At 66.2% G+C, this 54306-nt stretch carries 59 protein-coding genes (2 of these 59 running past the window's edge); 27 read left to right on the forward strand and 32 right to left on the reverse strand.

Annotated features, from left to right (window positions below):
• Together G3T36_RS07350 and G3T36_RS07355 are read left to right on the forward strand one after the other, a co-directional pair.
• Window positions 1-476, forward strand: the 3' end of a protein-coding gene (locus G3T36_RS07350) for a sugar phosphate isomerase/epimerase family protein (protein ID WP_163288865.1). 538 nt of this gene lie to the left of the window's left edge; the window shows 476 of its 1014 coding nt (coding positions 539-1014); the start codon falls outside the window, past its left edge; it ends in the stop codon at window positions 474-476.
• 11 nt (window positions 477-487) lie between these two features.
• The gene (locus G3T36_RS07355; protein WP_163288866.1) at window positions 488-1780 is read left to right on the forward strand and encodes an ABC transporter substrate-binding protein; all 1293 of its coding nucleotides are present in this window, start codon (window positions 488-490) and stop codon (window positions 1778-1780) included.
• On the opposite strand, the gene G3T36_RS07360 is transcribed toward G3T36_RS07355, so the two are convergent.
• Window positions 1740-3044, reverse strand: coding sequence for a sugar phosphate isomerase/epimerase (locus tag G3T36_RS07360; protein ID WP_240148265.1), 1305 nt, complete (start codon window positions 3042-3044; stop codon window positions 1740-1742). The genes G3T36_RS07355 and G3T36_RS07360 overlap by 41 nt on opposite strands.
• Window positions 3045-3308: 264 nt before the next feature.
• Here G3T36_RS07360 and G3T36_RS07365 point away from each other — a divergent pair, with 264 nt between their 5' ends.
• Window positions 3309-3884 carry a helix-turn-helix domain-containing protein gene (locus G3T36_RS07365; RefSeq protein ID WP_163288867.1) on the forward strand — a complete coding sequence of 192 codons (576 nt, stop codon included), beginning with the start codon at window positions 3309-3311 and terminating at the stop codon, window positions 3882-3884.
• Window positions 3885-3954: 70 nt separating this feature from the next.
• Here the strand turns inward: G3T36_RS07365 and G3T36_RS07370 are convergent, their stop codons facing one another.
• Entirely contained in the window at window positions 3955-5220 is a 1266-nt protein-coding gene (locus G3T36_RS07370) for an ROK family protein (RefSeq protein WP_163288868.1), read from the reverse strand.
• Window positions 5221-5442: 222 nt separating this feature from the next.
• On the opposite strand from G3T36_RS07370, the gene G3T36_RS07375 reads away from it, so the two are divergent.
• The 6 genes from G3T36_RS07375 to G3T36_RS07400 are packed head-to-tail and all read left to right on the forward strand — an operon-like array spanning window position 5443 to window position 11572.
• The gene (locus G3T36_RS07375; RefSeq protein WP_163288869.1) at window positions 5443-6462 is read left to right on the forward strand and encodes a VOC family protein; all 1020 of its coding nucleotides are present in this window, start codon (window positions 5443-5445) and stop codon (window positions 6460-6462) included.
• Between the two features lies 1 nt (window position 6463).
• Entirely contained in the window at window positions 6464-7462 is a 999-nt protein-coding gene (locus tag G3T36_RS07380; RefSeq protein ID WP_193570880.1) for a cyclase family protein, read from the forward strand.
• 41 nt (window positions 7463-7503) lie between these two features.
• A complete protein-coding gene (locus tag G3T36_RS07385; protein WP_163288870.1) occupies window positions 7504-8637 on the forward strand; it encodes an FAD-dependent monooxygenase in 1134 nt (377 codons plus the stop codon).
• On the forward strand, window positions 8634-9623 hold the full coding sequence (locus G3T36_RS07390) for a fumarylacetoacetate hydrolase family protein (RefSeq protein ID WP_163288871.1): 990 nt from the start codon (window positions 8634-8636) through the stop codon (window positions 9621-9623). Before G3T36_RS07385 ends, G3T36_RS07390 begins: the two co-directional genes overlap by 4 nt.
• Complete coding sequence (locus tag G3T36_RS07395) at window positions 9620-10399, forward strand: SDR family NAD(P)-dependent oxidoreductase (RefSeq protein ID WP_163288872.1); 780 nt, start codon at window positions 9620-9622, stop codon at window positions 10397-10399. The genes G3T36_RS07390 and G3T36_RS07395 overlap by 4 nt, the downstream gene beginning before the upstream one ends.
• A gap of 3 nt (window positions 10400-10402) precedes the next feature.
• Window positions 10403-11572, forward strand: coding sequence for an alpha/beta hydrolase family protein (locus G3T36_RS07400; RefSeq protein WP_163288873.1), 1170 nt, complete (start codon window positions 10403-10405; stop codon window positions 11570-11572).
• 182 nt (window positions 11573-11754) lie between these two features.
• Here G3T36_RS07400 and G3T36_RS07405 read toward each other — a convergent pair whose 3' ends face one another.
• Complete coding sequence (locus G3T36_RS07405; RefSeq protein ID WP_163288874.1) at window positions 11755-12183, reverse strand: Hsp20/alpha crystallin family protein; 429 nt, start codon at window positions 12181-12183, stop codon at window positions 11755-11757.
• Window positions 12184-12672: 489 nt separating this feature from the next.
• Here G3T36_RS07405 and G3T36_RS07410 point away from each other — a divergent pair, with 489 nt between their 5' ends.
• Window positions 12673-12990 carry a MerR family transcriptional regulator gene (locus G3T36_RS07410; RefSeq protein ID WP_205245022.1) on the forward strand — a complete coding sequence of 106 codons (318 nt, stop codon included), beginning with the start codon at window positions 12673-12675 and terminating at the stop codon, window positions 12988-12990.
• A 32-nt stretch (window positions 12991-13022) separates the two neighbouring features.
• On the opposite strand, the gene G3T36_RS07415 is transcribed toward G3T36_RS07410, so the two are convergent.
• From G3T36_RS07415 to G3T36_RS07455, 9 genes are read right to left on the reverse strand one after another with little or no spacing between them, the layout of a single operon-like run.
• Complete coding sequence (locus G3T36_RS07415) at window positions 13023-15500, reverse strand: tetratricopeptide repeat protein (RefSeq protein WP_163288876.1); 2478 nt, start codon at window positions 15498-15500, stop codon at window positions 13023-13025.
• A gap of 32 nt (window positions 15501-15532) precedes the next feature.
• Window positions 15533-17239 carry an FAD-dependent oxidoreductase gene (locus tag G3T36_RS07420; protein ID WP_163288877.1) on the reverse strand — a complete coding sequence of 569 codons (1707 nt, stop codon included), beginning with the start codon at window positions 17237-17239 and terminating at the stop codon, window positions 15533-15535.
• Window positions 17239-17730, reverse strand: a complete 492-nt coding sequence (trxA, locus tag G3T36_RS07425; RefSeq protein WP_163288878.1) for a thioredoxin — start codon at window positions 17728-17730, stop codon at window positions 17239-17241. Before trxA ends, G3T36_RS07420 begins: the two co-directional genes overlap by 1 nt.
• The gene (clpB, locus tag G3T36_RS07430) at window positions 17727-20372 is read right to left on the reverse strand and encodes an ATP-dependent chaperone ClpB (protein ID WP_163288879.1); all 2646 of its coding nucleotides are present in this window, start codon (window positions 20370-20372) and stop codon (window positions 17727-17729) included. The genes trxA and clpB overlap by 4 nt, the downstream gene beginning before the upstream one ends.
• A complete protein-coding gene (locus G3T36_RS07435; RefSeq protein WP_163288880.1) occupies window positions 20363-20680 on the reverse strand; it encodes a chaperone modulator CbpM in 318 nt (105 codons plus the stop codon). The genes clpB and G3T36_RS07435 overlap by 10 nt, the downstream gene beginning before the upstream one ends.
• Window positions 20677-21654, reverse strand: a complete 978-nt coding sequence (locus G3T36_RS07440) for a DnaJ C-terminal domain-containing protein (RefSeq protein ID WP_163288881.1) — start codon at window positions 21652-21654, stop codon at window positions 20677-20679. The genes G3T36_RS07435 and G3T36_RS07440 overlap by 4 nt, the downstream gene beginning before the upstream one ends.
• 4 nt (window positions 21655-21658) lie before the next feature.
• Window positions 21659-22195: a nucleotide exchange factor GrpE gene (locus G3T36_RS07445; RefSeq protein ID WP_163288882.1), complete on the reverse strand. Its 537-nt coding sequence runs from the start codon at window positions 22193-22195 to the stop codon at window positions 21659-21661.
• A gap of 13 nt (window positions 22196-22208) precedes the next feature.
• Window positions 22209-24083, reverse strand: a complete 1875-nt coding sequence (dnaK, locus tag G3T36_RS07450) for a molecular chaperone DnaK (RefSeq protein ID WP_163288883.1) — start codon at window positions 24081-24083, stop codon at window positions 22209-22211.
• On the reverse strand, window positions 24083-24565 hold the full coding sequence (locus G3T36_RS07455) for an Hsp20/alpha crystallin family protein (RefSeq protein ID WP_163288884.1): 483 nt from the start codon (window positions 24563-24565) through the stop codon (window positions 24083-24085). Before G3T36_RS07455 ends, dnaK begins: the two co-directional genes overlap by 1 nt.
• A gap of 150 nt (window positions 24566-24715) precedes the next feature.
• Here G3T36_RS07455 and G3T36_RS07460 point away from each other — a divergent pair, with 150 nt between their 5' ends.
• Both G3T36_RS07460 and G3T36_RS07465 read left to right on the forward strand, forming a co-directional pair.
• The gene (locus G3T36_RS07460) at window positions 24716-26395 is read left to right on the forward strand and encodes a PucR family transcriptional regulator (RefSeq protein ID WP_240148266.1); all 1680 of its coding nucleotides are present in this window, start codon (window positions 24716-24718) and stop codon (window positions 26393-26395) included.
• Window positions 26396-26909: 514 nt separating this feature from the next.
• Complete coding sequence (locus G3T36_RS07465; RefSeq protein ID WP_163288885.1) at window positions 26910-27248, forward strand: hypothetical protein; 339 nt, start codon at window positions 26910-26912, stop codon at window positions 27246-27248.
• Here G3T36_RS07465 and G3T36_RS07470 read toward each other — a convergent pair.
• The gene (locus G3T36_RS07470; RefSeq protein WP_163288886.1) at window positions 27245-28261 is read right to left on the reverse strand and encodes an AraC family transcriptional regulator; all 1017 of its coding nucleotides are present in this window, start codon (window positions 28259-28261) and stop codon (window positions 27245-27247) included. The two genes, G3T36_RS07465 and G3T36_RS07470, sit on opposite strands and share 4 nt — an antisense overlap.
• A 9-nt stretch (window positions 28262-28270) precedes the next feature.
• Entirely contained in the window at window positions 28271-29164 is an 894-nt protein-coding gene (locus G3T36_RS07475; protein WP_163288887.1) for an SDR family NAD(P)-dependent oxidoreductase, read from the reverse strand.
• Between the two features lie 101 nt (window positions 29165-29265).
• Here G3T36_RS07475 and G3T36_RS07480 point away from each other — a divergent pair, with 101 nt between their 5' ends.
• A complete protein-coding gene (locus G3T36_RS07480; RefSeq protein ID WP_163288888.1) occupies window positions 29266-30165 on the forward strand; it encodes a helix-turn-helix transcriptional regulator in 900 nt (299 codons plus the stop codon).
• A gap of 65 nt (window positions 30166-30230) precedes the next feature.
• Here G3T36_RS07480 and G3T36_RS07485 read toward each other — a convergent pair whose 3' ends face one another.
• Window positions 30231-30626 (reverse strand): DUF7144 family membrane protein, encoded by a 396-nt coding sequence (locus tag G3T36_RS07485; protein WP_163288889.1) that lies wholly within the window; start codon window positions 30624-30626, stop codon window positions 30231-30233.
• Between the two features lie 191 nt (window positions 30627-30817).
• On the opposite strand from G3T36_RS07485, the gene G3T36_RS07490 reads away from it, so the two are divergent.
• The 3 genes from G3T36_RS07490 to G3T36_RS07500 all read left to right on the forward strand — a co-directional run bounded on the left by G3T36_RS07490 (window position 30818) and on the right by G3T36_RS07500 (window position 32898).
• Entirely contained in the window at window positions 30818-31903 is a 1086-nt protein-coding gene (locus tag G3T36_RS07490; RefSeq protein ID WP_338031493.1) for an amidohydrolase family protein, read from the forward strand.
• A gap of 73 nt (window positions 31904-31976) precedes the next feature.
• Window positions 31977-32423 (forward strand): DUF1801 domain-containing protein, encoded by a 447-nt coding sequence (locus G3T36_RS07495; protein WP_338031494.1) that lies wholly within the window; start codon window positions 31977-31979, stop codon window positions 32421-32423.
• Between the two features lie 67 nt (window positions 32424-32490).
• Window positions 32491-32898 carry a nitroreductase/quinone reductase family protein gene (locus G3T36_RS07500; protein WP_163288891.1) on the forward strand — a complete coding sequence of 136 codons (408 nt, stop codon included), beginning with the start codon at window positions 32491-32493 and terminating at the stop codon, window positions 32896-32898.
• 27 nt (window positions 32899-32925) lie between these two features.
• Here the strand turns inward: G3T36_RS07500 and G3T36_RS07505 are convergent, their stop codons facing one another.
• Window positions 32926-33567 (reverse strand): winged helix-turn-helix transcriptional regulator, encoded by a 642-nt coding sequence (locus tag G3T36_RS07505; protein WP_163288892.1) that lies wholly within the window; start codon window positions 33565-33567, stop codon window positions 32926-32928.
• Window positions 33568-33571: 4 nt separating this feature from the next.
• Window positions 33572-34006, reverse strand: a complete 435-nt coding sequence (locus G3T36_RS07510) for a VOC family protein (protein ID WP_163288893.1) — start codon at window positions 34004-34006, stop codon at window positions 33572-33574.
• A gap of 96 nt (window positions 34007-34102) precedes the next feature.
• Here G3T36_RS07510 and G3T36_RS07515 point away from each other — a divergent pair, with 96 nt between their 5' ends.
• Window positions 34103-34462, forward strand: a complete 360-nt coding sequence (locus G3T36_RS07515) for a nuclear transport factor 2 family protein (RefSeq protein ID WP_163288894.1) — start codon at window positions 34103-34105, stop codon at window positions 34460-34462.
• Window positions 34444-34902: a MarR family transcriptional regulator gene (locus tag G3T36_RS07520; RefSeq protein ID WP_163288895.1), complete on the forward strand. Its 459-nt coding sequence runs from the start codon at window positions 34444-34446 to the stop codon at window positions 34900-34902. Before G3T36_RS07515 ends, G3T36_RS07520 begins: the two co-directional genes overlap by 19 nt.
• 176 nt (window positions 34903-35078) lie before the next feature.
• Here G3T36_RS07520 and G3T36_RS07525 read toward each other — a convergent pair whose 3' ends face one another.
• Window positions 35079-36239 carry a TDT family transporter gene (locus G3T36_RS07525; protein ID WP_163288896.1) on the reverse strand — a complete coding sequence of 387 codons (1161 nt, stop codon included), beginning with the start codon at window positions 36237-36239 and terminating at the stop codon, window positions 35079-35081.
• 86 nt (window positions 36240-36325) lie between these two features.
• Between G3T36_RS07525 and G3T36_RS07530 the strand changes: the two genes are divergently transcribed.
• On the forward strand, window positions 36326-37243 hold the full coding sequence (locus tag G3T36_RS07530; RefSeq protein ID WP_163288897.1) for a LysR substrate-binding domain-containing protein: 918 nt from the start codon (window positions 36326-36328) through the stop codon (window positions 37241-37243).
• Here the strand turns inward: G3T36_RS07530 and G3T36_RS07535 are convergent.
• Window positions 37212-37802, reverse strand: coding sequence for a TetR/AcrR family transcriptional regulator (locus G3T36_RS07535; protein WP_163288898.1), 591 nt, complete (start codon window positions 37800-37802; stop codon window positions 37212-37214). The genes G3T36_RS07530 and G3T36_RS07535 overlap by 32 nt on opposite strands.
• A 77-nt stretch (window positions 37803-37879) precedes the next feature.
• On the opposite strand from G3T36_RS07535, the gene G3T36_RS07540 reads away from it, so the two are divergent.
• Both G3T36_RS07540 and G3T36_RS07545 read left to right on the forward strand, forming a co-directional pair.
• Window positions 37880-38191: a hypothetical protein gene (locus G3T36_RS07540; RefSeq protein WP_163288899.1), complete on the forward strand. Its 312-nt coding sequence runs from the start codon at window positions 37880-37882 to the stop codon at window positions 38189-38191.
• 56 nt (window positions 38192-38247) lie between these two features.
• Window positions 38248-39429 carry an MFS transporter gene (locus G3T36_RS07545; protein ID WP_163288900.1) on the forward strand — a complete coding sequence of 394 codons (1182 nt, stop codon included), beginning with the start codon at window positions 38248-38250 and terminating at the stop codon, window positions 39427-39429.
• Window positions 39430-39530: 101 nt separating this feature from the next.
• On the opposite strand, the gene G3T36_RS07550 is transcribed toward G3T36_RS07545, so the two are convergent.
• Window positions 39531-41495 (reverse strand): potassium transporter Kup, encoded by a 1965-nt coding sequence (locus G3T36_RS07550; RefSeq protein ID WP_338031495.1) that lies wholly within the window; start codon window positions 41493-41495, stop codon window positions 39531-39533.
• 122 nt (window positions 41496-41617) lie between these two features.
• On the opposite strand from G3T36_RS07550, the gene G3T36_RS07555 reads away from it, so the two are divergent.
• Entirely contained in the window at window positions 41618-42154 is a 537-nt protein-coding gene (locus tag G3T36_RS07555) for a hypothetical protein (protein ID WP_163288901.1), read from the forward strand.
• A gap of 25 nt (window positions 42155-42179) precedes the next feature.
• On the opposite strand, the gene G3T36_RS07560 is transcribed toward G3T36_RS07555, so the two are convergent.
• The 4 genes from G3T36_RS07560 to G3T36_RS07575 form a co-directional block, all read right to left on the reverse strand.
• A complete protein-coding gene (locus tag G3T36_RS07560) occupies window positions 42180-42794 on the reverse strand; it encodes a class I SAM-dependent methyltransferase (RefSeq protein ID WP_163288902.1) in 615 nt (204 codons plus the stop codon).
• A gap of 23 nt (window positions 42795-42817) precedes the next feature.
• Complete coding sequence (locus tag G3T36_RS07565; RefSeq protein WP_163288903.1) at window positions 42818-43183, reverse strand: VOC family protein; 366 nt, start codon at window positions 43181-43183, stop codon at window positions 42818-42820.
• Between the two features lie 115 nt (window positions 43184-43298).
• Complete coding sequence (locus tag G3T36_RS07570; protein ID WP_163288904.1) at window positions 43299-43964, reverse strand: hypothetical protein; 666 nt, start codon at window positions 43962-43964, stop codon at window positions 43299-43301.
• Between the two features lie 107 nt (window positions 43965-44071).
• Window positions 44072-44950 (reverse strand): LysR family transcriptional regulator, encoded by an 879-nt coding sequence (locus G3T36_RS07575; RefSeq protein ID WP_163288905.1) that lies wholly within the window; start codon window positions 44948-44950, stop codon window positions 44072-44074.
• 81 nt (window positions 44951-45031) lie between these two features.
• On the opposite strand from G3T36_RS07575, the gene G3T36_RS07580 reads away from it, so the two are divergent.
• A complete protein-coding gene (locus G3T36_RS07580; protein ID WP_205245023.1) occupies window positions 45032-46267 on the forward strand; it encodes an MFS transporter in 1236 nt (411 codons plus the stop codon).
• Here the strand turns inward: G3T36_RS07580 and G3T36_RS07585 are convergent.
• The 4 genes from G3T36_RS07585 to G3T36_RS07600 form a co-directional block, all read right to left on the reverse strand.
• On the reverse strand, window positions 46251-47159 hold the full coding sequence (locus tag G3T36_RS07585) for a TolB family protein (protein WP_163288906.1): 909 nt from the start codon (window positions 47157-47159) through the stop codon (window positions 46251-46253). The two genes, G3T36_RS07580 and G3T36_RS07585, sit on opposite strands and share 17 nt — an antisense overlap.
• Before the next feature lie 47 nt (window positions 47160-47206).
• Window positions 47207-47995 carry a carbohydrate ABC transporter permease gene (locus G3T36_RS07590; RefSeq protein ID WP_163288907.1) on the reverse strand — a complete coding sequence of 263 codons (789 nt, stop codon included), beginning with the start codon at window positions 47993-47995 and terminating at the stop codon, window positions 47207-47209.
• Entirely contained in the window at window positions 47995-48882 is an 888-nt protein-coding gene (locus tag G3T36_RS07595; RefSeq protein WP_205245024.1) for an ABC transporter permease subunit, read from the reverse strand. Before G3T36_RS07595 ends, G3T36_RS07590 begins: the two co-directional genes overlap by 1 nt.
• Window positions 48883-48961: 79 nt before the next feature.
• On the reverse strand, window positions 48962-50335 hold the full coding sequence (locus tag G3T36_RS07600) for an ABC transporter substrate-binding protein (protein ID WP_163288909.1): 1374 nt from the start codon (window positions 50333-50335) through the stop codon (window positions 48962-48964).
• A 107-nt stretch (window positions 50336-50442) separates the two neighbouring features.
• On the opposite strand from G3T36_RS07600, the gene G3T36_RS07605 reads away from it, so the two are divergent.
• Window positions 50443-51444 (forward strand): LacI family DNA-binding transcriptional regulator, encoded by a 1002-nt coding sequence (locus G3T36_RS07605; RefSeq protein WP_163288910.1) that lies wholly within the window; start codon window positions 50443-50445, stop codon window positions 51442-51444.
• A gap of 27 nt (window positions 51445-51471) precedes the next feature.
• Here the strand turns inward: G3T36_RS07605 and G3T36_RS07610 are convergent, their stop codons facing one another.
• Complete coding sequence (locus G3T36_RS07610; protein ID WP_163288911.1) at window positions 51472-51843, reverse strand: tautomerase family protein; 372 nt, start codon at window positions 51841-51843, stop codon at window positions 51472-51474.
• 323 nt (window positions 51844-52166) lie between these two features.
• Here G3T36_RS07610 and G3T36_RS07615 point away from each other — a divergent pair, with 323 nt between their 5' ends.
• Window positions 52167-52565, forward strand: a complete 399-nt coding sequence (locus G3T36_RS07615) for a hypothetical protein (RefSeq protein ID WP_163288912.1) — start codon at window positions 52167-52169, stop codon at window positions 52563-52565.
• 194 nt (window positions 52566-52759) lie between these two features.
• Entirely contained in the window at window positions 52760-53137 is a 378-nt protein-coding gene (locus tag G3T36_RS07620) for a hypothetical protein (RefSeq protein WP_163288913.1), read from the forward strand.
• A 207-nt stretch (window positions 53138-53344) separates the two neighbouring features.
• Here G3T36_RS07620 and G3T36_RS07625 read toward each other — a convergent pair whose 3' ends face one another.
• Genes G3T36_RS07625 through G3T36_RS07630 form a run of 3 tightly spaced genes read right to left on the reverse strand, consistent with a single transcriptional unit; the run spans window position 53345 to window position 54250 of the window.
• The gene (locus G3T36_RS07625) at window positions 53345-53785 is read right to left on the reverse strand and encodes a DUF6993 domain-containing protein (protein WP_163288914.1); all 441 of its coding nucleotides are present in this window, start codon (window positions 53783-53785) and stop codon (window positions 53345-53347) included.
• Complete coding sequence (locus G3T36_RS19505) at window positions 53782-53940, reverse strand: hypothetical protein (protein ID WP_193570881.1); 159 nt, start codon at window positions 53938-53940, stop codon at window positions 53782-53784. Before G3T36_RS19505 ends, G3T36_RS07625 begins: the two co-directional genes overlap by 4 nt.
• 19 nt (window positions 53941-53959) lie before the next feature.
• The gene (locus tag G3T36_RS07630) at window positions 53960-54250 is read right to left on the reverse strand and encodes a sortase domain-containing protein (protein ID WP_163288915.1); all 291 of its coding nucleotides are present in this window, start codon (window positions 54248-54250) and stop codon (window positions 53960-53962) included.
• Window positions 54251-54260: 10 nt separating this feature from the next.
• Here G3T36_RS07630 and G3T36_RS07635 point away from each other — a divergent pair, with 10 nt between their 5' ends.
• Window positions 54261-54306: the start of an alpha/beta hydrolase gene (locus tag G3T36_RS07635; protein WP_163288916.1), read on the forward strand. Its footprint extends 881 nt past the window's final position; 46 of the gene's 927 nt are visible here — the first part of the coding sequence; it begins with the start codon at window positions 54261-54263; its stop codon lies beyond the right edge, outside the window.

Below are 54306 nucleotides of genomic sequence, written 5' to 3' on the forward strand. Positions count from 1 at the left end.
CCCTGCGGCTCGAGGACGGGCTCGCCCGGCTCCTCGACGCGACGGACCCGCAGTTGGTCGGGCTGGCGCTGGACACCGCGGAGTTCGCCGTTGCCGGCTTCGACCCCGTCGAGGTCTTCGAGCGTCACGCAGACCGCGTGCACCACATCCAGCTGAAGAACGCGCGCGACGTGGTCGACGACGCCGAGGCGGCGACACCCCACGCCGAGCAGTCCGTGCGCACCGAGGGCGGCCCCCGCCGCATCGAGCGCTGGTTCTTCGAGCCCACCGACGAGGGCGGCCTGGTCGACTTCGAGGCCTTCATGCGGAGCGTCGCCCGGCATGGGTACCGCGGGTGGATCGTCGTCGAGTCCGACCAGAGCCCGCACCCGGCGGAAAGCGCCATGGTGAGCGGCTGGTACGTGCAGAAGGTTTTGGCGCCGATCGCCGCAGCAGAGTTCCACGCAGTTCCCGAATCCACACCCGAACACGTTTGAGAGGCTCGATGATGACACAGCAACGCAGGACATGGACCAGGGTCGTCCCATTGGCGGCGACCGTCGCAGCGGGAGCACTTGTACTGGCCGGATGCTCGGGGAGCGCCACGGCGACCGGCCCCGAACCGCAGACCATCAGCTTCGCCTTCGGTGCGACGAACGATCAGGACAAGGTGGCCTATTCGTCGCTGGCGACAGCGTACGAGAAGGCGCACAAGGGTGTGACGGTCACTCCGCAGAACCTCCCGGCGCAGAGCTACCCGACCGCCATCGCGACCCGTGTGCAGGGCGGCAATGCTCCTGACACGTTCCAGTCCGAAGGCGGGACGGGCCAGTCGTACTCGATCATCCCGTTCGCCAAGGCGGGACTCCTGCTGCAGCTGACCGATCCCGCGATCAGCGCGGCCCTTCCGCCATCGCAGAAGGAGCTGTGGACCTATAACGGCAAGACCTACGGCGTTCCGCTCGGCACCAACGCCAACGGCGTGATCTACAGCGACGAACTGGCCAAGTCGATCGGCGTGAACATCGACGCATCCACGAGCCTGGACGGAATCATTGCTCAATGCGCCGCAGCGCGCGCCAAGGGCAAGACCGTCTACGGGCTCGCCGGAGCCACCGCTGCCAACAACGCGTTCCTCGCCCTCGGGCTGGCGACTTCGACGGTCTACGGACACGACAAGAACTGGAACGAGAAGCGCAATGCGGGCAAGACCACCTTCGCCGGAACGCAGGGCTGGGTCGACGCGCTCACCGAGATCAAGAAGCTGAATGCAGCGGGGTGCTTCCAGGACGGCGCGGCGGGCGCGGGCTTCGACGCACTGACGAACGGCGCCTCGCAGGGCAAGATCCTCGGCTTCTTCGCGCCCAGCAATGCGGCCAAGGAGATCATGGATGCGGCCGGCGGACACGTGAAGCTGGTCATCCTGCCGATCGCCGCTCCGGACGGGACGAAGACCTACCTTTCGGTCAGCGCCGACCAGAGCGTCTCGGCTAGTGCCAAGACCAAGAGCCCGAAGCTCACGCAGGACTTCCTGAAGTACGTCCTGTCGAAGGACGGCCAGGAGACGTACGCGAAGGCGGTCGGGACGATCCCGGTGACGGCGACCGCGTCGACGACGCTCCTTCCGCAGTTCGATACCGTGAAGGACCTCATCTCCTCGGGCACTGTACGTGGCTTTCCGTCGACAGACTGGACCAAGGCGAAGGTCTACAACGACCTGGGCAACGGCGTGCAGGGCATCCTGACCGGGCAGATGACGGTCAAGCAGGTGCTTGAGCAGATGGATGCCGACTGGGGTTGAACCCAGACGCCAACGACGCGCGGGCGAGCGCAAGGTGCCGCCGGGTCATTCCGGCGGCATCGTCGTCGAGCCACTCGTGTCCGCCCCATTCGCTGCACAGCGTGCCGGTGAACTCCGACCCGCGCAGCAGCGAGCCGACGTCGCGGAGCGGCTGCGAGACGCGGTCGTCCGTGTCGTCGAGGTCCCAGAACTTGAGGTGAAACGCGCCGATCAGCGGCAGGATGTCGCGCAGCACATCCACTGACGAGCGACCGAACCGCACCAGCAGGTTCATGTAGAGCGTGTGGGCCTGGGGTGGTACGCCACCGGCGCGCAGGAGTGCGACGACCGCATCCAGCGTCGCGGGTTCCAGCCAGTCGTTCGTGAGGCGTGCGAGAAGGTCGGGGGGCAGCCCGCCCGCGGCCAGCTGCTCGAGATACGACGGCGGCAGGGCCGGCATGAGCATGCTGGTGTCGACCAGCAGCCGGATGCTCGGATCGTCGAGTGCCGCGATGTCCTCGATCGCGCGGGGGACCTGGGGCGCATCCGGTGCCTGCTGCCCCTGGAGCTCCTCGTAGAGGGTGAGGCGCAGCTCGTGTAGGAGTGGCTGGATGCGGCGCAGCAGCATCGGCCCGGCCTGGCCGATCGGCAGGCGGATGCCCTCCGCTCCCAGTTCGCGCGCGGCCTCGAGCTGAGGGCGGAGGAAAGCGAACCGCTGTTCCTCGTCCCGGCGGCGCGTCGGCGAGAGCCAGTCGTCGATGCTCACGCCGACGATGCTGACCCGGCCGCCTACGTCGGTGAGCCGCTCCCGCAGTGCGACGGCCTCGGCCTTCGACGGATCGGGGAACGATCGCCACAGCTGGCCGAGCTCGAGTTCGATGACTGATGCGACCCCGGAACTGACGATGCCGGCAGCGATGTCGGTGGCCGGATGCTCGGCGCGGATGACGTCTGGTGTCCAGTTGAAGGCGCTCGCCGAGAGCGTCCACGGGGTCTCCCGGTGAACCTGGAGCGATCGTTCGATCGAGAAGGGAAGCGTGAGGGGGCCGTCGGGTCCGCCCTGGAGGTATGGGACGACGAGCGCGAACGACAGTGATAGATCGTGAGCGCCGGGGGCGAGCTCCGCTTCGCCGCGGAGGACAAGACGGTCCTGGAGGAACCACCAGCCGTCCTCGCGAGCCAGCGCGTCGACCGCGACCGATCGGCCGTCGACGTCGACTTCCAACGGAGCGCACGAGTGCCCGTCGATGAGGAGGCGGACCTCCGTCACGCTCCATAGCGGCATAGAACGGATCCACGGCAGGCACACGCAAACTGCGAAACCATCGCCGGTCGAGACCAAAGCGTCATCGCGCAGGATCGGCAGAGTCACGGCGCTGTATCTGAGTGGGGTCGGACGCGTTCGAGCATGACACTCCTTCGGGGCGGCTTAGGAACGTAAACTACACGCTTATGCACGAAGCCGGAAGAAGTGGTCAGTCGAAGCCATGAATCCCTCTCAAGGGGTTAGAATAGCTATATCTAGTTAGATATATTCTTTGGGGGCACGGTGAACGCATCGACATTGCTTCGATCAGCGCGTCTGACAAGCGGAATCAGTCAGAGCGACCTCGCTGCGCGGACACAAACAAGCCAGCCGGACATCTCCACGATCGAGGCCGGCAAACGCACGCCCACCGTCGACACTCTCGAACGGCTCCTTCGGCAGACCGGACATCGGATCATCGCTGTGCCTGGCGTCGGGCCGGATGCCACAGAAACAGCGGAGCGAATCTCGGCCGCGCTCAAGGCAAATTCCCGCGACTCGGCGCTTCGTGGGTTTCTCGATTACTCGGACAGCCTTCGCCGCGCCCAAGGCGTCGACCGCGTTGTCCTCACCGTCAGCGAACCCCATCCCACAGGTTCAAGCGCGTGGGATGCCGCTCTCGCCGCGCTGGCCGACTACTGGCTATCGAAGTCGAAGCTTCCCCAACCGGCGTGGATAACTGCTCCACGCCGAACGCTCCAGGCGCCCGAATCGCCGCAGCTTGGCCCATATGACCTCGAGCCCGACTTGGCTGAAGTTCCTTCAGAGTTCCTACGTCGAAACGTCTTAATCGAGCGCGCAACTCTGGAAAGCGTTTAGACCATTGCAGCTTGACCGGCAGGACCTCATCGATGGCTTGTGCGGTCGGGTCGCGCCATATTCCGCCTGATCAGGCGGGCGCCTTGACCCCGTCGATCGTCGGGCGGGCCAACGCGAACCACCGCGGGAAGGTCACCTCGAAGAGTTCCTCGATGGCGAGCTCAGCCCCGCCGCGCAGGGGCTCCCGTTCGTCTCCGACCGATCGCACGATCGCGAGGTCGCGGGTGGCAAGCGGCAGGGAGAGTTCGTACACGCGCTGTCGCACCTCGGCGAGGAAGATCTCACCGGCCGCGGAGACGGCACCGCCGATCACGATGACCGCCGGGTTGAACATGTTGACGAGGCCGGCAATCGATTCGCCGATCAGCCGAGCCGAACGCTGAACAAGTCCGATCGCCAGCGCGTCGCCGTCGGTGGCCGCGATCGACACCGCCTCCGGAGTGATCTGCTCGCCGCGCGCGACGAGGGCCGCGAGGATTCCGCCGGCTCCTTCGTTGAGCGCACGGTTCGCATCCCTCACGATCGCCCAGCCGGAAGCTTCGGCCTCGAGGCATCCCACTTTGCCGCAGCGGCAGGGTGTCTCGGAGTCGCGCACCCGGACGTGACCGATGTCGCCGGCTGCGCCGTTGGCGCCGCGGTGGATGCGGCCGTGCGAGACGAGGCCCGCCCCGATCCCGCTTCCGACCTTGCAGTAGATCAGGTCGATGTTGTCGTCGCGTCGATGACTGCGCTCGACGAGCGCCAGGAGGTTGACGTCGTTGTCGACCCAGACCGGCGCATCGAATCGTTGTTCGAACCGCCGCCGCACGTCGAAGCCGTTCCACCCCGGCATGATCGGGGGAGCGACGGGGGAGCCGGTCTCGAAGTCCACGGGACCCGGGATGCCGACCGCCACCGCCCAGACGGGCCGGTGGTCGTGCTCGCCGAGCAGCTCGTCGATCATGCCGAGCGACATGTCGATCGTCTCCGCCGGACCACGACCGATGTCCCATTCGCGGTGGGCTTCGGCATACACCTCGCCGTCGAGCGTGGCGAGGCCGACGCGGATGTGGAGCGCGCCGAGCGCGCAGATCACGATCGTCCCCTGTTCCGATCGGAATCGGAGGGTGCGCGGTGCGCGGCCGCCCGAGGACGGACCGAACTCGCCGTCCTCGAGGAAGCCCATCTCGATCGCGGCTTCCACGCGTTGTGTGACGACGCCGCGGCCGAGCCCGGTCAGCCGGCCGATCTCGGGCCGGGTCTCGGCCTCGCCTGTGCGCACGAGATTGACGACGCGCAACAGGCTCATCACTTCATCCGTCTGCGCGCCGAAGCGGAGCGCCGAGTCTCTGGCCATGCTTGATTCTGACATAACTAGGACCGGGAGAGGCCGATCACGGGCTGACTTAGGGGCTGGCGCGCACAACTTGCGCGGCACAACAACCAAAGAACACGTAATCTCGACCAAGGGAATCACTCTCATTGATCCTCTGCATAGGGAATACCGGCTTCCCTGATCCGAGCGCCCACTCGATAGTGGAAACCGGGCCGCGTTCTGCCCATCGCGAAAGGATCGAGGATGATCAAGCTTCTCTCCCACCTGTCTTATGTGGAGATCACATCACCAGACGTCGAGGCGTCTGTGAAGTTCTACGAAGAACAGGTAGGGCTCACGGTGGTCGACCGCATCGATGGATCGGTGTATCTGCGCTGCTGGGGCGACTATTACGCGTACTCGGTCGTGGTGACTCCCGGCGACGAGCCGGCTCTGGTGACCATGGCCTGGCGCACCTCGAGCGCCGAGGCGCTGGATGAGGCCGCCAAGCGCGTCGAGGCCGCCGGAATCGCCGGCGAATGGCTCGACGATGTTCCCAAGATCGGCCGCGCCTACCGCTTCACCGGCCCACAGGGCCACTCGATGACCCTGCACTGGGACGTCACACGCCACCAGGCTCCCGGGCACGTCGCGTCGATCTATCCCGATCGCCCGGAGAAGCGCAGCAAAGTCGCCGGCGCTCCACGCCAGCTCGACCACGTGACGATCGCGGCGAGCGACGTCGACGCGTTCGCGGCCTGGTACAACGACGTTCTCGGGTTCCGCATCATGGCCCGCACGGTCCTCGACGAGGCACCGATCTCGATCTTCTCGGTGCTGACCACCAACGAGAAGTCGCACGACCTCGGTGTGGTCCTCGACGGCTCGACGAGGGCCGGCCGCGTCAACCACTACGCGTTCTGGGTCGACACCTACGAAGAGCTCCTCATCGCGGCGGACACCCTCATGGAGAACGGTGTCCCGATCGAATACGGGCCCTCGATCCACGGAATCGGCGAACAGACCTTCCTCTACTACCGCGAGCCGTCGAACCTGCGCATCGAGCTCAACACCGGCGGCTACCGCAACTACGTGCCCGACTGGCAGCCCAACACGTGGAAGCCATCACTCGGATCGAGCAACTTCTACCGCAACGGCGCGATGCCGATGTCGATGACGGAGTCGTTCCCGCCGGCCGACGGTCCGAGTGCGACCGAAGAGGGCGTTCCGGATGAGATAAAGGAAGCGTTGCTGAACCCGTACGCCGTGCAGGGTCGCGGCTGACATGGCCCTGCCGAGCGAGGATCCTGCCGACCTGAACCGGCAGGATCCCGAGGCGGAGATCGGTGCACGCGCCGAGGCGTACCGCAACTGGGGACGCTGGGGCGCTGACGACGCACTGGGTACCCTGAACTTCATCGATGATGCGAAGCGTGCGGAGGCAGCCGGGCTGGTCCGCGGGGGCACGAGCGTGTCCCTGTCGCAGCCGTTCGACATGAACGGCCCGCAGAAGGGATGGCGTCGCCGCACCAACCCGGTGCACACGATGCTGGACACCGGAACCGACGCGGAGCGGGGAAACCAGGGCTTCCCTCACGGGCTGGGCGGAGCGGACGACGTCATCGCGATGCCCCTGCAGTGCTCGACGCAATGGGACGGCCTCGGCCACATCTTCGACCACGGCTACGCCTGGAACGGGCGTCGCGCCGGCGACGTCGTCACGAGTGACGGCGACTTGGTCACCGGCATCGAGCAGGCGGCGTCAGCCATCGTCTCCCGCGGAGTGCTGCTGGACCTCGGGCGCTACCTACAGCCCGAAACCGGCGAGCTTCCTGACGGATACGCGATCACGGCAGCCGATCTTCGCTCCTGCATCGATGCGCAGGGCGCGACCAGCGCGGTCGGCACCGGCGACATCGTGCTGGTGCGCACGGGCCACTACGCCCGCGCCCGCCGCGATGGCTGGGGCGACTACGCGGGCGGCGCAGCACCCGGGTTGTCCCTGACGACCGCGGGCTGGCTGCACGACACCGAGATCGCGGCCATCGCAACCGACACGTGGGGCTTCGAGGTGCGTCCGAACGAGTTCGACGTTCCCGCTTTCCAGCCGCTGCACCAGGTGGTCATTCCGAACATCGGCCTCACGATCGGCGAGATGTGGGACCTCGAAGAGCTGGCGACCACGTGCGAGCAGTTCGGCCGCTACGAGTTCCTGCTCTCGGCGCCCCCGCTGCCGATCACCTACGCCGTGGGCTCGCCGGTGAACCCCATCGCACTTCTGTAGTACAGCTCGAACGAAACACCTGAGAACAGAGAGGTTCTGACATGACCGCCGTCAAGAAGGTCGCAATCGCCGGGAGCGGTGTCGCAGGCTTGGCCACCGCCATCGAGCTCGCCAAGGCCGGCGTCGAAGTCGACGTGTTCGAATCGAAGCCGGAACTGAGCGCGCTCGGCTCGGGGATCACGCTGCAGGGCAACGCGCTGCGCGCTTTCGGTGCGCTCGGCGTCTGGGACGACGTGCGGGCCCAGGGCTACTTCTTCGAGGGGCTGACCCTCCGTGCGCCCGGACCGGATGCCCCCCTGATCGCCGAGCTCCCCGAGGTGAAATCCGGCGGCCCCGATTTCCCGGCGGCGGGAGGCATGTACCGGCCCGACCTCGCGCGCATCCTGCTCGAGCACGCACAGGCGGCGGGCGCGACCGTGCACTTCGGCTCGACCGTCACGGCGGTCGCCGAGATCGACGACGGCGTCAGCGTGGAGGTCGACGCCGAATCCGCCGGCACGTTCGACCTGCTCGTGGGCGCTGACGGCCTCAACTCGCGGGTTCGTGAGCTCATCGGCATCGAGACGAAGCCGCAGCCGACGGGCATGGGCATCTGGCGGGCGTTCGTCTCACGACCCGCGGAGGTCGAGCGCAGCGAACTGTATTACGGCGGCCCCGTATACATCGCCGGGTACACCCCGACCGGCGAGGACACCATGTACGCCTACCTCGTCGAGCCGGCGCAGGATCGCTCTGGGGTGACGGATGCGCAGGCCGTCGAGATCATGCTCGGTGAGTCGTCGGCATACGGCGGCCCGTGGAACTCGATCCGCAACGACCTCGAAGCGGGCGCCCACGTCAACTACACCTGGTTCACGCAGCACCTGGTTCCTGCGCACTGGAACCGCGGCCGCTCCGTCGTGATCGGGGATGCGGCCCACAGTTGCCCTCCGACCATCGCGCAGGGTGCGGCTCAGGCCCTTGAAGACGCCATCGTGCTCACCGAGCTGCTGATCGCCGCCGATACCCTCGACGCCGCGGTGTGGGACGAATTCCACGCCCGCCGGGTGGCGCGTGCGAAAGCGGTGGTGGACGCATCCGTGCAGCTCGGCCAGTGGCAGATAGACCACGACCAGGAGGCCGACGCCCCGGGTCTCATCTTCGGGATCGCACACCGGATGGCGGAGCCCGCATGAAGATTGCGCGCTGGACGGCCGGCGGCGACGTCTCAGAAGGATTCGTCATCGACGATCGGGTCGTGCCCTTCCCCGACGGCTTGACCGTGGCGGACGTGCTGGCCCGTGGGCTGGCCCAGACCCACGAGCTCTTCGCCGAGGTGAAGGACGTCGACGGCATCGCGCTGAGCGAGGTGCGCCTGAAGGCTCCGCTCGTGCCCGCAGCCATCCGTGACTTCGTCGCTTTCGAGGAGCACGTGGAAGGTGTCAGCGCCTCCGTCGACGGCAAGAGCGAGGTCGTGCCCGAGTGGTACCAGTCGCCCACCTTCTACTTCACGAACCCGCACACCGTGCTGGCGACGCAGGACACCGTGCGGCCGCCGGTCACGCAGCGACTCGACTTCGAACTGGAGGTCGCGGCGATTCTCGGGCGCGCATCCGGAGTCGGCGAGTCGAACCTGACGACCGCCGAGGCGGCATCCATGATCTTCGGCTACACGGTCATGAATGACTGGTCGGCCCGCGACCTGCAGTCACGCGAGATGAAGGTGCGGCTGGGCCCGGCCAAGGGCAAGGATTTCGCCACGAGCTTCGGGCCGTGGATCGTCACCGCCGATGACCTGGCGCCGTATCTCGACGATGACGGCTTCCTGGCCATCCGCGCCGAAGTCTTCGTCAACGACGAACTCGTGGGGCATGACCTCGTGTCGAACATGGGCTGGCCGTTCCCGGAGCTCGTCGCCTACGCGTCTCGCAATTCGCGGGTCGTGCCCGGCGATGTGCTCGGCTCCGGTACGACCGGCAACGGCGGATGCCTCGCCGAGTTGTGGGGGCGCCGCGGTGAGCTGACTCCTGCGCCGCTCGTCGAAGGCGACGTGGTGCGGATGGTCGTCGAAGGCATCGGCGAGCTCATCGGCACGGTCGGCGCCTCCGTTCCCGCTCCCGACCTGCCGTCGGCGAGGGTGCGCACCCGCGCGCGCAGCCGGGAGGAGCGGGTTCCGTCATGACCCGCGCCACAGGACTCGAGGGGGCGACGGTCGTCGTGACCGGCGCCGCGGGCGGCCAGGGGGCCGCGGAAGCGCTGCTGCTTGCGGAACACGGCGCCCGCGTGATCGCAACGGATGCGCGACAGCCCGCATCCGGAGCCCTCGACGCTCCCGGCATCGAGTTCCGGCACCTCGACATCACCGACGAGTCGGAATGGGCGGCGCTCGCCGCCGACCTGGAGTCGGCGCTCGCCGGAGCCCTGCTGCGCGGACTGATCAACAACGCCGGAATCACCCACCGGGCCGGCATCGCCCAGACCGAGCGGGCCGACTGGGACCGCGTGATCGCCGTCAACCTGACAGGGCCGATGCTCGGGATGCGCGCACTCGCGCCACTCATGGGCAAGGGTTCGTCGATCGTCAACATCGGTTCCGTCGCCGGGCTGACCGGGCATTACACAGCTGCATACACCGCATCCAAATGGGGCCTGCGTGGGCTGTCCCGGGTCGCCGCGACCGAATACGGACCGCGTGGCATCCGCGTGAACACGATCCATCCGGGGTTCATCGAGACCGACATGACGGCCAACGCGCCGACCGCGATGCGGGCGGCCCAGCTCGAACTCACACCGCTGGAGCGATTCGGTCAGCCGGCGGACGTCGCCGGCCTGGCCGTGTTCCTGCTCTCCGACGCGGCCGCGTACATCTCCGGCGCGGACATCCCCGTCGACGGAGGATTCGCATCGTCGGCCGGCGCCAAACACATGGCGGATCGCATCGCCGGAAAGAAGGAATAGCCGATGTTCATGTACTTCCCGACCAACTACGTGTGGAGCCTCGCGGTCGTCGCGACGCTCAACAACGGCGGCTACATCGACGAGGTCGACCGAGCGTGCAAGCCCGTGCTGCTCGCCTCGCAGAACGGCGACGACGCCGGAACGGCCGAGCTGTACGCGGCGTGGGCGGCGGTGGCCGACCGGCTCGTCGCCAAGGCTCAGGACGACGAAGCGCACGGCCGGCGGGTCGGCTCGGGCGAGACCTATTACCGCGCATCCCTCTACACCTCGCAGTCGGAGCGGCTGCAGTCCCCGAAGTGGGAGGGACGAAACGCGGCCTACCAGAAGTCGATCGACCTGCTCCTCAAGCATGTGGAGCTGAGCCGCATCCCGCTCACCCGTGTGGAGATCCCTTACGAGGGAGCCTCGCTGCCCGGCTACTTCTACCGTGCGCCCGGCGACGGGCCGCATCCGGTGATCATCCAGTGGAACGGTCTCGACTCGACCAAGGAGATGATGTACTACTCCGGCTTCCCGGCGATGCTGGCCGAGCGCGGGATCTCCACGCTGATGGTGGACACCCCCGGCTCGGGCGAAGCCCTCCGCCTCCGGGGGCTGACCGCGCGCTACGACACCGAAGTGTGGGCATCCGCCATCGTCGACTGGATCGAGCAGAACGCGTCCGAACTCGACGCCGACCCGGACCAGGTCGGAATCGTCGGCTGGTCGCTCGGCGGCTACTACGCGCCGCGTGCGGCGGCCTTCGAGAAACGTCTCAAGCTCGCTGTCGCGTGGGGTGCCAACCACGACTGGGCCGCAGTGCAGGAGGCTCGCCGCAACCGCGAGGGCGAGAACCCGGTGCCGCACTACTGGGATCACGTGTTCTGGGTCTGGGGCGTCGACAACATGACCGAGTTCATCGAGAAGACCAGCCGGATGCATCTCAACGGCATCGCCGACAAGATCACTGTTCCCCTGCTGATCACGCACGGCGCCGGCGACAGGCAGATTCCGGTGAAGTACGCCCACGAGACGTACGAGCAGGCCGTCAACAGCCCGAACCGTGAGCTGCGGATCTTCGACGACCCGGAAGGCGGCACCGAGCACATCTCCATCGACAACATGCCCTACGTCGCCGGGATCATCGCCGACTGGGTGGCCGAGACGTTCTCCTCACGGCAGCGCATCCGCTGAATCGTGTTATCGGCCATCGAGTCAACGAACGTGAACAGTCGTTTTCTGGTTGTGGTGCTCCCGGGAACGGGTGGGCGCGAGCTGGCCGTGCCGCGCCCACCCGTGCGAGTCCCCGGGAAAGCATTTCGTATCGTCCGCCCCATACGGTCCGACATGCACGTCCGGGAACTGCCCGCGCTCGATCAGGCCGATACGGATCTACGCCGGTTTTCGGAAGCGGATTCGACGGCGATCTTCCGCGGCTTCGCACGCTCAGCGATCGGGATGACCACGCTGAGCACACCGTTGTCGTAGCTGGCGCTGATGCCTTGTGCGTTCACGTCGTCGCCGATCGAGAACTGGCGCAGGTACGCGCCGAACGGGCGCTCCTGCGCGAGCCAGCGGACATTCTCCTGGTTCGCGGCGGAGCGGATGGCTCGGATGGTGAGCAGGTGTCCGTCGACGTCGACGTCGACCGATCCGGGGTCGACGCCCGGAAGGTCCGCGTTCAGCACGTATTGATCGCCTTCTCGGAACAGGTCGACGGGCATGATTCGCGGTTGCCTGCTGGTGTCGAAGACGCTCTGCGCGATCCTGTCCAGTTGGCTGAAAGGATCGAATGACATCGACATGGTGGGATTCTCCTTTCGGTTGTGGGTGAGTGTCGCGTCACCCTCATTTCACTGTTGCGGGGTGTGCCGGTCGCCCGGCGGACCGCGTGGGGGTGACCGGATCGACGACCGCGAACGGTTCCAGCCCATCCACCTCGGGCCAAGCCGCCCAGAATGACTCTCGACGCACGGCGTTTTTCCGTCGGATGGTTGAGAGCGTTCGAGGCCGCTGCGCGGTGTGGGACGAAGTCCCGCGATGATCTCCTCGAATTCGAGGTCGACCCACTCTTGGTCGGCGCAGATAATGTCGGCGAAGACGTCCACGTCCCGATCGACGGCGCCCGCGCTTGTCACGTTCCATCACCTCCCCGGGCCTTCCATTCATCCGCGAACGCTGGGAGTACTCAGATCCCGATTCATGTTCGCTGATGCAGATAACCTGAATCAGTTGACACAGGTTTTATACACCAACACGTTGACGAGATGCAAGAGTCTGAGCAGAATTTGAAGATGGAAGAACCACCTACGAGCCGTGCCGTCTACAGCATGGCCGTCGCCGCCGAGCTTCTCGGTCTGCCTCCGGCGACGCTGCGGTTGTACGAGCGCAAAGGGCTCCTGACGCCAGCACGGACCGAGGGTGGCACCCGTCGGTACAGTGCTGACGATATTGAGCGGATGCGCCGGGTCGCCGACCTCCAAGGCGACGGTGTCAACCTCGCCGGTATCGGGAAGGTGCTCGACCTGGAGGGAGAGAACGCGGCCCTTCGCCGCGAAATCGCCGAACGCGACCCGGGCGCAGAAGCACTCAGCGACGAAGAGAGCGCATAGCTCTCGGCCACTCTCGTCGTTGCCTGCACGCCTCAGGGCAGATTTGCGCGCGCCCGCAGTAGTGGGTCATCCGAATCAAGGATTCGCGTCTCGTCCTCGATGAGCGTCGAATACAAGGCTTGTGCCTCTGCATGGTCGCCGGAGGCCCTTGTCGATCGAGCAAGGTTCTCTCGCGTGATGAGGACGTTCCGATGGTCGGGCCCCAGGACGCGTCGCTCGTCTGCAAGCAGGGCGCTGTATTGCGCGACCGCGTCGACCGCACCGCTGGCGTCCTCGACCGCCCCTGCCAGGCTGGATCTCGCGTCGAGGGTGGCGGGATTGTCGGGGCCGAACTTTGCTGAGAGTTCCGTTGCGACCTGTTCCCACACAAGCAGAGCTTCGCTAGCCCGGCCCGACTCGGTGAGGGCGGTGGCCAATCGTTGGCGAGTGTTGATGAGCTCCAAGCTGTCATCACCGAAGGTTTTCGCTTGCGTGACGAGGAGGTCTTCGTTGAGCCGGATGGCTTCGTGCGGGCGGTCGGCGTCTGCAAGGGCGAGGGCCAGTTGTGCTCGAGTGTCCAGCACCTCGGCGTCCGTTTCGGTGAGCGTACTCAGTTGATCAGCCAGTACCTCTTCAAGCAGGTCTACGGCGGCCTGCGGTCGTCCGTCGCTGGCCAAGGCGCTCGCGATCGACCGGCGAGTCCCGACAACCTCCGAGGCGTCGGGGGCAAAGAGCTCCCGTTCAACTTTCAATAGTTCTTCAAGTAGCCCGATCGCCCGTTCGGGGTGGCGCAGCTCCAGTTGTGCTTGAGCGAATGACCACAGGAGATCGCGGTCGCGCTTGTTTCCCAGGTCGAGTCGAGAGTGGGCGCCTTCACCCAGACGAGCGATCGTCCCGGTTTCCCCGGTGAGATCAGCGAGAACATCGACGAGCGCGCGAGTCGCGTCGACGAAATCGTGCGCGTCGAGTTCAGTGCCGTATGCCAGCAGGAGCCGGCTCGCCTGGGCCGATCGATCCGCGGGAGTGTCCCCATCCGCGATGAGACGCTTGGCTTCGTCGATGAGTGCGTCACGAACACGCAGCCGTTGCGACTCCTTGATGAATTCGCTGGCGGCGACGTTCATTTGAGCCACGTCGTGGAATTGGCTGAGCACCTCGGTGATGATGCGAACCCATGCACGGTCGACTGCGCTTTCCCCCACGTGCCCATCTGGTTCGCCCTGGGCGAGCTGCGTGAGTGCGGTCTCCAGCATCACCCGGTCCCATGACCGACTGTCGGTTGCGTCGCCGGAGATGACGGCGGGAATGCCCAGGGTTGCAAGAGTCAATCGCTCCCGGTCGGGCTGGTCGAGCCGCTCCCACGCCTTCTTGTAGAGGTCCGCCACCTTCGCCGAAAGCTTTTCGACGTCTGCCGGGTCGATGTCGAGAACGCCGCTTTCGGCATCGCCGTATGTCTCGAGGACCAGTTCAAGTTCGAACGGATTGCGGAAGGTTGTCAGCAGCGCATCCCTTGTAGCCGGGCTGACCTGCTCGTGGTAGGAGTACAAGATCGAAGCAAGGTCGTCTGTCTCCAACGCGCGGAGCGTCGCGTCAGGCGGAAACGGCGAGGGCAGGGTTTTCGTCTGTTCATCGACTCGAATCAGCCGGTCGCCGGCTATACGCATCGCGCGGGAGAGGCCACGGCTGGCATCGATGAATCCCGGCCACCCGGTCGTGAGGATCATCACTGGAACGTCCCGGCGAACCAGGCGCTCGAGTAGTTCGAGAAGGAGGTCATCGGCATCGTGGACATCCTCCACGAAGAGAACGGCAGGAACCATGGGGGCGATTTTGGCGAGGAACGATTCCACCTCGTCCACCTCCGAGGGTTGGTAGACGATCTCATCCGCGCTCTTGAGGCTCCTGCTTCGGGCATGGGCAGCCTTGCCTTGCTGAACTCCTTTTCGTACGAGCCAACTCATTGCGGAGAATCCGGGCAATGCGCCACCGACCAGCTCGGCAGCTTTCGTGAATCCGAATTCGGCGATCGCGGTCTTGCCTTCTTCGAGTACCTCTTCGCGGAGTGCTGAGAAGGCGGGAGAGGCCAGCTTCTCTACAAAACCTGCCCGGTACCACCATGCGTTCTCGAGATGATCCATGTGCTTGCGCAGCACACTCACGTCCTGGATCAGAGACTCAGTGGGGGTACCGTTTTGCACGCCACAGGCAATGCCCCACCAGACGTAGTCGGGGCGACTCATCGGCACGTGAACGAAGGCCGGCGGGTTCACGATCTTGCGACGCTCGGAGACCTGCGCATGCTCGGAGACGATCGTCGCGGGCCAGTATGCCGGCTGGGTCTGACGGGTGCGCGCCAGCGCGGAGTAGAACTCCTGGGCGATTCGCGTCTTTCCCCACCCTGTCGGTGCCTCCAGCGAGACCCAGACGGGTCGCTGCTCTCTCTGCATGTGGTCGAACAATTCAAGGAGGCCTGCCGCGATCCCTCGTCGTCCCTCGCCGACGAATTCGGCCCCGTTCAGGTTGGCTGGCACGGACATGCTTCTCGTCCTCTCGCTCACGGAGCTCAGAGTCGGCTGCCACCGGTTTCGAGGTGATCGTGCACCATTCTGACCACACTCGCGCCTTCCCCGATCGCCGCCGACATGCGCTTCACCGACCCGCTGCGGGCGTCGCCGACGGCGAAGACACCGGGGACTGAGGTCTCGAGCGGGTGCCGGCGCGAGCTGGAGGACTCCGCGTGGGGCCCAGTGATGAGGTAACCGTGCTCGTCGCGTTCGATGTCCGGTCCGAGCCATCCTGTCGCGGGGGTCGCCCCGATGAAGACGAAGAGGAATGCGGTTGCGATTTCTTCCCGCGTGCCGGACCCCAGATGCTCGACGATGATCGACTCGAGTCGAGTCGTGCCGTTCGCTCGCGCCACCACCGTTTGGCGGTGCACGCTGATGCGGGGGTGGCTCTCCACCTGAGCGATCAGATACCGCGACATGCTGGCCGTCAGGTCGCTGCCGCGCGCGATCAGGTGCACGTGCGAGGCGGTGCCGGCCAGGAAGACTGCGGCCTGCCCGGCCGAGTTTCCACCGCCGACCACAACGACCGGGTCGGTGCCGCACTCGCGCGCCTCGTTGATCGTGGCGGCGTAGTAGACGCTGGTGTATTCGAAGCGATCGAGATTCTCGACCGCGAGGCGGTTGTATTCCATTCCGGATGCGACCACGACCGTCTTGGGCGAAACGCTCGTTCCGTCTGAGAAGCGGACGTTGAGCGCGCCCCCATCGGAGGTGAACTCCAGAGCGGTCGAGGGCGCGAAGAGGGTGGCGCCGAATTTCACGACCTGCAGGTTGGCACGCTCGGCGAGCTCTGCGCCCGAGATCCCGGAGGGAAATCCGAGGTAGTTCTCGATCCGAGCCGATCGTGCGGCCTGGCCGCCGGTGGCCACGGCGTCGGAGAGAACGACCGAGAGCCCATCGGACGCAGCGTAGACCGCCGTAGCGAGGCCTGCGGGCCCGGCGCCGACGACCAGTACATCGCTGGTCGCTGGGGGCCTGATTCTCCGCAGGCCCAGCGCCTGCGAGACCTCGACGATGGACGGATTCCTCAGGATGCGCGAGCCGGCGACGATGACGACCGGAACGTCGGCAACGTCCAGCCCCATCCGTCGCACGATGGCTTCGGCCGCAGGGTCTCGTTCCAGGTCGAGCAGCCTGTGCGGTACCCGGTTGCGGGCGGCGAAGTCGAGCAGCCGGCGAGTGTCGGGCGAGAAGCGCGATCCGATGACGCGTAGACCGCTGCCGTACCCGATCGCCATCGACCGGCGGATCAGATACGCGCGCAAGATGAGATCGCCGATCAATGGGTCGCCCGTCACGATCCGTTCCAGCTCGTCGATCGGCACCTCGAGCACCCGGCCCCGCTCCAGTGCGACGATCGTGGCGAATGACGGCTGCCCTTCGAGCAACCCGATGTCGCCGACGAAACGACCGGGTCCGTGAATCTCGATCTGCGCTGCCGCATCGCCCGGCTCGTCACGACGGGGTTCCTGATCGCTCTCGAGGAGGTCGGGATCGCCGGAGTGGACCATCACCCGGCCCTCGACCACGACGAAGAACGACCCCAGGGGCTCGCCCGCGCGAGCGAGCACCTGGCCTTCGGAGACGGATGCGGTCGTCCCGACTTCGCTCAGCGTCTGCAACTGCACTGGTGTCAGCCGGGGGAAGGCCCCAAGCGTGTCGGGCGTCTCAACCGCGGGGCTCTGTTTCCCGGGAGCGCTCATCAGGCGGAGCCGCGTCCCTTGTCTGCGCCTGAATCAGCCGTCGCCTCGTCTCGCGCATCCTTCGCCATCGCGTCATCGAACCAGCGGCGCAGGACCTCGACGGGGGCGGCGCCGGCCTGACGCGAGATGACCTTGCCGTGGTGCATGACCATCAGCGTCGGCACGGCCTGCACGCTGAACCGCGAGGACAGTCGAGGCGCTCGGTCGACATCCACTTTGACGAGCTTCACGTCGCCCGCCCTCTCGGTGGCCAGTTGCTCCAGCACTGGGCTGACCATGCGGCAGGGGGCGCACCAGGTCGCCCACATGTCGACGATCACCGGCGGGTCCGCGTTCTCTGCGATCTCGGCGAAGCTGTCGTCGAGAGCGTTCACGATCCACGGAAGTGCCTTGTGACAGTTCCCGCAGCGTGGCCGCCCGCGCGCCGAGACGGGAACGCGGTTCTTATGCCCGCAATTCGGACAGCGGATGATCGTCGTCGCCGTTGTCATACCGCGACCTCGACATCCGACTCCGCCGGTGCTTGCACCACGTCGACGACAAGGTCGCCGTCACGCACATCGATGCGCACTGTGGAGCCCTCCGCAACCGCCCCAGAGAGGAGCGCCCTTCCCAGGCGGGTCTCGATGTCGTGCGAGATGTAGCGGCGAAGAGGTCGTGCACCGTAGAGCGGATCGTAGCCGCGCTCGGCGATCAGGTGCCGTGCCTCGGGCGTCAATTCGAGTGTGATCTGGCGATCGGCGAGGCGACCTCGCAGGTCACCCATCAGGAGGTCCACGATCTCCTCGATCTGCTCCAGGCCGAGCGCAGCGAAGATGATGATGTCGTCGACGCGGTTCAGGAACTCCGGGCGGAAGCGGCCGCGCAACTCGGCGAGCACCAGGTCTCGCACGCTTTCGGAGATGCCTCCGCTGCTGTCCCGGGTGCCGGTCAGCAGGTGTTCCGCGCCGATGTTGGAGGTCATGATGACGATTGTGTTCCTGAAGTCGACCGTTCGGCCCTGACTGTCGGTGATGCGGCCGTCGTCGAGCACCTGCAGCAGGGTGTTGAAGACATCCGGATGCGCCTTCTCGATTTCATCGAACAGCACGACGCTGTACGGCCGGCGCCGCACCGCCTCGGTGAGCTGGCCGCCCTCGTCATACCCGATGTATCCCGGAGGGGCGCCGACCAGCCTGCTGACCGTGTGCCGCTCCTGGTACTCGCTCATGTCGAGGCGGATCATCGCGGACTCGCTGTCGAACAGGGCGCCGGCCAGAGCTTTCGCGAGCTCGGTCTTGCCGACTCCGGTCGGCCCCAGGAAGATGAAGGACCCGATCGGACGGCGAGGGTCGCGGATGCCCGACCGGGCGCGGATGATCGCGTCGGTGACCAAGCTCACGGCCTCCTCCTGCCCCACGACACGTTCGTGCAGAACCTCATCGAGCTTCAGCACCTTCTGGCGTTCGCCTTCCTGGAGCCTGGCGACAGGGATACCCGTCCAGGCCGCGACGATCTCGGCGATCTCCTCCTCGGTCACCACTTCACGCAGCAGCCTCTGCTGACCCTGTTTCGACTGAAGTCGCTGCTCTTCGGCCGCGAGTTGGCGTTCGAGTTCGGCGAGTCTGCCGTAGCGCAGCTCGGCGGCGCGGTTGAGGTCGTAGCTGCGCTCGGCGTCTTCGGCTTCCCGGCGAACCTTCTCGAGTTCGCCGCGCAGCTCCTGCACCTTGCGGATCGCTTGTCGCTCCGCCTCCCACTGAGCGCGTTTCGCGTCGGCGTCCGCTCGCAGGTCGGCGAGTTCGCGGCGCAATTCGTCGAGTCGGATCCGGCTCGGCTTGTCCTTCTCCTTCTCCAGCGCGGCCTCTTCGATCTCCAGACGGGTCACACGCCGTGTGAGTTCGTCGAGCTCGGCCGGCATCGAGTCGATCTCGGTGCGCAGTCGAGCGCAGGCCTCGTCGACGAGATCGATGGCCTTGTCAGGCAGGAAGCGGTCTGTGATGTACCGGTGCGAGAGGGTCGCCGCGGCCACGAGCGCGTTGTCCTGGATGCGCACCCCATGGAAGACCTCGAGGCGTTCACGCAGTCCGCGGAGGATCGAGATGGCGTCTTCGACGCTGGGCTCATCCACCATCACGGTCTGGAAGCGGCGTTCGAGAGCGGCGTCCTTCTCGATGTGCTGGCGGTACTCGTCGAGGGTCGTCGCTCCGATGAGGTGGAGTTCGCCTCGCGCCAGCATGGGCTTCAGCATGTTGCCCGCATCCATCGCGCCTTCGGTCGCTCCGGCGCCGACGAGGGTGTGGAGTTCGTCGATGAACAGGAGGATGCGCCCCTCGGCGGCGACGACCTCGGCCAGCACCGCCTTCATCCGCTCCTCGAATTCTCCGCGGTATTTGGCGCCTGCGACGAGGGCGGCGAGGTCGAGCTGGAAGATGGTCTTGTCGCGGAGCCCTTCGGGGATGTCGGTGCGCACGATCCGCTGGGCGAGCCCTTCGACGATGGCCGTCTTCCCGACACCGGGCTCGCCGATCAGCACTGGGTTGTTCTTGGTCTTGCGCGACAGGATCTGTATGACGCGACGAATCTCCGTGTCGCGGCCGATGACCGGATCGAGCCGCCCCGCGCGGGCGTCGGCCACGAGGTCGCGGCCGTACTTCTCCAGGGCCTCGTAGGTCTGCTCGGGGGTCGCGGAGTTCACGTGCTGGTTGCCACGGACGGCGGTGAGCGATTTGAGGAAGGTCTCCCGGTTGACGCCGTTGCTCTGCAGGAGGCGCGCAGCTGCACTGCCGGAGGTGTCGTCGGCAAGCGCCAGCAGGAGGTGCTCGACCGAGACGTAGGAGTCTTTGAGTCGTGTCGCTTCCCGCTCGGCACGATCGAGGGCCGCCGCCAGGGTTTTCGAGAGGAACACCTGGCCGGGCGTCGCGCCGGGGCCGGTCGTGCTCGGCTTGCGCTCGATCGCGTGCTGCACTTCGTTGAGCAGAACGGTCAGATCGACGCCGGCCGCTTCGAGCAGTCTCGGGATAAGTCCGCCCTCCTGTGTGAGAAGCGCGAGTAGAAGGTGCTCGTTCTCCGTCTCCGTCTGCCCGTTCCGGCTCGCGATGCTCTGCGCCTCCTGGAGGGCCTCCTGGGACTTCTGGGTGAGCTTGTTCATCTCCATTGCTGATTCTCCTTTCCGGAGTGGATGACCCACCGTCGGTTCTCGAGCACATCGATCCGGGCGAGCAGGTCGATGACGAGAGCGACGGCGGCATAGTTGAGCGACAGATCGGCGTGCAGTCGCACGATTCGACGTACCAGTTCGGGCGCGGCCGGGGTGAACCACAACCGGCCAGAAGCGTCCTGCGTGGCAGGGACGAGCCCGAGTTCGACGAACCGTCGCACCAGCTCAGGATGGGTGGCGGATGCGGCAGCGACCATCTCCAGGTCGAGGCGAGGCGGGCGTACGGGAAGCAGTGGGGAACTCATGATGGAGTCCTCGGGTTGTAGGCGGATGCCCGCTTCAGCTGTTCGAAGAGCTCGCGTTCACGGTCCGTGAGGTGCGGAGGGACCATGATCTTCACCCTCGCGAAAAGGTCCCCGGGCCGTCCGCCCGGCTGCGGCATCCCTTGGCCCTTCAGGCGCAGCCGCCGGCCGCTTGACGAGCCGGGCGGAACCCGCACGGTGATCGGTCCGCCGGGGGCGCTCGTCGAGACGCTCGCGCCGAGGGCGGCCTCCCAGGGTGAGATCGGCAGGTCCATCTCGATGTCTTTGCCGTCGAGCCGAAGGCGACGGTCTGGTCGGACTCTGAAGGTGATGATGAGGTCTCCGGTGCCGCCCTCCTGCCTGCCTGCGCCTCCGCCACCGGCGACGCGAATGCGCTGCCCGTCCAGAGCACCGGGCGGTATCTGGATGTCGAAGGTCTGACGGGCGCCGTCTGGACCGGAGAGGACGATCGTCCGGGATCCTCCGCGGAAAGCCTCCTCGACCGTGAGTTCGAGTTCGGCCTCGCTGTCCATTCCCCGCATCGAGCCGAAGACGTCCCCGAAGAGGTCATCCCAGTCGACCGAAGCGCCACCCGGGCCGGCTGCGCCCTGCGCGCTCGACCAGCTGAAACCGGACGGGCCCGGGCGGGCTCTGGCGCGGCCTCCGCCGCCTCCGCCGCCTCCGCCGCCTCCGCCGCCTCCGCCGCCTCCGCCGCTACCGCGGGTCTGCGATGCGTACTCGCGCTCGGCGCCCGCGTAATGACGGAATTCCGGCCCGAATCGGTCGTACTGGGCCCGCGACTCCGGGTCGGTCAGTACGTGGTATGCCTCGCTGATCTGCTTGAACTTGTCTTCCGCTCCCGCCGCTTTGTTCACATCCGGGTGGTATTTGCGCGCCAGCTTCCGGTAGGCGCGCTGGATCTCTTTGGCGTCGGCCGAACGCGAGACACCGAGCAGCTGGTAATAGTCGTCGGCCATGGCTTCACCCTTGGGCCGCGGTGACCACGACGCCGGCGGGCCGCAGCAACCGCTCAGGGGTCCCGAATCCCAGCCGGACGACTGCCACGACTGTCCGCGGCGGCGAGTCGCCACTCTCGACGACCGAGACGACCTCGTGGATGCGCGGATCGAACGGCACACCCACTTCGTCGATCCGCGGGTAGCCGAGGCGTTCGAGGGCAGCGATGGCCTGTTCGCGGATCGATCCCATGCCTTCGGCGAGAGCTTCGTTCACCGTCTTGGCATAGGCGACCGCGTCGTCGAGTCCGTCCACGACGGGCAGGAACACGGATGCGGCGCGGGCCCGCTCGGCGTCCCGTGCCAGCGCGAGTTCGCGAGCAGCCCGTTTTCGGGAGTTGTCCAGATCGGCAGCAGCTCGACGCCAGCGGTCCTCCATGTCCGCAAGACGAGGGTCTACGTCGTCAGTGGGTTCCGGGGATGATGTCTCCGGCGGAGCGGCGCTCTCCTCCGACGGGGGGCTCTCATCGATGCCCGTGTCGCGCACATCCGGGTTCTCCATGTCCCGAGGTCCCTCAGGTTCGATCGAACTCGGCGTCGACGACGTCGTCGGAATCGTCGACGTCGACAGGGCTTTCGGATGACGACGCCTCGGGTGGGCGGGCGACGGACAGGGCGGCCTCCACTTGCTGCAGCTCGCTGGTCAGCTCTCGGGCCTCGGACGCCTGGGCCTCGCGCCCGACGGCCTCCCTCGCCTGAGTGATCAGCATCTCCGCGCGAGAGCGCTCATGCTCCGGCACGGATCCACCGCGCTCCGTGAGGACCCGCTCGACCCGGTATGCAGCGGCGTCCAACTCGTTTCGGGCGTCGATGTCTTCGCGCAGGCGCTGGTCTTCGGCGCGATGCTGCTCGGCTTCCTGGACCATCCGCTCGATTTCAGCCTGGTCGAGATTGGTCGTGCCGCTGATAGTGATGCCCTGCTCGGTCCCGGTGTCCTTGTCGCGCGCGTTGACGTTGAGGATGCCGTTGGCGTCGATGTCGAAGGTGACCTCGACCTGCGGCTCGCCCCGGGGAGCCGGGCGGATGCCGGTCAGCGTGAATCGACCCAGGACGCGGTTGTCGGCGGCGCGTTCGCGCTCGCCCTGCAGCACCACGATCTCGACGGAGTCCTGGTCGTCCTGCGCGGTGGAGAACACTTCGCTCCGCCGCGCCGGGATGGTGGTGTTGCGTTCGATGATCTTCGTCATCACCCCGCCGCGCGTCTCGACGCCCAGCGAGAGCGGCGTCACGTCGAGCAGCAGCACATCGCTGACCTCGCCCTTCAGCACGCCCGCCTGAATGGCCGCGCCGATGGCGACCACCTCATCCGGGTTGACCGTCATGTTCGGGTCTTTGCCGCCCGTGAGGCGCTTGACGAGGTTCTGCACAGCCGGGATCCTTGTCGAACCGCCGACGAGGATGACTTCGTCGATGTCGTTCTCGGTCACCTTGGCGTCCTCCATCGCCTGGCGCACCGGGCCGAGACAGCGCTCGACCAGATCGGCCGTGATGTTCTCGAAGGTGGCGCGCTTGAGCGTGGTCGTCAGGTGCTTGGGACCGGCGGCGTCCGCCGTGATGAACGGCAGGCTCACCTGCGTCTGGCTGACGGTGCTGAGCTCGACCTTCGCCTTCTCGGCCGCCTCGAACAGGCGCTGGAGGGCCTGGGGGTCGTTGCGGAGGTCGATGCCGTTGTCTTTCTGGAACTCGTCAGCGAGGTAGTCGACGACGCGACGGTCGAAATCGTCACCGCCGAGGTGGGTGTCGCCCGCGGTCGAGCGCACCTCTACGACGCCGTCCCCGACATCCAGCAGGCTCACGTCGAACGTGCCGCCGCCGAGGTCGAAGACGAGCACGGTCTCGTGTTCCTTCTTGTCCAGCCCGTAGGCGAGGGCTGCCGCGGTCGGCTCGTTGATGATGCGGAGCACTTCGAGGCCTGCGATGCGCCCGGCGTCCTTCGTCGCGGTGCGCTGAGCGTCGTTGAAGTACGCGGGAACGGTGATCACTGCCTCGGTGACCTTCTCACCGAGGAACTTTGCTGCGTCGTCGACCAGTTTGCGCAATACGAGCGCGCTGATCTCCTCGGGCGCATACAGCTTTCCGCGGATCGTGAACCTGGCTTCGCCGTTCGGCCCGGGCGCGATGTCGAATCCGACCGCCTTTGCCTCTCCTTCGATCTCGTCGAACTTGCGTCCGATGAAGCGTTTGGCCGATGAAATGGTGCCTTTGGGATTCAGGATCGCCTGCCGCCGAGCAAGCTGCCCGACGAGTCGCTCACCGGTGTCGGTGAACGCGACGACGGATGGCGTCGTGCGAGCGCCTTCCGCATTCGGAATGACTTTCGCCTCGCCCCCCTCCCATACCGCGATCACCGAGTTCGTGGTGCCGAGGTCGATGCCGACTGCTTTGGCCATCAGACGTTCCCTTTCGTCGTGCCCTCGGGTTGTCCGCCCGATGGCGTTTCGTCGTTCGTGATTCGTTCGTTGTTGCTCCTCGGCGTGGACGATATGTCCACCCGGCGCGGCTTACTCGACTCGTCGACCGGGACGCTCAAGGTGAGCACCCCGTTTCCGAAATCCGCCGTGAGTTTCGAGTTGTCGAGACCATCGCCGAGGTAGAGCTGTCGCACGAATTCGCCGCGCGGGCGCTCGTCGATGAGAACGGTGTCGTCCGGCCTGAATGTCGGCCGGCGTTGCACCGTGATGGTGACCACGTTGCGCTCGACGCTCACGTCGACGTCGGCGGGGTCCGCACCCGGCACATCGGCGATGACGAAGTACTGATCGCCGCGCCGATACGCCTCGAGCGGTACGGCGCGGGTGAGTCGATTTGCGCCCAGCGCCTGCTCGACTGCCCGGTCGGCATCGCGGAACGTGTCGAATCCCATCAGCGTCATGGTGTGTACTCCTCGCTCCCGACCAGGTCTCGCTGGGCCGAGTGTGCGCCTGTGGCGTCGCCGGTTCTTCGGCCCAGTAGGGCGAAAGAAATACAGGGCTTTGCACTGTCGGGCTCAACCGGAAAGGGCTAGCGTGAGAACGCGGAGTCCATGATGATGCGCGCATCGAGCAACCTAGACCTTGTCGCCCGGGCCGACCTCGATGCTGAAACGAAGTCGAGTCTGTTCGACGTCTTCAAGGTGGGCTCGAAGATGTTGGAGCACCCGACCACACGCGAAACCCTGCGTCTCGCCGGTGCTTCAGTCAAGGCCATCGCCGGATGCAGTGTTTCCGCGGTGTATGTCACCGCCGAGGGTCGGCTCATCCGATATTCGGGGAAGGCGAACCACCGTCTCGACCTGCTGGTGGAGGCGCGGGCGGGGACGAACGGTGTGCTGGAGAACGGCGGTCCCTGGCGGTATGCGCTCTTCTTCCGAGAGACCGGCAAGGTGAGGGGTGCATTCGTACTCCAGGCTGCCGCGGAACCTTCCGGCGACGAGATGTTCCTGCTCAACGCGCTGGCGGAGCCGACGGGGGCCGCGCTGGCGACGGCAGAACTCCTGACGCGAGAGCGGCGGCAGGCCCGCGAGCTTCGGCTGCTCTATGAAGCGCAGTCGGGCTCGAACCGGACGATGGCTGCTACGATCGTGCGCCTGAACGCCCACCAGGCCATCCGTGACTCCATCGTCGCCGCGGCCGGCACCGGCAACGGTGAGGTGGAGATCGTCGAGGCGCTGAGCGCGATAACGCGGAGGTCGGTCGTGCTGCAGGACAGCTTCGGCAACGAACGGGCCTTCACGGGCGTGCGCGGCGCCACGTCGCCGTCGAGAATGCTCGTGCCCGACATCCAGGTCTCGCCTGCCGTATTGCTGAGCGCGGAATGGCGGTCGACCGTCATCCGCTCCCACCGGGAGACACTCGGTGTGATCGGCATCTTCGATCCCGATGACATCCGCAGCGAAGATGATCGATTCGCTGTCGAATACGCAAGCGCGATCATCGCCGTCGAGCTCGCCCACCACCGCAATGTCGCGGAGGTCGAGATCCGGCTGGGTCGCGACCTCGCAGACGACCTCGTCGCCGGTGCCGGTATCGTCGACACTCTCGCCCGCGCCGAGGCGCTCCATTTCGATCTCAGCGGTTCGCAACGGGTTGTGCTCATCTCCTGGGAGTACCCGACGCCGAGCGGCGTCGACATCGGCGCTGCAGTACGCCACGAACTCGCGGCCATGCGTGTGCCGGCCCTGATCTCACGGCGACCGGACGCGATGCTTGCAATAGTCGTCGACGGCCACGACCTCTCGGATCTCCACGAGCGGTTGTCCGTCGTGATGGCCAGCACGCGGGGCACCATCGGCGTCGGGGGAAGCGCCACTTCCGAAGACTTGGCCCACTCCTTCTCGGAGGCGAGTCGGGCCCTGCACATCCGTGCGGAATCGCGTCGACCATACGGAATGTCGAACCACGACGACCTCGGCCTGCTGCGCATCCTCGACACATCGGGTGACGGAGTTCAGCTCGAACGCTACGTGTCCGAGTGGCTCGGTGCGCTGGTCGAATACGATCGCGATCACCATTCCGAAATGGTGCGCACACTCGGCGCGTACCTGGAATCTGGCGGCAATTACGATCGCACGGCTGATGCGCTCATCATCCACCGGAGCACTCTGCGGTACCGGCTCAGCCGCATTCGCGAGCTGAGCGGCCGCGACCTCACCGACCCTGATTCACGGCTCAACCTGCACGTCGCCATCCGCGCCCAGGCGGCCCTGCGCGACAATCTGCGCTAAGCGCGGGACGGTCGAGTGCGTCGGCGCTCGACGAGAACGTTGAGTCGGGTCAAGGCGGGCCTCGCGCAGATCGGACGGCCGTCCGCGCTGGCCGGATAGACGTCGTCGAGATCCCGGGCCGACGTCGACCGGCGCCCCTCTCCTTCGGGTGGGGAGGGGCGCCGTGACCCCGCCGCACCGTTCGGTGCGACCGCAGGCGTCGAACCATCCCGAAGGCGGCAGCACATGAGGCACGACAACCATGCATCACGTCAGATAGATGAGTCCAACATTTGGAAGCGGCCAGTGTGGTGTCCGCGATGCGGTGCCCGCGCCCGAGTCGTCGCCAATCCCTTTTACGGTGTGGGGCTGGCAGTGCATCGGCATCTGGTCGGTTGTACGCGTTGTGACTTCGTCGCGTTCGTGACCGCTCCGCGGGACGACGAAGACGTTACTCGAAGTGAGCCCTTCCGAGCGCCGCCACGGCAACGGCTGCGAGGCAGAATCGTTCGCTTCCTCCGGTCGGGCAGCTGACATGACAGATTCACACTTCAGCGACCCTGGCGCCTGGATCGCCGCGGTCGATCGTGCTCTCGAGCGCCTGAGCGCACGGCACATCCTGGCCGCGAAGGGAATCGAGCCGGCGACCTTTCTCGCCATCGTACGTGCTGAGGCCTCAGGGGCCGGAGCCAACGGGATCACGATTCTGAGTCACGAGCAGCTTGCTCAGCTGACCGGAGTATCGCGCCCGTCTGTTCTTCGAGCGCGCCTCGCCTTGATCGAATTGGGTTTGGAATACCTGGCTGCGGATTCGGGAGCCTCCGGAAAGGTTCACCGGATCCTGCACATGGCGGAGTCGATTACGGAGCGCTAAGTTCTCTGCGCTCGACGGTGTGCGCGAGCTGCCGGCCGAATGGTGTCGGACGGACGCTCACCGAACTCGCTGCGGTAGGCCGCTGCGAATCTCCCGAGATGGACGAAGCCCCAGCGCGCGGCGACCTCAGTCACCCTCACCGAGCCGGGTTCGGCCGCGGCCAGTTCATCATGTACCTTTTCGAGTCTGTGCCGCCGCAGGTATGCCATCGGCGTCGTATCGAGCGACCGGCGGAATCCGTCCTGCAAACTACGCACGCTCAGCGACACCTCTGCGGCCAGTTCAGTCACGGTCCACGGATGCGCAGGGTTGCCGAGCAAGAGCTCAACGGCGCGCGAGACGGGCCGCACTCCGGTGGCAGGCGACGGACGGGCCAGCGCGGCCGAGTGGTTGTGCCTCTGCGCGAAAAGAAGGCAGTGAATCAGAAGCTGTTCCAGCCGCTGCTTCGCCAACGGATGTGCAAGTGGGCCGCCCTCCAGCTTCGAGGCGTCGTCGATCATCCGCAGGGTCTGCATCATCAGCTGCGCTCCCGGCGTCGTGAGATCCAGTTCTGCGCTGAATTCGAGCGGACGAACACGGCCGTCGCCGAGCAGGTTCTCCACTTCGAGCTGTAGCTGGTGGCGGGGGATCATCAGGGAAAGCTGAGCAAATCGTTGTCCGGAGTCGATCGTTACCGGACGTCCCGGCATGAAGATCCCTGCCGTCTGCGGCGTTCCGTAGATCCGCGAGCCGAGACCTGCACGCATTGTCGCCCGACCGCTGGTCGGGATGTCGATGTGGTAATTCTCGGCCTCCGCCGTTTCGAGGCGCACGGCACCCTGAAAGCGCATGTAGCCGCACATGAGGCGGCCCACCTTCAGGGCGTTGAGTTTCATGTCGATGATGCTGGAGGCGCGCGCCGCAGGGAAGTCGACGGGTAGAAAGATGGCGGTGAGGGCCCGGCGGGCCTGGTCGACGCCGCGGCAGGACGCGACGCGTCGACTACCGAAGATCTCGCCGGCGTCCAACTGCATGCCGCGATTCTAGGCGTCGATGCTGAGGGCGTTGTCGGCTCTGCGCGCAGATCGGACAGGTGGAGCACCGAAGGCGAGCGAAGCGGACAGCTCGCGGTGTGCGTCGATCTGGCCCTGAACGGTGGCGAGGTTCTGCTCGACGCGCTCCATGACGTCGGCGCCGGCCACGAATCGCAGCGGCAGCTTTCCGGAGTCGGAGAGCGTGACAAGTGCCTGGGCGAGTTTCTTCGGGTCGCCGCCCTGCTGCCCGTTCATGCCCTTCCACGCCTCGATGGTCTGCGCAGTGAGTTCGGCATAGTCCTCGATATCCAGCTCCGGCCAGATCGTCGACGAACCCTCGACTAACAGCTCGGTACGGAAGAAGCCGGGCTCGACCGCCATCGTCGAGATGCCGAAGCGTTCGACGTCGTACCGCAGCGACTCCATCCATCCTTCGAGGGCGAATTTCGATGCGGCGTAGGCAGCGACGAACTCCTGGCCCATGAGGCCGGCAGCCGAGGTGACGGTGATGACCTGGCCCGAGCGCTGCTTGCGCATCACTGGCAGGATCGCCCGGGTGACGTTGGTGGGACCGAAGAAGTTCGTCTCCATCTGGGCGCGGAATTGCTCCGGGCTGATGTTCTCGAAATAGCCGGCGTAGAAGTTTCCGGCGTTGTTCACCAGCACGTCGATCCGGCCGAAGCGGTCGACGGCAGTCTGCACGGCAGCCTCAGTGGCGGACGGGTCGGTGATGTCGAGAGCGACGACCAGCAGGTTCTCGTGCTCACCGATCGCGTCGACCACCTTCTTCGGGTCACGGCCGGTCGCGACGACGGAGTGTCCGGCGGCGAGGGCGGCCTGGGCGATGTCGATGCCGAGGCCTCGGCCGGCACCGGTAATGAACCACACATTGTTTTCTGTCATGACTGACAGTCAATGTTGCTTTCCGGGCGGCAGGGAGTCCCCACCGATCCGGTTAATGCCAGTGACTCCCTCACCTGCGGACGGTGTCGTAGATTCGGGGCATGGACACTCCGAACGACATTCGGGAGTTCCTGACCAGCAGACGGGCCAGGCTCACTCCAGAGCAGGCCGGCCTGCCGAACTTCGGCGGACGCCGACGCGTGCCCGGCCTCCGGCGGGAAGAAGTGGCTCTGCTTGCCGGGATGAGCGTCGAGTACTACGTCCGCTTCGAACGCGGCAACGCGAAGGGTGTCTCGGAAGCGGTGCTCGAGGGCATCAGCCGCGCCCTCCGGCTCGACGACGCCGAACGATCCCACCTCTACGATCTGGTGCGTGCCGCCAACGAGGGCGTGCATCCGCAACGCAGGCGAGGCCGCCCGAAGACACAGCAGGTCCGTCCGAGCATCCAGCAGCTCATCGACGCGATGGCCGATGTTCCCGTCTTCGTCCAAAACGGGCGCCTGGACATTCTCGCGACGAACAGACTCGGCCTCGCCGTCTTCTCCGAGCTTTACGTGCAGCCGCAGCGACCGGCGAACTTCGGCCGGTTCGTGTTCCTCGACCCCCGCGCCGAGGCCTTCTACCCCGACTGGGACGACGCGGCCTACCAGACCGTCGCTCTGCTCCGAAGCGAGGCAGGGCGCTCGCCGGATGACCGTATCCTCAGCGACCTTGTCGGTGAACTCTCAACGCGCAGCAACCGGTTCCGGACCCTGTGGGCGTCCCACGATGTTCGTGAACACCGCACCGGGATCAAGAGCATCACCCACCCGGTGGTCGGCGACCTCGATCTTCAGTACGAGGCGATGGACCTCTCGTCCGAGCGCGGTCTCCAGCTCATCGCCTACAGCGCACCCCCCGGCTCGCCGACAGCGGATGCCCTCAAGCTCCTTTCCAGCTGGGCGGTGACCGACGAACATGCCGGATCGGAACGGACGGACGCGACAAAGGATTCCGCGTAGGTGCTCTTGATCCGGCCAGTCCGCTGATGCTTATGGGACAGGTCGGCCACGACCGTACTTAGTGCCTACTCCGGCACTTCCCTTCCGTGGACGATCAGGCCGTAGATGATCAGTACGTCGACAGAGATCACGATGACCGACCACCAGGGCTGGGCGGGTACGAGGAACAGCTGTTCGATCGCGCTGACTGTCGCGATGACGACGGCGATCGATCGCGCCCAACCGTAGCCCGCACGGACCCCGCCGGCTGTCGCGATGAGCAGCAGCCCGATGATGAGGTTCGACCAGCCGTAGCCGTTGAGGCTCATCAAGAACAGGCCGCCGCGGCTCACTTCGTAGTAGCCGGCCGGAGTGAAGAAGGCGATGACCGCTTGCAGAAGGTTGAAGATGCCGTCGACCACCAGCAGAACGACAGCGAATGCAACCCAGCCGCTCCCGCCCGATTCCTGTGAGCCGCTCATACGGATAACAATGCACTGGCCCAGACAGGTGGGGAATAGCCCGATCCGGGTGATTTCACAGCCTCGATCAGTCGGGCTGACCGTTTGGCCTCATTTCTTGCACGTTTTGACCGCGACCGATCAGTATGGCCGAATCGCCTCCGGTGGCATCAAGCTTCGAGTGGCATCAATGGCCGAAAGGGAGAACACGCGTGACAGAAATCAACTGGGACGAACTCGACGCCCTGCACCTGAAGTCCTGGACGCCACGGGCGCAACTGAGTCTTCCGGTGACGAATGTCCCGCGCAGTGCAGTGCCGTCCGTCGACGTGCACAACCACCTCGGCCGGTCGCTGAATGACGGCGAGTGGATGTTCGACGACGTGTCGCGGCTGATCAGCATCATGGACCAAGCGAATGTGCGGACCATCGTCAACCTCGACGGGATGTGGGGGGATGAGCTCAGCGAGAACATCGAACGATACGACGCCGCCTACCCCGGCCGGTTCGCGACGTTCTGCCGGCTCGAGTGGGAGAAGCTCGCAGAACCCGACGGTGCCGACCAGCTGATTGCATCCCTCGACGACAGCAAGCGCCGCGGGGCGCGTGGTGTGAAGGTCTGGAAGAATCTCGGTTTGTCGGTGCGGGACGCCGACGGTGCCCTGATCCTGCCCGATGATCCCCGCGTCATCCGGGTGCTGGAACATGCGGGTCGCGTGGGGCTGCCGGTCCTCATCCACGTCGCCGATCCGAAGGCGTTCTTCGCGCCCCTTGACGAGACCAACGAGCGCATCGACGAGTTGCGCGGCCAGCGCGACTGGTGGTTCGGCGATACCGACGTCTACCCGACCTTCGACCGACTCGTCGACGGGTTGGCGACGCTCGTGATCGCGACACCGGGAACGACGTACATCGGTGCTCACATCGGTTGCGTAGGCGAAGATCTGGACTGGGTCGAGCGTCTCTTCGAACGCGCCGACAACTTCCATGTGGACATGGGCGGCCGGATGGCCGAGATCGGCCGGCAGCCGCGCAGGTTCGCCGCCCTGGCGAGGCGATACCCGGAGCGCGTGTTGTTCGGTACCGACATCTACCCCGCCTCCACCGAGGCCTACGCGCTCTACTTCCGCTTCCTCGAGACGGAGGACGAGGCGTTCGACTACGCGCCGGAGGAGTCGATTCCTCCGCAGGGACGATGGACTGTCTCTGCCCTCGGTCTTGACCTGCCGGCGCTCGCCGCCGTCTACTCCGACAACGCCTGCCGGATCCTGGCCTTGTCGGAGCCGACCGCACTGTAGACGAGACAGCGAAGGAGCGTTTATTGGGCTTCCGGCAGCGACGAAGCCGACCGCATGGGAGCAGAATGACAGGGTGACGGCCTACAGCGACAGGGCAGTGAACGACTACCTCGCGTCCCTCGATGAGCAGACCGCGGAAGACAGCGCGACGCTGATCGACATGATGATGCGGATCAGTGGGCACGAGCCGAAACTCTGGAACGTCGGCACGCTCGGGTTCGGCACGTATCACTACACGTACGACAGCGGGCGCGAAGGCGACGGCCACACGATCGGCTTCTATCCGCGCAAAGGCAAGATCACCGTGTACCTGATGGACGGCACGGCGCGGCACGCGGAGCTGCTGGCTCGATTGGGTAAACACACCGGAACCGGATACTGCATCTACATCAAGCGGCTCAGCGATATCGAGCTGCCGGTTCTCGAGCAGCTTGTCCGCGAGTCCTGCGACTTCATCGAGTCGCTTGCTCAGCAGGGTCCGATCCGGAACATCCTCTGGAAGACGGAATCAGGCGGCTGACCGCCACGGCGGCCGTGGCGCAGGGCGGCTCCGGAAGGATCCGAGCCGCCCGTGCGTTAATGAGCCCATGGGTTGGAATGACGACGTCATCAAGACGTTCCGCGAAAGCAAGGGCACCAAGAACTACTGGGGGCCGAAGCTGGTGATCTTGCACACGATCGGGGCCAAGTCCGGCGAGCCGCGCCTGAATCCGGTCGTCGGGTTCCGGGACGAGACCGGATGGCGCGTGGTCGCGTCGAAAGGCGGCTCGCCCGAGAACCCCGCGTGGTACCACAACCTGCGAGCACATCCGTCGATCGAGATCGAGGCCCTTGTGGATGGAGAGGTCGTGACGGTGCCGGTGCTCGCGACCGAGGTCGGGGCCGATGAGTGGCGCGAAGCGTACGACGCGATCGTGGCCGAGGAGCCGCAGTTCGGTGGATACCTCGACAAGACCGATCGCCGTATCCCGGTCTTCCAGCTCACCCGCCGTTAGTCGCTCCTGGACTCTGCCCGCACTCGGTCAGGCGGCCAGGTGGAAGGTGTTCGCGAAGCGGCCCAGAAGGTTCCGGTGCCCTCCGAGCACTTCGACGATCCCGGTCGAGATCGCGCGGTCGGGAGCGAGCTCGCCGGTGATGAGTCGGCGGATGCCCGGCCCCGTCGCGAACGCCAGGTCGGCCGGCCCGTCGCCGCGTTGCACGTCGAGCACGGTGCCGTCGACGCGGATGAGAAGCTCGGCTTGCCCGAAACGGCCCGCGTATGCAGTGGCGGGCAGGCGCGAGGCCACCTCCGGCCGGAACGCAGCGCGGAGATCGATTGTCATCGAATCCGGTGTGATGATCTGCTCATCTCGCGGATCGGCGAGCGCCTTGAAGCCCCAGGCTCCGAGAGCGAGCACGATCGGCTCGAGCTCGCGGCCGTAGGGCGTCAGCTCGTAGACGATGATGCGCGAGTGCGGCGCTCGCCGCAGCACCCCCGCTGCCTGCAGCTCTTTGAGCCGCGCCGCCAGGATGTTGGTCGGGATCCGGGGGAGCCCTGCGGCCAACTCGCCGTAACGGCGCGGCCCGACGAGCAGGTCGCGCACGATGAGCATGGCCCAGCGTTCGCCAACGAGTTCGAGCGCCTGCGTCACGCCCGAATACTGCCCGTATTCGCGTGCGGCCAACCCCTCAGACCTCTTGGTCGGCGAGGGTCTCCGCGGCCGGCATGGCGGCGGACGGGTCGAACCAGCCGAACTCGAGGATGTTGCCGTCGGGGTCGTTGAGCTGGCGTTGGTACATGAATCCGTAGTCCGTCGCGGGGTGCGGTTCCACGCCTCCGGCTGCGATGCCGTCGGTCACGGTTTTGTCGACGTCGTCCCGGCTGTCGAGGAAGATGGCCGTGGACACCGACGGGCTCACGGCGGGGTCGCCGAGTGGAAGCTCGGTGAACGTCTGGAAATACTCACGCGTCAGGATCATGAGGTAGCTGTGGTCCTGTTCGACGACGATGCAGGCGCCGTTGTGGTCCGACATCGCCGAATTGAGGGTGAAGCCGATCGCCGTGTAGAACGCCTTCGAGCGCTCCAGGTCGGTCGCCGGCAGGTTGACGAACATCGCAGTCATCGTGGTCCCTCTCGTAGGTTTCGATCGGTGGACGATGACAACACTTGCAAAAAACAAGTGCCGCGGTCAAGACCCCCACTATGGCGGTGCCGGCGGATGCTCGCCATCCGGTCGAAACAAGATATGCTTGCGCGCGCAAGCAACTTGTTCTGGTCTGACGTCGTTGGTCCGAGAAACAAAACGAAGAAGGGAGTCGAAATGGGCTCTGGGAAGGTTGTACTGGACTTCATGGACGACGTGCTGAACAGGCACAACGGCGACCGAGCCGGGGAGTACTTCACCGAGGACATGGCGTGGCATGGCGGTACCGTCGGTACTGTCGCGGGCAGGGATGCGGTGGCCGGGCTGATGACGACGGTCGTGACCGCAAGGGGAGATGTGGGGCCCCGCCTTCTTATCGCCGATATTGCTTGCACGAGCAAGATATATTGTGGGATGTGCGCGATTTCAACATGAACGAAGACCGGTTGTGGCGTTCGCTGATGCGGCTGAACGGGACACTTCCGCGGCTGCTTGATGAGGACCTGCGAGCTTCAGGTCTCACACTGTCCGAGTTCGCGATCCTTCTCGTCCTGTCCGAGGGAGAGGATGGTCGCCGCAGGATGGGTGACCTCGCGAACGCGGCCGGTCTGTCTCCGTCCCGGACCACTCGTGTCGTCGCCGACCTCGAACGTCGAGGGTACGCGGATCGAACCCGAGACGAGACAGACGCCCGCAGCGCGGTCGCGAAGGTGACCAAGCAGGGCCGGGCTGTTGTGGCCCGGGCGTATCCGGTCCAGGTCGATCGTGCGCGATCAGTGCTCTTCGATCACCTGACCGCAGAGCAGGTCGAAGAGCTAGCCGGGGTGCTCGAGTCGTTCCTTCGCCGCGTGCAGAGCGAGCGCCCGGGGTCGTAGATAGTCGCCGCAGCTCCGGAGCCGGCTAGTCGATGTCGACGCGGAGCGAAGCCCCTCCGAGGTCCAGGCCGCGCGGCGCCTGTTCGCGGCGATCGACGGCGACGTCCAGTCCGGTCTCGAGACGCTCCCGACGCGGCTGGTCGTCCGGGCATCCACTGCGCTGGAGCTCTTATCGGCTAGTCACGAGCCGCTACGGCACTCGGGGGCGCGAGGAGCGTTCCGCGGATGACGCTTCCATGGAAGGTGCGGATGGCCACGATGAGCCAGGCGGCCAGGAGACCCGCGAACGCCGCGACCGCCATGCCCTGAAGCACCACGGACCCGGTGTGGAGTGCCAGCCCGGACAAGCCGGTGACGCAGGTGCCGACGGGGAACGTGAACGACCACCAGGTCAGCGAGAACGGCAGCGATTCGCGTGCCGTTCGTACCGTGATCGCTGCAGCGAGCGCGGCCCACAAGAGGGCGAATCCGAGCACGGGCACGCCGTAGACCACGCCGAACATCTGCAGGGCGGTTGCCCACGGCGCCTGCACGACCTGATGGGCGTTGCCTCCCAGCAGGTTGGCTGCCGTGATCGACTGACCGAGCGGCCCGAGCACGATCCAGAGAGTCGGTACGGCCGCGGAGGCGCCGACCTTGTGGCGAGCGAGGCGGGCCCAGATGAGTGTGATCACGACCACCGATGCCACCAGGCTCAGCCCGAACATCGCATAGCAGGCGAGCATCATCGTCAGCCGCGCCTGCCCGGCCGGGATGTACGGAAGAAGCAGCGCGCCGGTGGCGGCCGACACCATCGGCGGCACGATCGGCATCAGCCAGCCGCCGAAAGCCGAATCGTCTGCGACGACGAGCCGGGTGAAGGTCAGGTAAGGGACGGCCACTGCACTGAACAGTCCCAACAGTGTTCCCGCACCCCAGAGCGCAGCGTCGACCATGACCGCGGCCGGCAGCCCGATGACGTCTTTTCCGAGCAGCAGGGTCCCGGCTCCGACGGTGAGCAACGCCATCGGCGGGGCGCCGTAGAAGTGTGCCATCACCGGGTTCCTGTGGTGCGAGCGCGCCGCCTGCGGGTACCAGATCCAGTGCGCCGCGGTGGCCGCCACGAGCCCGACGAGGAGGAGCGCGGCGAGCATCCAGACGAGTGTTGCGGGAATCCGGAGGGCCGGCGCGAACACGGGCAGCGTTGCTGCCGCGTTCGCGACGATGCCGGTGCCCATCACCGAGGCGAACCAATTCGGCGTGATGTTCGAAACGACTTGCTTCGACTGTGTGAGCTCCCGCAGGAAAGGTTGGCGCAGCGAGCGCGGGCTCGCAGCGACCACAGTGTGTGCATCCATGTATTCAAGGCTCGCTGGCGTCCGCGGCCCCGACAATTGGGCTAACCTTGGGGGCCTACAACCGTTGCTTGTGCCTGGAGGCGCCGATGCAGGCAGAGATCGATCTCGAGAGCCTTCGCCTGCTCGTGCGGGTGGCCGCAGTCGGCGCCCTCTCCGCGGTCGCACGGGAGGCAGGCGTGTCGCAGCAGGCCGTGTCCTCACGGATGGCCGCCCTCGAGTCTCACCTGGGCGTCCGGCTCCTGGACCGGACCCCGCGCGGCACCCGGCTGACCGACGAAGGCGTGCTCGTCGCAGAATGGGCCGCACCCCTGCTGGCGGAGGCCGACCGATTCGCGTCGGTCACGCGAGCGCTCCGTGCGACCTCGGAGACGCACATCCGGATCGCTGCCAGCATGACCATCGCCGAACATCTCGCACCGGGCTGGCTCGTCGCATTGCGAGCGGCCCAGCCATCCGTCCGAATCGAGCTCGTGGCGGCGAACAGTGCCACAGTCGCCGAGCTGATCCGGGCCGGCTCGGCCGACCTCGGATTCATCGAGACGCCGGAGATCCCCGACGATCTCGAGCAGGTGACCTTCGCCACGGACGAACTCGTCATCGTCGTCGGTTCATCGCACCCGTGGGCACGCCGCCGGTCGGGGGTCACGGTCGGTGAACTCGCCGCGACGGCCCTCATCGCGCGCGAGCGGGGTTCCGGCACCCGGCTCGCGTTCGAACAGGCCGTCGCAAGCGCCGGTCACACACCAGCCGAGCCAGCGATCGAACTGTCGACCACCACGGCGATACGCTCGACCGCCGCCTCCGGCGCGGCACCAGCCGTGCTGAGCATCCTCGCCGTCCGCGATCAGCTCACAGATGGCTCGCTGGTGAAGGTCAGACTCCGCGACCTCCGCATCGTGCGACCACTGGTGGCCGTCTGGCGACCCGACATCCCTCCGCGCTCTCCGGCGGCCGCAGCGCTGATGACCCTGGTCAGGAGTGGTCTTCCCCGGCCGCCCGGATGATCGCTGCGGCGTTGGCGACGACCTGGGCACGGTACCGGCTGCGGGCCGCTTCGGGCGCGATGTCACCGAAGATCATCCGCACCATCTGGGGCGCCGCGATGAACCAGTACGACATTGCAATGACACTGAAGAAGACCGCCGCACCGTCACCATTCGATGCCAGGGCGCCTTGCACTATTTCCACCCGGTGATGGAAGTAGGCGGCGCGCTCCTCGAACCCGGGAACGTCCTGCGGGTCGTAGTGCATTCCCTCCTGCTCGAAGAGGCGCACGATCTCGGGGTTGTCGCAGAGGAAGTCGAACAGGTGACCGGCGTATGCGGGGATCTCGTCGGAGCTGATGGGCACGTGCTCTGCGAGCTCGCCGAGCTTCTCCTGGAGGAGCGCAGCGAAGAGATCGTCCTTCTTGCCGAAGTAGGTGTAGATCGACGCCTTGTTGACGCCGGCGCGATCGGCGATCTTGTCGACGCGGGCGCCGCCGATCCCGTGCTGGGCGAATTCGATCGCGCTCGCCTCGAGCAGGAGCCGGGCGCTTTCGGCACGGTCATAGCGCTTCGCCATCTGTTTCTCCCTGCTTTCCCCTGTGATCATATGATGCTACGATAAAAATAAATGTTTAGTTATTTTGGAGCGACACGATGAACAACACGACTCTTCCCGAGGTATCACGCGACGAGAGGACAGTGCTTCGACTGACCGCCGAGCAACTGCGGCAGAATGCCGCGCCGTCCGCCTCCGAAAGCAGTATCGCCGTGCTCGAACCCGGCGGGCTCGGCGAGCCGTTCCGGCTCGTCGTGGGCGACGCCGCGTCGGTCGACGAGATCGTCGTCGGCTACGAAGCCGCAGGCTCAAGGTTCGAGAGATCCTGGGTCAAGGCACGCCGCGCGGGAGCATCGAGCTACTACCGCCTCGTGGGTGACAGCTCGTCGGCAGGCTACATCTCCGCATAAGCGCGTATAGCCGGTGGGGCCGACGGGCCGGCGCGGTAACCGGCTAGCATCGCCTCATGCCTATCGCGCCGGTCTGGCGGACCGGAACCGTGCGCGCTGCGGCCGGGGGTCTCGCCGCGCTGACCGTCGCGACCTTCCTCGCTGTCACGACGGAGATGCTTCCGGTCGGCCTCCTGCCGGCGATCGGCGCCGAGGTCGGGGTGTCCGATTCGATTACGGGCCTCCTCGTGACGGTGTACGCGTTCATGGTCGCCGCGCTTGCGCTGCCATTGACTCTGTCGACCGCGCGGTTCTCCCGCAAGGGCCTGCTGCTGGCCACACTCGTCGCGTACACGCTGAGCAATCTCGTCGTCGCGGTGGCGCCGAACTTCGCCGTGCTCGCGGCCGGGCGTGCGTTCGGGGGAATCGCGCATGCGCTGTTCTTCTCGGTGAGCATCGGGTACGCCTCGCGTCTGGTCCAGCCGGCCTTCACGGGCCGCGCCCTCGCTCTCGTAACGGCCGGCGCATCCGCGGGCTTCGTGCTGGGCGTGCCCTTGTCGACTTCGCTCGGTACGGCGCTGGGCTGGCGCGCAGCGTTCGGAGTACTCGCGGTCGTGTGCGCCCTCACCGTGGTGATCGTGGCTCTGCTCCTGCCGGCAGTGCCGGGCGGTGGCACGGATCACAAAGGCGAGGGAGCGGGGTCACGCCGGATGCGCCTGGCCGTCGTCTCGACGACGAACGCGGTCGTCTATCTCGGACAGTTCACGGTCTACACTTTCGTCTCCGTCCTCCTGCTTGCGTCGGGTCTCCCGCCGGCCGGCGTCGGCCCTGTCCTGCTCGGTGTCGGCGCGGTCGGCCTCGCCGGTCTGTGGTTTGCTGGATCGAACCTCGATCATCGCCCAAGGGCGACGGTCGTCCTGCTGCTCAGTGTCGTGATCGTCGGGCTGATCGCGCTCGGGGTGACGTTCCCGGCGCTGGGAGGCGTACTGGTGGCTTCGGCGGTGTGGGGTGCGGGCTTCGGCGGTGTGGCCTCCGTGTTCCAGACGGCGGCGATCCGCACCCGGGGTGCGACTCCCGAAGTGATCGGCGCACTTGTGAACGCGACGGCGAACATCGGCATCGGCGGGGGAGCGGCGATCGGGGCTGCCGTCCTGGCGGGCCCCGGCCTCGGCTGGCTGCCCTTCACCGGCGCGGCACTGGTGCTGGTCGGGTTGATCATCGTTCTCGGCGCGCGCCAGTCGTTCCCTCGATCTCCCTGAGGCCACCTGGCGGCGGCGAGTTGACACGTGTGGTCGTTCCGCGAGCGCGCATAACAGCCACGACTGCCAGGTCGCAGACGCGCGGGTGCCGACGGCCGCCGTCAGATCTCGACGTCGCTGCCCATCGTGACCGTGCGCAGCGCCGGCAGCCCGAAGCGTGCGGCGGGATCCGCCGCGTTGTGCGCGAGCGCGATGAACAACGATCGGCGCCACCGGACCATCCCGGTCTTCTTCGTTGTCCGGATCGCCCCGCGGGAGATGAAGTAGGACGCCTCTTTGAAGTCGTCTGCATCCAGCGGGAGGACGCCGACATAGCACGCGGCACGGAGTGCTCGCGGGATGTCCGGCTCATCTGAGAACCCGAACCGGATGGTCAGGTGTTCGATGCCGTCGTCGACGTAGCCGAGGTCGTCGTAGGCGTACGCCTCCCACGTCGGCACATGGGGCACAGGCGCCGTCGTGATCGAGACGATGATGACGTGCTCGTGAAGGACGTGGTTGTGTTTCACGTTGGCGCGGAGGGCGAGCGGTGTGCTGTCCTTGTTCGGATGCGGGAAGATCCCTATCCCGGGCACCCTCGGCAGGTTTTGAGCGCGGACATCCTCGATGAACTCGGCGAGGGAGCCTTCCTTCGTCTTCCGATCCTCCTGCACGAGCTGCCGACCCCGGCGCCAGGTCGTCATGACCGTGATGACCGCTGCCGCGATGAGAAGGGGCACCCACCCGCCGTTCAGGATCTTGGGGAGGTTGCCGGCCAGGAAGGCGAGCTCGAGGCCACCGAACACGATGGCCGCCGCCGCGATCTTCCAGGGCGCCCACTGCCAGAGCGGCCGTGCGACGAGCACGAGCAGCAACGTGTCGACGACGAGCGCTCCGGTCACGGAGATACCGTAGGCCGTCGACAGGCGTTCGGATGACCCGAAGGCGAGCATCACCGTCATGACGCCGATGAACAGCAGCGCGTTGACGGCAGGCAGGTAGATCTGGCCGCCTTCGCGTTTCGAGGTCTGCCGGATGGTGAGTGGCGGGAGCAGGCCGAGCTGCACCGCCTGTCGCGTGAGCGAGAACGCGCCGGAGATGACTGCCTGGCTCGCGATCACGGTGGCCACGGTCGCGAGGATCACGACCGGAAGCCGCCCCCACTCCGGAATCAGCAGGAAGAACGGATTGGCTTTCGCAGCGGGATGATGCAGGATGAGCGCCGCCTGGCCCAGGTAATTGATCGTGAGCGCGGGGAAGACCAGGAAGAACCAGGCCCGACGGATGGGCGACCGCCCGAAATGTCCCATGTCGGCGTAGAGGGCCTCAGCTCCGGTGATCACGAGGACCACGGCTCCCAGCGCGATGAACGAGATCGCCGGATGCTGGACGATGAAGACGACTGCGTAGGTCGGCGACAGGCCGAGCAGCACCGAGGGGTATTGGATCACCATGCCGAGTCCGGCCGCGGCGAGCACGACGAACCACAGCACCATCACCGGGCCGAAGAGTACGCCGACCTTTCCCGTTCCGAAGCGCTGGACGGCGAAGAGGATGATCAGGATCACTGCGGAGATGGGGACGATCAGGTGTGCGACCGCCGGCACCGTGACCTGCAGACCTTCGACCGCCGAGAGAACACTGATCGCCGGCGTGATGATCGAGTCCCCGTAGAACAGTGACACTCCGACGATTCCGATCACCAGGAGCATCCCGGCCCGATTGGCGCGCTTGGCGTACAGGCGCTGTGCGAGCGCGGCCAGGGCCATCACACCGCCCTCGCCGTCGTTGTCGGCGCGCATCAGGATGCCGAGGTATTTGATCGACACGATGATCGTGATGCTCCAGAACATCAACGAGATCACTCCGAACACGTCGCCCTCGTTCGCTCGCACGGCGCCGCCGTCGAGGAGGAAGACCGTCTTCAACGCGTACAGCGGGCTGGTGCCGATGTCGCCGAAGACGACGCCGAGCGCCGCGATGGACATGACCACGAGGGCTCGCGAACCCCGGCCGCGTCCGTGGGGTGGGCCCGGCTTGTTGCTTTCGGCGGTGTCCGCGCCGCCATGCCCGGTCGAAACCGACACTGGATTCTCCTATCGACTGTGCGCAACGGTACCCCCAAATGCCGACAGTCTGACGCCCCGGTCGCCGACTCTCAGACTGCACTCACCTCGACCAGCTCCCGTCCGGTCGCTAGCGTTGCTGCATGAGCGCCGATGACGCCGATAGAGAAACGGACGACTCCGCCGACGCAGCGGAGGCCCGCGACGCGTCGTACCTGAAGGAGCGCGTCTACGCCACTTTCACCGGGCTGGCCATCGTCCTCGTCCTGCTGAACGATACGGGGAACCGTGACGCCCTTCATTCTCTCTACGCCCTCGTCATCGGCGTGCTCGGGATCACGACCGCGGGCTACCTGAGTGACATCATCGCCCACCTCGCGGTGCACCGGGCTTACCCGAACGGCCGGGAACACCGTCAGATGCTTCGAGTGGCGGGGGGTGCACTCAGTACCGTGGTGGTGCCGGGTGCCCTCGTCGGTCTGGCCGCGCTGGGTGTCTTCACGCTCGAGGCTGCGCTCCGCACTGCATCCATCGTCTACCTTGCAACGCTGGTAGTGATCGCGTACCTCGCTGTCCACCGTGCGGGGCTGCGCCCGCTCCAGCGGGTGCTCGCCCTCGGCTCACTGGTCGCGCTCGGCGCGGTCGTGATCGGGCTCCAGACCATCGCGCACGCCGGCTGACGGCGATTCAGGATGCGCGTGCCCGCTACGCTCTTTGCTGCCGGGTAGCGATGAGCACCGCATCCACAGCCAGGCCTCCCGCGCCGCCGCGGAGTTCGGCGTCGTCGTCCCCGCGCCGCAGTCGCTCGCACCGCGTGACGGTCAGGACCGGCTCGACGGCAGCGCGCAACAGCTCGGGCGTGTACAGCAGTTCGGGATCGGAGGGGCCGTGGCCACCGGTGGCGATGTTCTCGACATCGTGGCCGACGACGACCAGATGGCCGCCCGGCGCCACCCATCCCGCGATCCGCCTGAGGACGGATTCATTGTCCGCGAGGTGCAGGTACGCGACGACGACCAGGTCGTACAGCCCACGTGGCGACGCCGTTCGGACGTCGCCTTCGACCCACGTGACGCCATCGGCTCCCGGTCGGGCCCTGGCCAGGTCGAGGCCGGCACGCGAGAAGTCGATGCCTGTCGTCGTCCACCCGCGTCGCGCCAGCCACACTGCTGTGCGGCCGTCACCTGTGGCAACGTCGAGCGCGGTGCCGGGCGAGAAGGCCTCGACGATCTCGCGGATGACCCGTGGTGGCTCGACCGCCCAGATGCCGCCGCGCTCGGCGAAGGCGCGGTACCGCTCGTCCCAGCCCGACGCATCCATGTCACACCGTTTCAGCGGGTGCGTCAGCCCTGCTGGAGCAGGACGAACCCGTTGCCGTCGGGGTCGCCGAATTGCGTCTGACGGCCCCAGCCCTGTCTCTCCGCGGCTGCGACCTCGACGCCCGCCGCCCGGAGCGCTGCGATCACACCATCGATGTCGTCAGTGTGCAGCACGAGGCCCTGCTGCCATCCGGGAGTGGATCGGACCGGCGGATGCAGTGTGAAATCGACCGCGCTGCCGGCCGGCGCGACCGTGAGCCAGCGGTCCTCGCCGAACGTTGTGTCGGCCCTGACCTCGAAGCCGAGCACGTCGCGGTAGAACGCGAGCGCGCGGTCCTGGTCGGCTACGGGAATGGTCACGGTCTGGATGCTCAGCTGAGGGATTGCCATGATGAGAGCTTATGCGCCAGCTTGACACGCTATCTGACGCTCGTTAGATAGCAAACATCGTCTGCTTCCTGCACCACTCCGTATCGAGGGTCTCGGCCTGCCGACGCCTAGCTCGTCACCCGCACAACTCGCTGGGCATCCCCGCCGAAGGTCCGACCTGAATTCCCCAGACGTCTCCGGTGTCGGTGTCGACCGCGAAGACGATCCACCGCCCTGAGCCGTTGGTGATCCCGTAATAGTCGAGGAACGAGTACCGCCCGGTCTTCTGGATGGTCGGATACGCGATGAGAAGCTGGGCGAGGGTCGAGTCGGCGCCGATACCGGAGGCCGTCCGCGGCGTTGCACGGAAGTCCGTGTTGGAGCTTCCCCAGAGGTGGCCGAAGACGTCGATTGCGGTGACCATGCCGGACGCATCGGGCACGAGGATGATCGTGGGTGCCGCCTCGCTTCCGTAGACGGCGATCGGGCACGACGCCTGCGACTCGTCGGTGAGGTGCGCGAGCGTCGCGCGATCGACAGCGAGCTGCACTCCGAGCTTCGCCGGGCCGACGCCGTCGAAGTCGATGACCCATGACGACGGGTCGCTTGCACTGGCCGTGGGCGTCGGTGCGGGTGTGGGTGCGGGCGCCGGGCTCGGACTCGGGGTCGGCGGCGGGTCCGACGCCATGAGCCCCGCAGGCGAAGGCGGCGCGAACCCGGGCCCGGCAGAGCATCCGGCGAGGAGCGCAGTGAGCAGCATGATCGCGCCCTCGCCGGCGACGAATCGTCGTGAACCACGCATCTGGTCCCCCGGATCTCCCGTGATGACGCAATTATGCGCCCGCGTGCATCCGGTAGACCGCCCGGTCCATCACGATTCAGTCACAGCGATTGGCCGCTGACCGGAGCCTATGGGGAAGTGATCGCCAGATCCCACAGGAGCTGCGCGGCGCGGGAGAGGCGACGCGACTCGGAGATCGCGACCGACACGGTGAGCCGGAGATCTTCTCCCCGCACGGTCAGCGCGCGAAGACCTGGTTCCGCCGCCACGAATTCGGGCAGGAAGGCGACGCCGAGCCCGTTGCGCGCCAGCCCCGCGGCGGCCGCGATGTCCACGGTTTCGAATCGGACGTCGCGCTGAAGCCCGGCGTTGGCAAAGGCCAGGTCGACTATCGACCGTGTCCCGAACCCGAGCGGCAGGTCGATGAACGTCTCACCGGCGAGGTCCGCGAGCTCGATCGATGTGCGCTGCGCCAGGCGGTGGTCGGGGGTCACGGCAAGCAGCAGGGGTGACGAGTCGAGTTCGATCATGCGGGTGTCCGTCGGCGGGCTGGCCGAGTCGGCGAGGAAGGCGATGTCGAGTTCGCCCGACGACAGCAGTTCGGCGAGTCCGGCGGTACCGCGCTCAGACGCGCGCAGGGACACGCGCACGTCCGGATATCGGTCAGCGTATCCGCCGAGCAGCCGGGGGATGTCCACCAGCGTGACCGACGTCATGAAGCCGACCGACACCGTGCCGGTCACGGTTCCCTTGACCGCATCCACCCCATCCTTGGCGTCGGCCACGGCATCGAGCACCGAGCGGGCTTTCGGAACGAGCGCGAGGCCGGCATCGGTCACCCGGACCTGCCGGGCCGACCGGTCGAAGAGTTCGGTCCCCAGCTCGACCTCGAGAGCGTGAATCGTCGCCGACACCGCCGACTGCGTCGTGTGCAGGCGGTTGGATGCGCGTGTGAAGTTGCGTTCTTCGGCAACCGCGAGGAACACCGTGAGGTGGCGGATCTCCATGTCCTTATCATCGCAGGGAACGATCGCTGGTATCGCAACAAACCGTTGGACGCGATCGATCGCGGCTCGCAGACTGGTTGCATGTCACAGTCCACGAGCACCATCCCCATCGTCCGCGTGGCGGCACCGTCCCGCGGTCGGCTCACGCATCGCACCGGGTTCTGGGTAGTCGCCTTCGCTTTCCTCATCGCGATGGCGTTCTCCGTTGTACCGACCCCTCTCTGGACCCTGTACCAATCCCGCGATGCCTTCTCGACGTTCGCCGTGACCGTGGCCTTCGCCGCCTACGCCGTCGGGGTCCTGGCAAGCCTCTTCCTCGCCGGCCATCTCAGCGACCGCGTCGGGCGGCGCACGATCCTCCTCCCTGCGATCGTCCTCGAGCTGGTCGCCGCCGTGCTCTTCATCGTCTGGAACACGCTTCCCGGACTCATCGTCGACCGGGTCATCTCCGGGCTCGGCATCGGGATGATCTCCGCGACGGCGACCGCCTACATCTTCGACCTGCACCGTCGGGCTCACCCCGAGAGTGATCGCACCCGCTCGGACGTCGTCTCAACGGCGGCCAACCTCGGCGGGTTCGCCCTGGGGGCGATCGTCGCCGGCATCCTCGCGCAGTTCGTCGGCCAGCCCCTGGTCACGCCCTTCGTCGTGTTCCTCGTGCTGCTCGCGCTCGCCGCGGTCGGCATCGCCTTCGTGCCCGAGACCGTGGAACGGCCGAGCGAGCGGACCGCCTACCGCCCTCAGCGCATCCGTGTTCCCCGCAACGCGCGGGCGGGGTACTTCGCCGCGGGCGCAATCGCGTTCGGCAGCTTCTCGTTCTTCGCGCTCGTCACCTCGGTGGCTCCCGCGTTCGTCGCCGGCGACCTCGGGGTCACGTCGAAGGCCATCGGCGGGCTCGTCGTCTTCCTGACCTTCGGTTCGGCCGTCGGGACGCAGCTGGTGGTCCGCTCGGCCACGCTGAAGACCCAAGTCACGACCGGGATCGTCGCGATGGTGCTGGGGCTGGCGAGCCTGGCCCTGGGCGTTTCATCGTCGTCGCTCATCCCCTTCATGGTCGGCGCTGTCCTCGCCGGCGGTGGCGGCGGCGTGCTGTTCAAGAACGCCCTCCTCGAGGGTTCGAGGCTGGTCGAGCCGCAGTTCCGCGGCGAAGCGCTCGCCGGGCTCTTCCTGTTCGGTTACGCGGGCCTCATCGTCCCGGTGCTCGGTATCGGCATAGCGACGCTGTTCGCTCCGCTCGCCGCGACGATGCTCGTCTTCGCCGCGCTGACCGCCGCCGTGGTCATCGTCGGCGGCATAGCGGTCATCCGCCGACGGTAGCGGACTCGACCACGGTGCCGGCCTCGAGAGGATAGGCGACGAATGCGAACCGATTGCCTTCCGGGTCCCAGCTCGGCACGTTCATCGTCCCCTGACCACCGAAGACGTGCGCGAGGTCGACGACCGAGTCGCCGTCCTTGAGGCGGACGATCACCTCCCGGTCGGCCGGGTGGCCGACGGTTCCGGGCGGGAAGCTCACGTAGGCGATCAACCGGCCATCGGGCGACGGATGCGGGAACCAGTTCACGCGTTCGTCGCCCGTGAGCTGTTCCGGTTCTCCACCCGAGACGGGGATGCGGAACAGCTGGGCGTGACCTCCCGTCGTCGACGCCCGCTCCGAGTTGAAGTAGATCCATTCGCCGTCCGGCGAGAACTCCGCGCCGTCGTCGGGGAAGTCGTCGTCCGTCAGCTGGTGGTCGGTTCCTCCGCCCGAAGGGATCGTGAAGACATTGGTCCTGAGCATGCCTTCGCCTACGACCTGAAGCCCGATGTATGCGAGCGTCTCGCCGTCGGGGGAGACGCCGTGGAGGTAGTGGTGGAAGCGGCTGCCGTGGTCGTTGGTCACCCTCCGCGCGACGCCTGTGCCGATCTGTACCGCGTAGATGTGTCCGTCGTCGCTCGACACGTAGGCCGTCTCGCCGTCCGGGCTGAGCACGTGATCGTTGTTGATCGGTGCGATCCCGCCAAGGTCGATCGGCTCGAGCTCACCCCCCTCCACCGGCAGGCGATAGAGGCCGCCGTCGCCGTTGACCACCAGCCACCTGCCGTCGGGGCTCCAGTTGGGCGCTTCGAAGAGCAGGTCGGTCGATGTCAGCCGCAGCGTCAGCTGCCGGGTCCTGACGTCGATGACATAGAGTTCGGCGCGCTGGCCGGCGCGGAGCTGACGAGGCATGGGTGTACTCCTTCGATGGGGTCGTGCTGGATCGTGCGGCGGATGCGCTACTTGAGCGCGCCGGCGGAGAGGCCGCGCTCGAACAGTCCCTGCAAGCACAGGTACGCGACGACCTCGGGGATCGCCGTGATCACCGCCGAAGCGAGGACCTTGGTCTGGTCGTTGCTGAACTGGCCGACGAAGAACTGCGGAAGCTGGGTGATGGTCTGCGTGGTCGGGTCGACCAGGAAGACCAGCGGGAACAGGTATTCGTTCCAGGCTCCGATCAGGGTGAAGACCACGATGGCCGCCCCGATCGGCCGCGTCAGCGGCAGGATGATGTACCAGAACCCCTTGAAGGTGCTGGCTCCGTCGATGCGTGAGGCGTCGAGCAGGTCATCCGGGATGCCGTTGACGAAGTTGCGCGTGAGCAGCACAGCGAACGGTACCTGCAGAGCCGCCAGCGGGAGGATCACCGCCCAGTACGTGTTGTAGAGGTTGACCGAGGTCAGCGTCGCGAACAGCGGAGTCAACAGCACCACGCCCGGCAGCGTGAGCGCGGCCAAGAGCATCCAGAACAGCACCTCTTTGCCCCAGATGTGCAGCTTCGAGAACCCGAACGCGGCAAGCATGGTGAACACGTAGACGATCAGGATGGTCGCGGCCGCGATGATGATGCTGTTGCGGAAGAAGAGCGGCAGCTCTGGCACGCCCAGCACGGTGGCATAGTTCTGCCAGCCGGCCCCGGCGAGCGAGCCTTGCACCATCGCGATCAGCGGGAACAGGAACGGCAGGACCATCAGGGTCAGGATGATCTGAAGGGCGATCCGTCCGAAGCGGGTGTGCGCGCGAAGCATCAGCGACTCACTCCTCTCTCACGTTTGCGGACGTTGAGCACGATGCCGAGTACCAGCGCGATGATGACGAGCATCACGGAGATGGCCGCGCCGTAGCCGACCTGGCCGAGTGGAATGCTGATTCGGTAGATCATCGTGCCCAGGAACTCGGTGGCGAAGTTGGGGCCGCCTGTTGTGACGAGGTACGGGATGTCGAAGGTCTTCAGCGATCCGATCGCACTCAGGGTGGCCAGGGCGATGGTGGTCCCGCGGACGCTCGGCCAGATGATGCTGACGAGTTTCCGGATGTTGCCGGCTCCGTCCATCTCGGCCGCTTCGAGCACCTCCGGTTCGATCTGGCTCATCGCGGCGTAGTAGAGGATCATCGTCATGCCCGTCCACTGCCAGATGGAGATGACCATGATGACCCAGAGCGCTGTGCTCGGTTGCGCCAGCCAGGGCTGCGCGAGCGAGCCGAGGCCCACGTGCTCGAGGATCCAGTTGAACTGGCCGTTGTTCGCGAAGATCTGACGGAAGACGGGAGCCATGATCGCGGGTGCCAGAACGACCGGCACGAACAGGACGACTTTGTAGAGCGTCCCCGCGAACGGCCGCGAGTGGAGCATCGCGGCGAAGACGATCCCCAGCACCGTCTGCACGGCGAAGGTGACGACGAAGAAGAGGAGCGTGTGCTGGATGGCCATCCAGAACACGGGGTCGGCGAACAGTTTGGCGTAGTTCGCCAGGCCCACACTGGTGGGGTCGGGGGCGGTGCCGTTCCAGTCGAGGGTCGAGATGTACCCGGTGTAGCCGATGCAGTAGTAGATCAGCCCGACGGAGAGGGCCAGCGCGGGAAGGACCCACGTGTACCCCTGCGGGCGGAACCGGCGCCGCCGGGCGGGTACCACGGATGTTCGTCCGTGGACCCGGCCCGGCAGGGACACCGTGCCTCTCGAGGTGTTCCGAGATGCGACTTCGTGGGACATGTCAGTTCGTGCCTGCCGAGGACTGCAGCGTCGCGAGGGCTTGCTTCGGTGAAGCCTGACCGGCTGCGACCGCTCCGGTGGCGACACCGATCGCCTGCCCGAGCGCCGTGCTGAGGTCGCCCAGGCGAGCCTCTGTCGTCGTGTTCGAGCTCTTGATGAGGGTGTCGAGCGTCGACTGCTGCTTGGCAGAGTCGACCAGCGTGATGTCCGTCCACTTCGGCGAGATGTTCGTCAACGCCGAGATGTCGTTGAGCGCGTTGGCCACGACCTGCTGGGCGCCCTCGTTCGTTGCGAGCCAGGTGACGAACGTCTTCGCGGCGTTCTGGTGCTTCGACTTCACGTTGACGGCGAGACCGTAGTCGGCATCCCCGAAGAGCGGTGCGGGGTTTCCGGCGCCGGTGACGTCAGGGAACGGGATCGAGACGATCGGGAACGGCTTCGCACCCGCCACGCCCGAGGCCGAGACCGCCGCCGTCGCGCCTGCCGTCGTCGAGTACTGCATGTACCAGGTGCCCATCATGACCATCGCGGTCTTGCCGCCCATGAAGTCATTGTTGACGTCCGGGTACTGCTGCATTCCGGCTGCGCCCTTCTGGATGATGCCGTTGTGGAACATCTGCTCGAACGTCGTCATCGCCTTCAGCAGGGTGGGATCCGTCCACTTCGCCTTTCCGGCGACCGCATTCGACCAGACCCCGGGCTGGATGCTGTCCGCGATCGCGTGCAGCAGGTCCATGTTGAATCCGGGGTCGCCTGCACCCTGCTCGAAGCAGGTGGCGCCGTGGGAAGCGAAGGCCTTGCAGACCTGCACCCACTCGTCGAGCGTCTTCGGTGGGGTGAGCCCGTACTTGGCGAACAGCGTCGGGTTGATCCAGACCGGGCCGGCGAACGTGGATCCGACGGACAGGGCGGCGAGCTTGCCGCTCGAGGTCGTCAGCCCCTTCGGGCCGATCGCGGCGACCTTCGACTTCCAGCCGGAGCCGAGCGCCGACGTGACCGCGGGGGTGAGGTCGATCGCCGAGCCCTGATAGGCCTGGATCGAACCGATGCCGCCACCCGGCGCCATGTTGAACACGTCGGGCCCGACCGATGACGCGAGCGCCGGGCGGATGGCCGAGTCGTAGCTGGCCGTCGCGACCTGCTTGTAGGTCACCTTGATGTTCGGGTACGCCTTGTTGAACGACTCGACGTACTGCTTGCCGACGCCGATCTCGGGCGTCCACCCCCACCACGTGATCGAGCCCGACGTGGCCGAGTCATTGCTGCTGGCCGGCGAGCCGCTGCATCCGGTGAGGACGACGGCCACCGAGGCGGCCATCGCTGCGATCGCGATCGCTGTTCTCCGACGGCGGGCGCCGCTGAAACGCTCAAACATCCTTGTTCTCCTTTGGACTGATGCGGCCAATTTAGGTGGGCCATTTGGGCGAGTCAAGTTTTATGTAAATATTGGAAAGTTTTCGCTCGACTGCTAAGGTGACTTTCATGTCAGATCACGCCACTCTCGAGGCGGTGGCACGCGAGGCCGCGGTCTCCATCGCCACCGCATCCAAAGTCCTCAACGACCGGCCGGGAGTCGCGCCGGAGACGCGTGAACGGGTGACCAAGGCGCTTCATGCCCACGGCTATCGCAAGCGCGGCACGGAACAGGCGTTCTCACCGCAGATCGAGCTCGTCTACGAGTCGCTCGACGGCGAGTGGACCATGGAACTCGTGCGCGGAGCCGTTCGCGTCGCGAATGCGCACGACCTGACCGTGACCGTGAGTGAGAGCCGGGTGCGGCACGGTGTGGCGCCCGGCTGGGCGAAAGCCGTCTCGAAGCGCCAGCCTGCCGGAGTGATCCTCGTTGCGTCGGACATGTCGGAGAACGACAAGCACGAGCTGCGATCGCGGAACGTCCCATTCGTCATCGTCGATCCCGCCGGCGATCCCGCACCCGAAGTGCCCTCGATCGGGTCGACGAACTGGGCGGGCGGTATGGCTGCTGCGCGCCATCTGATCGAGCTCGGGCACACCCGGATCGGCGTGATCGCCGGCCCAGACGACCTCATGGCCACCCGCGCTCGGGTCGACGGTTTCCGGTCGGCCATGGGGGCCGCCAACCTCCCGATCGACGACAGCCTGATCATCTCGCACGAATTCTCCGACGAAGCGAGCGCTGAGCCGGGCATCCGCCTGCTTTCGCGGTCCGATCGACCGACGGCGATTTTTGCGACCAGCGACATCAAGGCCCTCGGCGCCTACGAGGCCGCGCGGTCACTCGGGCTGCGGATACCCCACGACCTTTCCGTCGTCGGCTACGACGACCTTCCGCTGGCGCGCTGGGCCGGGCCGCCGCTGACGACCGTGCGGCAGCCGCTCATGGAGATGGCGCAGGAGGCCGCGAAGCTGGTGGTGCGCCTGCGAGCCGAGCCACGGGCATCCGCCGACCGCATCGAACTCGTCACCTCGCTCGTCGTACGGTCGAGTACCGCGCGGCCGGCCTGAGCCAGGCGCCGGCCGCGCGGCTCGCGTTCAAGCGGCGACAGGCTTCGCCGGCGAATGCCAGTTGTTCGCGCCGTCGATCTCGACGATCGACACGAGCAGCGTGTCCTGCCGGATGCCGATGGCCGCCATGTTCTTCACCATCGCCGCGTACATCTGCTGCTTCAGTTCAGGCGTGTAGCCGTGAGACGCCAGCACCTGGATGTAGATGATGTCGTCGCGCTCAGCCTCGGGGAAGGTCGGGCTGAAGACGAGCTCGCCTTCTGCGTGCAGGGTGAAGATCTGGAAGAGGTCGTCGTCGGGCATGACGAGTCCCTCGACGAGGCTGGCGTGGAGCGCGGAGCTGATCTCGGCCATTCGCGGGCGGTGGGATTCGTGCAGGTCGACGCGGATGTGAGGCATGAAGCTGTCCTGGTTCTCTGATCGGTGGGTGATGTCGACCCAAGGTAAGTTCGTCGAAATCTCGATGTCAATCTTTTATTGCAATCACGAAAGGTTTCAGCGCCTGAATGGCGCCAGCTTCGACGAATTCATCCAATGCGCGGATGAATGGCAGAAGTATTCACTGTTGGACCTGATGAATGAATTTCTTTAACATCGAAGCAGGACGTTGGCGCTGAAGCCCTCGCGACGACATCCTGCCGGAGCGAAAGGGTCAGTCCGGCATCCTGCCACCCTGACAGCCGCGAGCGCGGAACGCGCTGCATCACCCCGAGGTTCGCACCATGCCTGACCTGAAGATCGAGCTCGTCGCCCGCAACGAGCTCGGATCGATCGTCGCCCTGATCACACCCCATGGCGTCGTGGACGCCTCGGTCGCGTCGACCCAGATCATGCGCGGCGAGGTGACGTATGTCACCGGCCCGGACTCCTTCGTGAGGGTGCCAGTCCGGTCCATCTCGGCGCTCGGCGGGCCATACCTGTACGCGAACTGGGACGGGTCCCAGCGCAACAACCTCCAGGACCTTGCGGCCGTCCGCGTGCGTACGATACCGGCTGCACCACCCGCAGGCTTCTCACCCGCGGGCCCATCAGCCGCAGGCTTCTGGATGCGCTGGAGGTCCCGGCTGATCTGTCGGCTCGCCATGATCGCCAGTATTCAGTCGCGAGATTTGCGTTATTAGGGAGCACGTCTCCCGTCTCGTTTGTGTGGGGTGATTCAGCCTCCTCTACATCGACGAAGGAACCGAGACTGAAATTGGACAAGGTCGCGCGCCTCAGAGCACTGCAGAAGCGTTCAGGGTCAATCAGTTACTGGCACGGGGGTGCACCCGGTCTCCTCGCGGGCGACCTGATTCTTTCGCCGTTGGCTCGCGGAGTGGTGAGTACAGCCACCGCTTTTGCAGCCGTGCTCGGAATCGAGTACGAGAGCGAGGGCGATCGGGTGTACATCAGTTCGGATCGCACCATCGCTCGCGCCTTCGCCGCGCTGTACTTTCCCGAGTCCGGTGGTTGGGGAACGGGGACGCTGTATCGAGTTGCCCCGACGGGAGCGCTCGAACTCGACCCCGACTTTCCTGGAGGCGGCAGGAACTTCAGCACCACGGCAGCCACAGTCCTGGAGGTGGAAGAAACATCTGTCGCTCGCGATGTGCTCACGTCACGCGAAAGCCTGCTAGCGGCACTCGTCGGACAGGGGCAACATCGCGGGAGGGCACTTTCCCCCTCCCGCGATGTCTTCCGTGTTCAACGCTGATTGGACGCTGCCGTCTGCATGCACCCGCCACTGCTTTTCAGCGGTCCCGGTGCAGTCGGAGATCGCGACTGACGCTCCGTTCACTGCCGTTCCACCCTGCACGTCCAGGCGCTTCGTCCCGTACACCTTGAGCTGCCCGACGCTTGCGAGGTAGGCGCTGCATGAGACGTTCATCACGAAGGGGTCAGAGCCGTTGGTCCCCCTATGTTAACGATGCGATTCGCCCACAAGGCACCCACCAGTTACGAGGGGTGCGACGATGACGCTCCGATACCCGGTGTCGCCGGGGCCGTACTGACCGATGAGGCAGGTCGAGTCGACGAGTGCCGCGAACTGGATCGAGGGCGCCTTGAGCCCGACGCTCGTCAGGTCGGTGGTCGTTTCGAGGGTGTCGGCGGCGAATCCCGCCGCCTCCAACCCGGCGAGGAATGCCGCTCCTCCGGTGGGGACAGTGTTGCTGGTCCGCAGGTTGGTCTCGTCGAAGAGGGCGTGGCTGGCCTGGAGGGGAGTCTTCGGAGGCATCGGAGCAGGAGTCACCGAGGGGATCGGCGCGGGCACGGGCTCTTCCGGGACTGGATCAGCGCAGCCCGCCAGACCGAGCAGGGAGCCCGTTCCAAGGAGCACGGTGATGAGCGTGGTCGCCTTCATCGCCCCACCGTTCCTTCTCCGGTGTTCTGGATGCCGTCGATCCAGGGGAAGATCCACGTCACACAGGAGACGAGGACGATCGTGAGGACAACGACGAGGGCGAGGAACCGGACCCAGGCAGGTCCGGGAAGGATGCGCCAGAATGCGCCGTACATAGGACTCCTTTTCGGTTGGTCAACTACTCGCGGTGACGATCGAAGCGATCGGCGTGGGAATGTCGGTGGGTGGCTGCCAGGACTCGAACGTGCCGTAGGCGATCAGGCGTTCCGCGGCATGGAACGGAGGATTGCAGGTCGTGATCGTGATCAACCTGTCGGCAGCCGCGGTTCCCGGGTGGGCGGGGACGGGCAGCAGTACGTCGACGGCATTGGGCTGCACGTACTGGTAGTTCCTGAAAATGTACGTGTACCAGCCAGCTTTCGTCTGGATGTAGATCGCGTCGCCGATCTGAAGCTTCGACAGCATTCCTGTCGCGTTGGCTGACGGCGCAGCCAAGACGTACACAATGTACGGCCGGCTCT

The organism is Leifsonia tongyongensis (assembly GCF_010686705.1).
GTDB lineage: Bacteria > Actinomycetota > Actinomycetes > Actinomycetales > Microbacteriaceae > Diaminobutyricibacter > Diaminobutyricibacter tongyongensis.

Excerpts from the sequence above, each read along its gene's own strand:
- G3T36_RS07355 (WP_163288866.1), top strand. The coding sequence starts at position 488 with ATGACACAGCAACGCAGGACATGGACCAGGGTCGTCCCATTGGCGGCG.
- G3T36_RS07360 (WP_240148265.1), bottom strand. The coding sequence starts at position 3,044 with ATGCCGCTATGGAGCGTGACGGAGGTCCGCCTCCTCATCGACGGGCAC.
- G3T36_RS07370 (WP_163288868.1), bottom strand. The coding sequence starts at position 5,220 with ATGGCCAGAGACTCGGCGCTCCGCTTCGGCGCGCAGACGGATGAAGTG.
- G3T36_RS07375 (WP_163288869.1), top strand. The coding sequence starts at position 5,443 with ATGATCAAGCTTCTCTCCCACCTGTCTTATGTGGAGATCACATCACCA.
- G3T36_RS07380 (WP_193570880.1), top strand. The coding sequence starts at position 6,464 with ATGGCCCTGCCGAGCGAGGATCCTGCCGACCTGAACCGGCAGGATCCC.
- G3T36_RS07385 (WP_163288870.1), top strand. The coding sequence starts at position 7,504 with ATGACCGCCGTCAAGAAGGTCGCAATCGCCGGGAGCGGTGTCGCAGGC.
- G3T36_RS07390 (WP_163288871.1), top strand. The coding sequence starts at position 8,634 with ATGAAGATTGCGCGCTGGACGGCCGGCGGCGACGTCTCAGAAGGATTC.
- G3T36_RS07395 (WP_163288872.1), top strand. The coding sequence starts at position 9,620 with ATGACCCGCGCCACAGGACTCGAGGGGGCGACGGTCGTCGTGACCGGC.
- G3T36_RS07400 (WP_163288873.1), top strand. The coding sequence starts at position 10,403 with ATGTTCATGTACTTCCCGACCAACTACGTGTGGAGCCTCGCGGTCGTC.
- G3T36_RS07405 (WP_163288874.1), bottom strand. The coding sequence starts at position 12,183 with ATGTCGATGTCATTCGATCCTTTCAGCCAACTGGACAGGATCGCGCAG.
- G3T36_RS07410 (WP_205245022.1), top strand. The coding sequence starts at position 12,673 with ATGGAAGAACCACCTACGAGCCGTGCCGTCTACAGCATGGCCGTCGCC.
- G3T36_RS07420 (WP_163288877.1), bottom strand. The coding sequence starts at position 17,239 with ATGAGCGCTCCCGGGAAACAGAGCCCCGCGGTTGAGACGCCCGACACG.
- trxA (WP_163288878.1), bottom strand. The coding sequence starts at position 17,730 with ATGACAACGGCGACGACGATCATCCGCTGTCCGAATTGCGGGCATAAG.
- clpB (WP_163288879.1), bottom strand. The coding sequence starts at position 20,372 with ATGGAGATGAACAAGCTCACCCAGAAGTCCCAGGAGGCCCTCCAGGAG.
- G3T36_RS07435 (WP_163288880.1), bottom strand. The coding sequence starts at position 20,680 with ATGAGTTCCCCACTGCTTCCCGTACGCCCGCCTCGCCTCGACCTGGAG.
- G3T36_RS07440 (WP_163288881.1), bottom strand. The coding sequence starts at position 21,654 with ATGGCCGACGACTATTACCAGCTGCTCGGTGTCTCGCGTTCGGCCGAC.
- G3T36_RS07445 (WP_163288882.1), bottom strand. The coding sequence starts at position 22,195 with ATGGAGAACCCGGATGTGCGCGACACGGGCATCGATGAGAGCCCCCCG.
- dnaK (WP_163288883.1), bottom strand. The coding sequence starts at position 24,083 with ATGGCCAAAGCAGTCGGCATCGACCTCGGCACCACGAACTCGGTGATC.
- G3T36_RS07455 (WP_163288884.1), bottom strand. The coding sequence starts at position 24,565 with ATGACGCTGATGGGATTCGACACGTTCCGCGATGCCGACCGGGCAGTC.
- G3T36_RS07460 (WP_240148266.1), top strand. The coding sequence starts at position 24,716 with ATGATGATGCGCGCATCGAGCAACCTAGACCTTGTCGCCCGGGCCGAC.
- G3T36_RS07465 (WP_163288885.1), top strand. The coding sequence starts at position 26,910 with ATGACAGATTCACACTTCAGCGACCCTGGCGCCTGGATCGCCGCGGTC.
- G3T36_RS07470 (WP_163288886.1), bottom strand. The coding sequence starts at position 28,261 with ATGCAGTTGGACGCCGGCGAGATCTTCGGTAGTCGACGCGTCGCGTCC.
- G3T36_RS07475 (WP_163288887.1), bottom strand. The coding sequence starts at position 29,164 with ATGACAGAAAACAATGTGTGGTTCATTACCGGTGCCGGCCGAGGCCTC.
- G3T36_RS07480 (WP_163288888.1), top strand. The coding sequence starts at position 29,266 with ATGGACACTCCGAACGACATTCGGGAGTTCCTGACCAGCAGACGGGCC.
- G3T36_RS07485 (WP_163288889.1), bottom strand. The coding sequence starts at position 30,626 with ATGAGCGGCTCACAGGAATCGGGCGGGAGCGGCTGGGTTGCATTCGCT.
- G3T36_RS07500 (WP_163288891.1), top strand. The coding sequence starts at position 32,491 with ATGGGTTGGAATGACGACGTCATCAAGACGTTCCGCGAAAGCAAGGGC.
- G3T36_RS07510 (WP_163288893.1), bottom strand. The coding sequence starts at position 34,006 with ATGACTGCGATGTTCGTCAACCTGCCGGCGACCGACCTGGAGCGCTCG.
- G3T36_RS07515 (WP_163288894.1), top strand. The coding sequence starts at position 34,103 with ATGCTCGCCATCCGGTCGAAACAAGATATGCTTGCGCGCGCAAGCAAC.
- G3T36_RS07525 (WP_163288896.1), bottom strand. The coding sequence starts at position 36,239 with ATGGATGCACACACTGTGGTCGCTGCGAGCCCGCGCTCGCTGCGCCAA.
- G3T36_RS07530 (WP_163288897.1), top strand. The coding sequence starts at position 36,326 with ATGCAGGCAGAGATCGATCTCGAGAGCCTTCGCCTGCTCGTGCGGGTG.
- G3T36_RS07535 (WP_163288898.1), bottom strand. The coding sequence starts at position 37,802 with ATGGCGAAGCGCTATGACCGTGCCGAAAGCGCCCGGCTCCTGCTCGAG.
- G3T36_RS07540 (WP_163288899.1), top strand. The coding sequence starts at position 37,880 with ATGAACAACACGACTCTTCCCGAGGTATCACGCGACGAGAGGACAGTG.
- G3T36_RS07545 (WP_163288900.1), top strand. The coding sequence starts at position 38,248 with ATGCCTATCGCGCCGGTCTGGCGGACCGGAACCGTGCGCGCTGCGGCC.
- G3T36_RS07555 (WP_163288901.1), top strand. The coding sequence starts at position 41,618 with ATGAGCGCCGATGACGCCGATAGAGAAACGGACGACTCCGCCGACGCA.
- G3T36_RS07560 (WP_163288902.1), bottom strand. The coding sequence starts at position 42,794 with ATGGATGCGTCGGGCTGGGACGAGCGGTACCGCGCCTTCGCCGAGCGC.
- G3T36_RS07565 (WP_163288903.1), bottom strand. The coding sequence starts at position 43,183 with ATGGCAATCCCTCAGCTGAGCATCCAGACCGTGACCATTCCCGTAGCC.
- G3T36_RS07570 (WP_163288904.1), bottom strand. The coding sequence starts at position 43,964 with ATGCGTGGTTCACGACGATTCGTCGCCGGCGAGGGCGCGATCATGCTG.
- G3T36_RS07575 (WP_163288905.1), bottom strand. The coding sequence starts at position 44,950 with ATGGAGATCCGCCACCTCACGGTGTTCCTCGCGGTTGCCGAAGAACGC.
- G3T36_RS07580 (WP_205245023.1), top strand. The coding sequence starts at position 45,032 with ATGTCACAGTCCACGAGCACCATCCCCATCGTCCGCGTGGCGGCACCG.
- G3T36_RS07585 (WP_163288906.1), bottom strand. The coding sequence starts at position 47,159 with ATGCCTCGTCAGCTCCGCGCCGGCCAGCGCGCCGAACTCTATGTCATC.
- G3T36_RS07590 (WP_163288907.1), bottom strand. The coding sequence starts at position 47,995 with ATGCTTCGCGCGCACACCCGCTTCGGACGGATCGCCCTTCAGATCATC.
- G3T36_RS07600 (WP_163288909.1), bottom strand. The coding sequence starts at position 50,335 with ATGTTTGAGCGTTTCAGCGGCGCCCGCCGTCGGAGAACAGCGATCGCG.
- G3T36_RS07605 (WP_163288910.1), top strand. The coding sequence starts at position 50,443 with ATGTCAGATCACGCCACTCTCGAGGCGGTGGCACGCGAGGCCGCGGTC.
- G3T36_RS07610 (WP_163288911.1), bottom strand. The coding sequence starts at position 51,843 with ATGCCTCACATCCGCGTCGACCTGCACGAATCCCACCGCCCGCGAATG.
- G3T36_RS07615 (WP_163288912.1), top strand. The coding sequence starts at position 52,167 with ATGCCTGACCTGAAGATCGAGCTCGTCGCCCGCAACGAGCTCGGATCG.
- G3T36_RS07625 (WP_163288914.1), bottom strand. The coding sequence starts at position 53,785 with ATGAAGGCGACCACGCTCATCACCGTGCTCCTTGGAACGGGCTCCCTG.
- G3T36_RS19505 (WP_193570881.1), bottom strand. The coding sequence starts at position 53,940 with ATGTACGGCGCATTCTGGCGCATCCTTCCCGGACCTGCCTGGGTCCGG.
- G3T36_RS07630 (WP_163288915.1), bottom strand. The coding sequence starts at position 54,250 with ATGCTGTCGAAGCTTCAGATCGGCGACGCGATCTACATCCAGACGAAA.